General features: G+C 41.7%; 52 protein-coding genes and 1 tRNA gene (1 of these 53 running past the window's edge). 39 read left to right on the forward strand and 14 right to left on the reverse strand.

Going from position 1 to position 57,671, the window contains the following annotated elements:
* Window positions 1–16: 16 nt before the first annotated feature.
* Together JWG41_RS00360 and JWG41_RS00365 are read right to left on the reverse strand one after the other, a co-directional pair.
* Window positions 17–103 (reverse strand) — tRNA-Leu (locus JWG41_RS00360).
* A gap of 5 nt (window positions 104–108) precedes the next feature.
* Entirely contained in the window at window positions 109–513 is a 405-nt protein-coding gene (locus JWG41_RS00365) for a PaaI family thioesterase (protein ID WP_002973585.1), read from the reverse strand.
* A gap of 162 nt (window positions 514–675) precedes the next feature.
* Here JWG41_RS00365 and JWG41_RS00370 point away from each other — a divergent pair, with 162 nt between their 5' ends.
* The 4 genes from JWG41_RS00370 (at window position 676) to sufB (ending at window position 6,967) form a co-directional block, all read left to right on the forward strand.
* Window positions 676–3,222 (forward strand): hypothetical protein, encoded by a 2,547-nt coding sequence (locus tag JWG41_RS00370; RefSeq protein WP_205267990.1) that lies wholly within the window; start codon window positions 676–678, stop codon window positions 3,220–3,222.
* Window positions 3,223–3,402: 180 nt separating this feature from the next.
* Window positions 3,403–4,911: an ATP-binding cassette domain-containing protein gene (locus tag JWG41_RS00375; protein WP_205267991.1), complete on the forward strand. Its 1,509-nt coding sequence runs from the start codon at window positions 3,403–3,405 to the stop codon at window positions 4,909–4,911.
* 35 nt (window positions 4,912–4,946) lie between these two features.
* Window positions 4,947–5,540, forward strand: coding sequence for a peroxiredoxin (locus tag JWG41_RS00380; protein WP_100742580.1), 594 nt, complete (start codon window positions 4,947–4,949; stop codon window positions 5,538–5,540).
* A 32-nt stretch (window positions 5,541–5,572) separates the two neighbouring features.
* Window positions 5,573–6,967, forward strand: a complete 1,395-nt coding sequence (gene sufB, locus JWG41_RS00385; protein WP_205267992.1) for a Fe-S cluster assembly protein SufB — start codon at window positions 5,573–5,575, stop codon at window positions 6,965–6,967.
* A gap of 84 nt (window positions 6,968–7,051) precedes the next feature.
* Here sufB and JWG41_RS00390 read toward each other — a convergent pair whose 3' ends face one another.
* Window positions 7,052–7,354, reverse strand: coding sequence for a transmembrane 220 family protein (locus JWG41_RS00390; protein WP_205267993.1), 303 nt, complete (start codon window positions 7,352–7,354; stop codon window positions 7,052–7,054).
* A 70-nt stretch (window positions 7,355–7,424) separates the two neighbouring features.
* Between JWG41_RS00390 and JWG41_RS00395 the strand changes: the two genes are divergently transcribed.
* Both JWG41_RS00395 and JWG41_RS00400 read left to right on the forward strand, forming a co-directional pair.
* Window positions 7,425–8,660, forward strand: coding sequence for a PQQ-dependent sugar dehydrogenase (locus tag JWG41_RS00395; protein ID WP_205267994.1), 1,236 nt, complete (start codon window positions 7,425–7,427; stop codon window positions 8,658–8,660).
* Window positions 8,661–8,715: 55 nt separating this feature from the next.
* A complete protein-coding gene (locus JWG41_RS00400; RefSeq protein WP_205267995.1) occupies window positions 8,716–10,710 on the forward strand; it encodes an LTA synthase family protein in 1,995 nt (664 codons plus the stop codon).
* On the opposite strand, the gene JWG41_RS00405 is transcribed toward JWG41_RS00400, so the two are convergent.
* Window positions 10,694–12,118, reverse strand: coding sequence for a sterol desaturase family protein (locus JWG41_RS00405; RefSeq protein ID WP_232373591.1), 1,425 nt, complete (start codon window positions 12,116–12,118; stop codon window positions 10,694–10,696). The genes JWG41_RS00400 and JWG41_RS00405 overlap by 17 nt on opposite strands.
* A gap of 111 nt (window positions 12,119–12,229) precedes the next feature.
* Between JWG41_RS00405 and rlmN the strand changes: the two genes are divergently transcribed.
* The 14 genes from rlmN (at window position 12,230) to JWG41_RS00475 (ending at window position 27,812) form a co-directional block, all read left to right on the forward strand.
* Window positions 12,230–13,288, forward strand: coding sequence for a 23S rRNA (adenine(2503)-C(2))-methyltransferase RlmN (gene rlmN, locus JWG41_RS00410; RefSeq protein ID WP_205268074.1), 1,059 nt, complete (start codon window positions 12,230–12,232; stop codon window positions 13,286–13,288).
* On the forward strand, window positions 13,275–13,559 hold the full coding sequence (locus JWG41_RS00415) for a Cys-rich protein (RefSeq protein ID WP_205267996.1): 285 nt from the start codon (window positions 13,275–13,277) through the stop codon (window positions 13,557–13,559). Before rlmN ends, JWG41_RS00415 begins: the two co-directional genes overlap by 14 nt.
* Complete coding sequence (locus JWG41_RS00420) at window positions 13,556–15,262, forward strand: ArnT family glycosyltransferase (RefSeq protein WP_205267997.1); 1,707 nt, start codon at window positions 13,556–13,558, stop codon at window positions 15,260–15,262. Before JWG41_RS00415 ends, JWG41_RS00420 begins: the two co-directional genes overlap by 4 nt.
* A gap of 245 nt (window positions 15,263–15,507) precedes the next feature.
* Complete coding sequence (locus JWG41_RS00425) at window positions 15,508–17,508, forward strand: methyl-accepting chemotaxis protein (protein ID WP_205267998.1); 2,001 nt, start codon at window positions 15,508–15,510, stop codon at window positions 17,506–17,508.
* 273 nt (window positions 17,509–17,781) lie between these two features.
* Entirely contained in the window at window positions 17,782–18,294 is a 513-nt protein-coding gene (locus JWG41_RS00430) for a cytochrome c3 family protein (protein WP_100726560.1), read from the forward strand.
* Between the two features lie 24 nt (window positions 18,295–18,318).
* Window positions 18,319–21,447 (forward strand): TAT-variant-translocated molybdopterin oxidoreductase, encoded by a 3,129-nt coding sequence (locus JWG41_RS00435; RefSeq protein ID WP_205268075.1) that lies wholly within the window; start codon window positions 18,319–18,321, stop codon window positions 21,445–21,447.
* 19 nt (window positions 21,448–21,466) lie between these two features.
* The gene (nrfD, locus tag JWG41_RS00440; protein WP_002981581.1) at window positions 21,467–22,840 is read left to right on the forward strand and encodes an NrfD/PsrC family molybdoenzyme membrane anchor subunit; all 1,374 of its coding nucleotides are present in this window, start codon (window positions 21,467–21,469) and stop codon (window positions 22,838–22,840) included.
* 1 nt (window position 22,841) lies between these two features.
* Window positions 22,842–23,408 carry a DUF3341 domain-containing protein gene (locus tag JWG41_RS00445; RefSeq protein WP_205267999.1) on the forward strand — a complete coding sequence of 189 codons (567 nt, stop codon included), beginning with the start codon at window positions 22,842–22,844 and terminating at the stop codon, window positions 23,406–23,408.
* A complete protein-coding gene (locus JWG41_RS00450; RefSeq protein ID WP_205268000.1) occupies window positions 23,405–23,992 on the forward strand; it encodes a c-type cytochrome in 588 nt (195 codons plus the stop codon). The genes JWG41_RS00445 and JWG41_RS00450 overlap by 4 nt, the downstream gene beginning before the upstream one ends.
* 8 nt (window positions 23,993–24,000) lie before the next feature.
* Window positions 24,001–25,251, forward strand: a complete 1,251-nt coding sequence (locus JWG41_RS00455; protein WP_205268001.1) for a hypothetical protein — start codon at window positions 24,001–24,003, stop codon at window positions 25,249–25,251.
* Window positions 25,252–25,261: 10 nt separating this feature from the next.
* Entirely contained in the window at window positions 25,262–25,777 is a 516-nt protein-coding gene (locus JWG41_RS00460) for an Lsa16 family lipoprotein adhesin (RefSeq protein ID WP_205268076.1), read from the forward strand.
* 153 nt (window positions 25,778–25,930) lie between these two features.
* Entirely contained in the window at window positions 25,931–26,467 is a 537-nt protein-coding gene (locus JWG41_RS00465) for a DUF4352 domain-containing protein (protein ID WP_205268002.1), read from the forward strand.
* Window positions 26,468–26,790: 323 nt separating this feature from the next.
* Entirely contained in the window at window positions 26,791–27,246 is a 456-nt protein-coding gene (locus JWG41_RS00470; RefSeq protein WP_232373593.1) for a MarR family winged helix-turn-helix transcriptional regulator, read from the forward strand.
* Window positions 27,243–27,812 (forward strand): hypothetical protein, encoded by a 570-nt coding sequence (locus tag JWG41_RS00475; RefSeq protein ID WP_205268003.1) that lies wholly within the window; start codon window positions 27,243–27,245, stop codon window positions 27,810–27,812. The genes JWG41_RS00470 and JWG41_RS00475 overlap by 4 nt, the downstream gene beginning before the upstream one ends.
* 152 nt (window positions 27,813–27,964) lie before the next feature.
* On the opposite strand, the gene JWG41_RS00480 is transcribed toward JWG41_RS00475, so the two are convergent.
* A complete protein-coding gene (locus tag JWG41_RS00480; RefSeq protein ID WP_205268004.1) occupies window positions 27,965–28,369 on the reverse strand; it encodes a DoxX family protein in 405 nt (134 codons plus the stop codon).
* A 189-nt stretch (window positions 28,370–28,558) separates the two neighbouring features.
* Between JWG41_RS00480 and JWG41_RS00485 the strand changes: the two genes are divergently transcribed.
* Entirely contained in the window at window positions 28,559–29,212 is a 654-nt protein-coding gene (locus tag JWG41_RS00485; protein WP_205268005.1) for an adenylate/guanylate cyclase domain-containing protein, read from the forward strand.
* Window positions 29,213–29,301: 89 nt separating this feature from the next.
* Here JWG41_RS00485 and JWG41_RS00490 read toward each other — a convergent pair whose 3' ends face one another.
* Entirely contained in the window at window positions 29,302–31,128 is a 1,827-nt protein-coding gene (locus tag JWG41_RS00490; protein ID WP_205268006.1) for an AAA domain-containing protein, read from the reverse strand.
* Window positions 31,113–31,964 carry a tetratricopeptide repeat protein gene (locus tag JWG41_RS00495; protein WP_205268007.1) on the reverse strand — a complete coding sequence of 284 codons (852 nt, stop codon included), beginning with the start codon at window positions 31,962–31,964 and terminating at the stop codon, window positions 31,113–31,115. Before JWG41_RS00495 ends, JWG41_RS00490 begins: the two co-directional genes overlap by 16 nt.
* Window positions 31,965–32,044: 80 nt before the next feature.
* On the opposite strand from JWG41_RS00495, the gene JWG41_RS00500 reads away from it, so the two are divergent.
* Window positions 32,045–32,200: a hypothetical protein gene (locus tag JWG41_RS00500; protein WP_205268008.1), complete on the forward strand. Its 156-nt coding sequence runs from the start codon at window positions 32,045–32,047 to the stop codon at window positions 32,198–32,200.
* On the opposite strand, the gene JWG41_RS00505 is transcribed toward JWG41_RS00500, so the two are convergent.
* The 5 genes from JWG41_RS00505 to JWG41_RS00525 all read right to left on the reverse strand — a co-directional run bounded on the left by JWG41_RS00505 (window position 32,197) and on the right by JWG41_RS00525 (window position 36,744).
* Window positions 32,197–33,030: a crotonase/enoyl-CoA hydratase family protein gene (locus JWG41_RS00505; protein ID WP_205268009.1), complete on the reverse strand. Its 834-nt coding sequence runs from the start codon at window positions 33,028–33,030 to the stop codon at window positions 32,197–32,199. The two genes, JWG41_RS00500 and JWG41_RS00505, sit on opposite strands and share 4 nt — an antisense overlap.
* Window positions 33,027–33,953: a prolipoprotein diacylglyceryl transferase gene (locus JWG41_RS00510; protein ID WP_205268010.1), complete on the reverse strand. Its 927-nt coding sequence runs from the start codon at window positions 33,951–33,953 to the stop codon at window positions 33,027–33,029. Before JWG41_RS00510 ends, JWG41_RS00505 begins: the two co-directional genes overlap by 4 nt.
* Window positions 33,954–34,039: 86 nt before the next feature.
* Window positions 34,040–34,846, reverse strand: a complete 807-nt coding sequence (locus tag JWG41_RS00515; protein WP_205268011.1) for a mycofactocin-coupled SDR family oxidoreductase — start codon at window positions 34,844–34,846, stop codon at window positions 34,040–34,042.
* Window positions 34,839–35,381, reverse strand: coding sequence for a carboxymuconolactone decarboxylase family protein (locus tag JWG41_RS00520; RefSeq protein WP_205268012.1), 543 nt, complete (start codon window positions 35,379–35,381; stop codon window positions 34,839–34,841). Before JWG41_RS00520 ends, JWG41_RS00515 begins: the two co-directional genes overlap by 8 nt.
* Window positions 35,374–36,744, reverse strand: a complete 1,371-nt coding sequence (locus tag JWG41_RS00525) for an APC family permease (RefSeq protein ID WP_205268013.1) — start codon at window positions 36,742–36,744, stop codon at window positions 35,374–35,376. Before JWG41_RS00525 ends, JWG41_RS00520 begins: the two co-directional genes overlap by 8 nt.
* A gap of 182 nt (window positions 36,745–36,926) precedes the next feature.
* Between JWG41_RS00525 and JWG41_RS00530 the strand changes: the two genes are divergently transcribed.
* Window positions 36,927–37,373, forward strand: coding sequence for a DoxX family protein (locus JWG41_RS00530; RefSeq protein WP_205268014.1), 447 nt, complete (start codon window positions 36,927–36,929; stop codon window positions 37,371–37,373).
* Between the two features lie 74 nt (window positions 37,374–37,447).
* Here JWG41_RS00530 and JWG41_RS00535 read toward each other — a convergent pair whose 3' ends face one another.
* Window positions 37,448–38,449: a M23 family metallopeptidase gene (locus JWG41_RS00535; protein ID WP_205268015.1), complete on the reverse strand. Its 1,002-nt coding sequence runs from the start codon at window positions 38,447–38,449 to the stop codon at window positions 37,448–37,450.
* A 67-nt stretch (window positions 38,450–38,516) separates the two neighbouring features.
* On the opposite strand from JWG41_RS00535, the gene pcnB reads away from it, so the two are divergent.
* Window positions 38,517–40,004, forward strand: a complete 1,488-nt coding sequence (gene pcnB / locus JWG41_RS00540) for a polynucleotide adenylyltransferase PcnB (RefSeq protein WP_205268016.1) — start codon at window positions 38,517–38,519, stop codon at window positions 40,002–40,004.
* A 76-nt stretch (window positions 40,005–40,080) separates the two neighbouring features.
* On the opposite strand, the gene thiL is transcribed toward pcnB, so the two are convergent.
* Window positions 40,081–40,989 carry a thiamine-phosphate kinase gene (gene thiL / locus JWG41_RS00545; RefSeq protein ID WP_205268017.1) on the reverse strand — a complete coding sequence of 303 codons (909 nt, stop codon included), beginning with the start codon at window positions 40,987–40,989 and terminating at the stop codon, window positions 40,081–40,083.
* A 77-nt stretch (window positions 40,990–41,066) separates the two neighbouring features.
* Between thiL and rplM the strand changes: the two genes are divergently transcribed.
* The 15 genes from rplM to secF form a co-directional block, all read left to right on the forward strand.
* Window positions 41,067–41,519 (forward strand): 50S ribosomal protein L13, encoded by a 453-nt coding sequence (gene rplM / locus JWG41_RS00550; RefSeq protein ID WP_002973943.1) that lies wholly within the window; start codon window positions 41,067–41,069, stop codon window positions 41,517–41,519.
* A 1-nt stretch (window position 41,520) separates the two neighbouring features.
* Window positions 41,521–41,916, forward strand: coding sequence for a 30S ribosomal protein S9 (gene rpsI / locus JWG41_RS00555; RefSeq protein ID WP_205268018.1), 396 nt, complete (start codon window positions 41,521–41,523; stop codon window positions 41,914–41,916).
* A gap of 68 nt (window positions 41,917–41,984) precedes the next feature.
* Entirely contained in the window at window positions 41,985–43,172 is a 1,188-nt protein-coding gene (locus JWG41_RS00560; RefSeq protein WP_205268019.1) for an MFS transporter, read from the forward strand.
* Window positions 43,173–43,221: 49 nt separating this feature from the next.
* Window positions 43,222–45,981 carry an alanine--tRNA ligase gene (gene alaS / locus JWG41_RS00565; RefSeq protein ID WP_205268020.1) on the forward strand — a complete coding sequence of 920 codons (2,760 nt, stop codon included), beginning with the start codon at window positions 43,222–43,224 and terminating at the stop codon, window positions 45,979–45,981.
* Window positions 45,982–46,004: 23 nt separating this feature from the next.
* Entirely contained in the window at window positions 46,005–46,502 is a 498-nt protein-coding gene (locus tag JWG41_RS00570; RefSeq protein WP_205268021.1) for a YajQ family cyclic di-GMP-binding protein, read from the forward strand.
* A gap of 77 nt (window positions 46,503–46,579) precedes the next feature.
* Entirely contained in the window at window positions 46,580–49,591 is a 3,012-nt protein-coding gene (locus JWG41_RS00575; RefSeq protein ID WP_205268022.1) for a DNA translocase FtsK, read from the forward strand.
* 40 nt (window positions 49,592–49,631) lie between these two features.
* On the forward strand, window positions 49,632–50,333 hold the full coding sequence (locus tag JWG41_RS00580; RefSeq protein WP_205268023.1) for a LolA family protein: 702 nt from the start codon (window positions 49,632–49,634) through the stop codon (window positions 50,331–50,333).
* A 17-nt stretch (window positions 50,334–50,350) separates the two neighbouring features.
* Window positions 50,351–51,451 carry a helix-turn-helix domain-containing protein gene (locus tag JWG41_RS00585; protein ID WP_205268024.1) on the forward strand — a complete coding sequence of 367 codons (1,101 nt, stop codon included), beginning with the start codon at window positions 50,351–50,353 and terminating at the stop codon, window positions 51,449–51,451.
* On the forward strand, window positions 51,451–52,797 hold the full coding sequence (locus tag JWG41_RS00590) for a MiaB/RimO family radical SAM methylthiotransferase (protein ID WP_205268025.1): 1,347 nt from the start codon (window positions 51,451–51,453) through the stop codon (window positions 52,795–52,797). Before JWG41_RS00585 ends, JWG41_RS00590 begins: the two co-directional genes overlap by 1 nt.
* Window positions 52,797–53,543 carry a CDP-diacylglycerol--glycerol-3-phosphate 3-phosphatidyltransferase gene (pgsA, locus tag JWG41_RS00595; protein WP_205268026.1) on the forward strand — a complete coding sequence of 249 codons (747 nt, stop codon included), beginning with the start codon at window positions 52,797–52,799 and terminating at the stop codon, window positions 53,541–53,543. The genes JWG41_RS00590 and pgsA overlap by 1 nt, the downstream gene beginning before the upstream one ends.
* Window positions 53,524–54,552, forward strand: coding sequence for an anthranilate phosphoribosyltransferase (gene trpD / locus JWG41_RS00600; RefSeq protein ID WP_232373595.1), 1,029 nt, complete (start codon window positions 53,524–53,526; stop codon window positions 54,550–54,552). The genes pgsA and trpD overlap by 20 nt, the downstream gene beginning before the upstream one ends.
* Window positions 54,553–54,578: 26 nt before the next feature.
* Complete coding sequence (yajC, locus tag JWG41_RS00605) at window positions 54,579–54,902, forward strand: preprotein translocase subunit YajC (protein ID WP_002973971.1); 324 nt, start codon at window positions 54,579–54,581, stop codon at window positions 54,900–54,902.
* Between the two features lies 1 nt (window position 54,903).
* The gene (locus JWG41_RS00610) at window positions 54,904–55,533 is read left to right on the forward strand and encodes an SRP-less Sec system protein (RefSeq protein WP_205268027.1); all 630 of its coding nucleotides are present in this window, start codon (window positions 54,904–54,906) and stop codon (window positions 55,531–55,533) included.
* A 21-nt stretch (window positions 55,534–55,554) separates the two neighbouring features.
* The gene (gene secD / locus JWG41_RS00615) at window positions 55,555–57,489 is read left to right on the forward strand and encodes a protein translocase subunit SecD (protein WP_205268028.1); all 1,935 of its coding nucleotides are present in this window, start codon (window positions 55,555–55,557) and stop codon (window positions 57,487–57,489) included.
* Window positions 57,482–57,671, forward strand: partial view of a protein translocase subunit SecF gene (gene secF, locus JWG41_RS00620; protein ID WP_205268029.1) — the 5' end (the start) only. It continues 749 nt past the right edge of the window; the window shows 190 of its 939 coding nt (coding positions 1–190); its start codon is at window positions 57,482–57,484; its stop codon lies beyond the right edge, outside the window. Before secD ends, secF begins: the two co-directional genes overlap by 8 nt.

The raw sequence follows: 57,671 nt of genomic DNA on the forward strand, positions 1-57,671 counted from the left end.
CGAACTAAATTACTGTTGGTACCGATGGCCGGAATCGAACCGGCATGATGTTACCATCGGTGGATTTTGAATCCACTGCGTCTACCAATTCCACCACACCGGCATAAATCAGTCTTCAGCTTCGATATATTTACCTTTTCCGCGGGCCACTATTTTGCCGATCTCATTTTCTATTTCAGCACGGTTTTCGATAATTTTTTTGTTCTTTTTCACAAACCATCCGCGTAAGTGTAATGGTTCATTCACTTTCGCAGGCTGTAAGAAACGAATGGTTAATTCACCTGTAGTGGTTTCAAAATTCATCGCTTCATTGATCTTGACCATGATTTCATCTAGGATGGTGGAGATAATTCCTGGGTGGATTTGATCCGGTAAACCCTGGTATTTTTCGGGGCAGGTGTAATCACCAAAGGCAGTTTTCGTGTCTTCGTCGAATGTGATTTTTAACTGCAACCCGTCTGCATTGTCCGGTGAGGAGGCAAAGCTGAGATTTTTTTTCGCAACGGATTTCATGCCACCATGGAACGCAAGAATTTCTCTTGTGTCAAGCAGAAAAAGAACTTGCGGTCATTTTGGCTCAAAAACCCCCGTAAAATGCTAGGAAATCGAATATTCTTTGATTATGCCTTAAGTTACTGGTGATGAAACCTCGAAAATAAAGAGTAGAACCCTTTTATGATAACCACCCTCATGATGTTACTCGGTCTTTCAGGCACAGGTGCCGACCTCAATGATATCGCTCGTAGCGAGGGGGGAGGAAGACCTAGTGAAGACCTAAGTCCACGTCAAAAACGGAGACAAAAACAAAGAGAGTCCACGCAAATCGAGGAGCCTCGGTCCCCATCATCATCATCCAAACAAGAAAGACCAGCGCGTGGTGGGCGTGGGCAGGAATTGAATTTCCAAACAGATCCCAAGGAACCAAAATCCAAACCAAAACCTCTCTCGGAAAGATTGTCTGATTTGGATTTGGACGGAGATGATCCCGACGAACCAGGAGTTGGTGGTGGTAAGGAACCGAAGTCAGGACGAAAGTCGCGTAACAACCAGAAATCACCCAAAAGTCTCAGCGATCTTCCGTTAGGTGATTTTGGAGAAGCAGGACCGGATGCACCTTCGTCTGGGGACCGGCCGAGGCGTGAATCTCCGGACATTAGTTTTTCCGCAGATGATATCATCTCCAAGAACTCGAAGTATTCCTTTCATAGAAGGCCCCTCCTCAACGCTGAGGCCCTTGTCGAAGCCGAACAAGTAGAAGAAGCCATTGAGATCTTTGAGAGGACAGGACATCGAATTCCTGATCCAGAAATCAAAGAAAAGATAAAGAAGAACATTCAGGATCTAGAAGAGTATTTAGTAGACAATCCTCCTGCTCCGAAAGAAGGGGAAGGTGGGAAAGAAGACAAATCCAAATCGGATCCATTAGCCAAAGAGAAACCTAAGAAAAAAGATCCGAAACCGGGAGTGGGCCCGAAACCTGACAAAGACTTAAGTGATCTGGTTGGTGCCTTAAAAGAAGTATCCGAACTATTTGCAGAGTCGATTGCTCGTGCCATCCAATTTGCGCAGAGTAATCCTCCACCTAATTTCCCGCAAGGACCCCCACCACAATTCCCAGAGCAGCAAGGACAATTGCCACCGCCACCCCTTCCTCCGAGTTCTTTGGAGAAACCAGGGGAAAAACAAATTCCGCAGGCACCACTTTCTAGTCCGCAGGTCAACCAAACTGTGGCCGGGGGAAATCAGTTGGTGCATCCGATTGTGTATCAGTTTTTACAATCTTCTCCACAATCCCCTGGATTTGATCCTAAGGCCGTCCAAAACCAAGATCAGCTCTTACAATCGTTAAACCAAGGTTTGACGACGGGTGGGCTTGCTGGTGGAATGCCTGGGGCTCCTATGGCTCCTCCGGGATCCGGGATCGTTGGTCCCTTCTATGTTCCTCCCGAAATGCCTGGTGTTGCAAGTAGTCCGGGATCTCCGAAACAACCTCTCGACTTACAGACGCTTGCTGACCAAATTTCTAAAAAGGATGTATCCGAGCTTGACCTTCCTGACGATACATTTTTCTCCAATGATTGGAAACAGTTCAAAGACCTTCCTCTAGTAGACAGACGGAGTGGAGACGAACGGAGAAAAAATACCGACAGACGAACGAACCTAGCTGGAAGAAAAGATAGGCGTTCGGGTGAGGACAGAAGAAAGAAAGATCGTTTTCAGGAACGGGAAGATTTCTTAAAAAACCAAGCTCTCAAAAAAATAGAAAAGAAAGCAAAGGAACTAGAAGCTAAGGGAGAAGAAGCTTCTCTCAATGATTTACTAAAACCGTATTTCCCTGACCAACCTGGATTGAAACTCCCTGAGGCTTGGGACTTAGAACCCATTGGTTTGCCGGATGCGGATGACATACGAAGGGATAATAAAGATCCTCTTCTCCATCCTTCTGAAAAACCATCCAAGGAAGAACCCGATTGGCTAGAGACAACCTCGGATGCCCTTCGTAATGAATTAGAGCTCCCTGATCCGATTGATCCGCAGACGGAGAAATTGATCTCTCCTAAGACGGATCTCCCAGAAGCTCAGGATCCAAACAAACAAAAATCAGAGACCATCATTGAAACGGATTTGCCGATCCAAGTAGAGCTCACCAATCGGCCGTTAACTAGTGAAGACTTAAAGATCGGACTTCCTGATGCGGACGAAGTTTTCCGGGAAAGAAAACTGAGAGAAGATGCTGGTTTACCAGGAGAGGTACCGGGGCAAGGACCCGCTCTCGAAGATGCAGAAGCACCAGAGATTGAAATTGTAGATGGAAATTTAGGAGAGATTGCTGATGAAGAATCTCCCATTCCTCTGGATGAGATGGCTGAGAAAGCCACAGAAGATGAACCAGAAAAAATCATCCACGGGGTTTTGGAACTCAAACCCCCCGAAGCAGACGACGCTCCCTTTTTAACACTCACGTATGACTTTGGAAAGATTCCGCATGCGTTCCGTTTGTCGAAGAACTATTCGATTATGGAATATTCGTATTATAAATACAAACCAATGCTTATGAAGGCTCAAGAGTTTGCTCGTCGTAAGATGTTAAAAAATGCTTTGAACTATTACCGAGTGATCAAATCGCAAAATATCCCTCCGGAACTTCGTAAGATGATCAACCGAAACATTCGGGACATCACCGAGTTTATGGAAAAATTCCTTATGGCCAAAGGAAACTAAATCTTGACAACTTTTCCCATTTTTACAGTCTAACATTCATAAGAGAGGTGTAATCCGATGAGATTGCGAACTAAAAAATAGGTAAGCAAAAACAAAAATACTAAATCCATTCTTCTCCTAATCCTTTAGGACAAGACTTGCTTACTTATTTCCCATTTGGAAACAACAGGAGCTTGTCGCATGTCCCAACATATCACCATTCATAACTTAAACTTTCTTTACGAATCCCAATCCGAGTTTTTATTCCAAGACTTAAACCTTCATTTTGGCCCCGGTTGGACAGGAATTGTAGGCAAAAACGGAAGTGGAAAATCTACTTTGGCAAAACTCATTGCCGGGGAACTGCAAGCCCATAGTGGAAACATCCAAGGAAATGGATCTGTCAGATATGTTTCCCAAGATACATTCGTCACTAGGGAAAGTTTGGAAGATTTTATTTACGATGATTCGAAAGAGTCAGGCCGTTATAAGAGTTTTTTTAAAATCCAAATCGAAACGCCCGAAGATTATGATTATTTAAGTTTTGGAGAGAAACGAAGGATCCTTCTTGCTATGGCACTTTCCAAACGACCAGAAGTTTTGATTTTGGATGAACCCACAAACCATTTGGATTTGGAAAGTATCCAGATCATTGCCACAACTCTTTCCCATTACCAAGGGATTGGAGTTTTGATTAGCCACGATAGGTCTTTGTTAGATGATCTAACCACCCATTGCGTATTTTTGGAAAAAAACTTTTGTACAGAACGGTCTGGAAATTATTCCGAAGGCAAAAGGGAAATGGAAAGAGAAGCAGAGGAGAGGATCCGCAATTGGGATGTAGCACGCCAAGAGAGAAAAAAACTAGAAGCAGAACTAAGCCGTAGAAGAGAAGAGGCGAGTTTATCTCACAAACACAGATCCAAAAAAGGTTTGGATCTCCATGATCATGATGGTCGTCAGAAAAAGAACTTAGCCAGGGTGACGGGAAAAGATGGGCAAGCGGGTCGGCTCAAACAACAGTTAGATAAAAGATTCGAACATTCGGAAAGAAAGGAAAAGGAAATCTTTCTTGGACTTCCTGAAAAAGAAAATTTAGGAATTGTTTGGAAAACGCAAAACTCCAAAAGAAAACATTTGTTTTTGTGGGAGGAGGAGAGTTTGGATTTTGGTTTTATGAAATTGCAATTGGATGTCCATTTGCAAATCAAACCTGAGTCGAAAATCTCGATCACAGGAAGGAACGGTGCCGGTAAGTCCACACTCCTTAAGTTTTTGACAAACCAATTCGAAGAAAAACAAATTCCTTATCTGTATTTGCCCCAAGAGTTTTCCTATGATGAGATCCAAAATTTACAATGGGAATTTCAAAACCTATCGGCAGATGCGAAGGCGAAAGTTCTATCAGGAGTGCATAGGCTTGGGAGTGATCCAAAACGTGTTTTCGAATCAGAACGGTTTAGTCCGGGAGAAATCAAAAAAATATTTTTATCTCTCCATCTAGAAACTAATCCAGAAGTCCTTCTCTTAGACGAACCTACCAACCATTTGGATATAAAATCTTTGGAAGCACTGGAAAGCTCTCTCAGGTCGCTTAGCACAGCCTTAGTGGTGGTGAGTCATGATAGACGTTTTGTCGAATCCATAACAAAGGAAGAATGGTCTTTGGAAAACCTGTCGCTGGCCCAAAAACATCTAGACAGAATCTAAGGTTTGTACTTAGAATAATTCTAAGGAGTGACTCTATGCCACAAGTGACATCACATGCCCCTGATTTTAAAGCAACCGCTGTGATCGGGGACAGTTTCAAAGAAATCAAATTGTCCGATTACAAAGGAAAATGGGTGGTTCTGTTTTTCTATCCGCTCGATTTTACATTTGTTTGTCCGACAGAAATTATTGAATACGATGCGAAACTCGAAGATTTTAAAAAGATCGGAGCCGAGGTTTTGGGTGTTTCCGTTGATAGCGAATTTTCGCACTTAGCTTGGAAAAAAACAGCCAGAAAAGAAGGTGGTATTGGAGAGATCAAATACCCACTCATCGCTGACAAAACAAAAGAGATCGCAAAAGCTTTTGGAGTTTTGATTGAGTCTGGTCCTGATGCTGGAGTTGCACTACGTGGAACTTTCATCATTGATCCTGCTGGTATCATTCGCCAAGCAACTGTTAACGACCTTCCAGTAGGACGTAACATTGAAGAAGCAGTTCGCCTCATCAAAGCTTTCCAATTTGTGGAAAAACACGGTGAAGTATGTCCTGCGAATTGGGACGAAGGGAAGAAAACAATGAAAGCAGATCCTACTGGATCCAAAGCTTACTTCGCTTCTGTCAATTAATTAGATTCTCTAAGATAGAGAAGGGAGATAATATGGAATCTACAGCCGGTTTAGACAAGGTTTCTTTAGAATTTTACAAACCTGATAATTTTCCGAAGGGACTCACTCGTAAAGTTGTAGAATCCATCTCTCATATCAAAAACGAACCAAGTTGGCTTGCGGAATTTCGTTTGAAGGCCTTTGAGGTCTATGAACAAAAACCGATGCCTACTTGGGGGTTCATTCCGCAATTTCATATCAATATCGATGACTATGTACATTACGTAGGTTCCAACCAAAAGAAGAAAAAATCTTGGGACGAAGTGGATCCAGAAATCCTACGTAGTTTTGAAAAATTAGGAATTCCTGAACACGAAAGGAAATACCTAGCAGGAATCGAAACCATGAACGATTCCGAAACCATTTACGCCAATGTGAAAAAAGAACTCACTGACCTTGGAATTATTTTCTGCGACATTGATACTGCGATCAAAGAGTATCCGGAACTTGTTCGGGAGTATTTGGGAACTGTCATTACCATTGGAGATAATAAATTCTCCGCACTCAACTCCGCTGTATTTAGCGGGGGGTCTTTTGCTTATATTCCTAAGGGAGTCAAAACTCCTATGCCACTTCAGGCATATTTTAAAGTGACTGCGGCCAGTTCCGGACAATATGAACGCACACTCCTCATTGCAGACGAGGGTGCACATTTAGAATACAGTGAAGGTTGTACTTCTGTTCAGGATAAGGGTACGAATTTCCACACAGCGGTTGTCGAACTTGTTGCCAAAAAGAATTCTAAGATCTTTTATACGACCATCCAAAATTGGAAAAAGAATATGTATAATTGGACCGTGAAACGGGGGATATGCGAAGAAGCCGCTCATATCACTTGGACCGATTGTAATATTGGTGCTAATACCATCAAATACCCAGGGATCATCTTAAAAGGAGATCATTCGACTGGGGATGTACTTTCCTTAGCTTTTGCCGGCAGTGGGCAAGTGCAGGATACGGGGGCTCGGATCATCCATGTCGGAAAAAATACAAGATCCAATATCCTTGCCAAAGGGGTGGCCCTTGACGGAGGAATTAATTCCTATCGTGGGCTTGTAAAATTTGATCCTTCGAGTAAAGGTTCTTACAGTCATATCAAATGTGATGGACTGATGATGGACAACCGTTCTCAGTCTCATGCCTATCCTTATAACGATGTATCGGGGGAAGAGGGAACTCTAAACTACGAAGCCACAGTTTCTAAAATTGATGATGACCAGTTGTTTTATCTCCAATCCCGCGGGATGTCGGAAGACGATGCGAAGTTACTCATCATCAATGGATTTTGTGAAGGTGTGACCAAACATTTGGATGTGGAATACTCTGTAGAGATGACAAAACTCATCAAAATGATTTTGGAAGATGGGAAGGTGATTGCCGAAACATAAACTTCGGCAAATTCATTCTCTCGGCATTTCATTGTTTTCTCCGAATCACTTGAATCGGAGAAAATTCTCTACCTACGGAAGTTTTTACTTTTTAAAGATTAGAACTCCGAGAGCCGCACTGGCAATCACTAACCCCAAATATTCTCGCACTTCTTCCACTTCCATCCCGAAGTATGGGGCTTGGGTGAAATAATACACTGCTAAAACCAAATAAATAGGAATGAGAATCCATCCGACAAACCGGGGAACTTTGCGAAACAAACTGGCCAAGGCAATGGCTGCCACAACCGCATAAATCGGGAACCAAAGGTAGGGGTCTGGGTCATTCAACTGCAAATAAGCAAAGTAAAGAAAGGTCGGGATACAGAGAATTCGAAAGAGTTTCATAGATGTCGTCAAAGTTTTTTGATTGCGGAGACAAATCCAAGCCAATTATCTTATGTGGGGAACCAAGTTTATGAAAATCCAAATCTTTGTCTTATTTTCCTTTCTTTCGATGACACTTTCTTGTGATGATTTGATCCGCAGTGTTATGAAGAATTACAATAAAAAGTATGAAACCGATGGCCAAGTCCTGGGTTCTAAACCTCTTTTTATGGGAGCCGATTCTAGCCGCAAACAGGTAGCCATCTCTTTACAAGAAGTGGTGAAGGTTAAAGAGCCAACGGACATCCAGTTTCCTCCTGGAGACAGTCCCTTTTTATTTGCACTTGAGAAATCAGGGAATATGATTCTTTTCCATCGAGAAAAAAAGACAAGTCGTGTTCTTGCTACGTTCACAGTTCTCACCGATAGTGAAGAAGGGCTTCTCGGTCTTGCTTTCCATCCGCAATTTCCCAAACAGCCAAAACTATATACAAATTATGTAAAAGCGATAAACAACAAAGATGTGACCATTGTTTCTGAATGGGTTGTAGAAAATCCTACAAACTATGAGGAAATGAAGCTAACAAACGAACGAGTGTTATTGCAAGTAGAACAACCTTATCCCAACCACAATGGGGGACAGATTGCTTTTGGTCTGGATGGACATTTATACATTGGACTTGGGGACGGTGGTTGGAGAGCTGATCCGAAAAACAACGGCCAAAATCCAAACACCTTACTTGGATCCATTTTAAGAATCAGTGTGAGTCCAGACACCAAATCTAAAAAACCATATTCCATACCAACAGACAATCCCTTTGTTGGAAAAGCGGGTTATGCACCAGAAACTTTTGCTTATGGGATTCGTAACCCTTGGCGGATGAGTTTTTCACCTGACGGACGTTTGCTTGTTGCAGATGTGGGCCAAGATGCCTACGAAGAAGTGGATATCATCCTTTCTGGAAAAAACTATGGATGGAACCAAGTAGAAGGATTTCATTGTTTTACTGACGGTTGTAATACGGCGCTCTTCGAACCACCTTTTTATGAATATGGTAGAGAGGAAGGGCAATCCATCACTGGTGGTTATGTATATACAGGTTCAGCCATTCCTGATTTGAAAGGATTGTATGTGTTTGGAGATTTTATCCAAGGAAAAATTTGGGCGATCCCTGTTCCCAAACCTGGGGACAACACAAAGGTTACAGAAACCGTTGCACTTGGAAAATGGAACTTACTCATTCCCACATTTGGACGGGACAATGATGGGGAAATCTTTGTGGCTGACTACCAAACGGGAACCATTTACAAAATGGTAAAACCATAACCTTAGTAGAAATCTAAAATATAAATATCCTATGGACGCACTTTAATCCCTATCTATGAAAAAACTATTTTCGCATTTGCCGTTTTACATTCGGTTTCACTTACTTCTTGCAGGACTTGGAATTGTATTTCTAACCATCTACCGCGTTGCTTTTTTTGCCATGTATTCCTACCGGATGAATGACAAATCAATTTGGATCATCCTGAAGGCTTTTATCAAAGGTGCTAGGTTTGATGTATCCGTGTTATGTGTGTTACTTGGTGTTAGTTTGGTTTATTCCAGTTTGCACTTTCTCAACCGAAATCGTATTTATAGAGCGGTGTGGCGAACTTTGCCTGTGGTATTTATCATTTTGTTGTTATTCCTTCTCATCGCCGATTTAATTTATTATGAGAATGGAAACAAACATTTAGGGTATGAGGCTTTTGCTTACCTGGGTTTTGAGATGTTGCCCCTTGTGGGATCTGCTTTTTCCCAAAATCCATTTTTGTTTTTACTAGGGTTAGTTGTGATTTTGGGAATTTGTTTTGGAATTTATAAAATCCAATCTAAGTTCCCTTACACACATATCCATTTGCATTACAAATGGGTCATCTTACAATTTCTTGTGGTTCTCGCTCTCCTTGTCCTTGGAATCCGTGGAGGAATCCAAACAAGTCCCCTAAGGACCAGTGATGCCATCATCACCAAAGAAACCATTACCAATGATTTGGTTTTAAATCCAGGTTTTACCGTGATCACCGACTTAAAGATGACGAAAGTGGATGACCGCCACTACATGAAACTTGCAGATGCCAGTGCCATTGTCCAAAAGGAAGTGGCCTATCCAGGTACGAGCTTTGTGAGTGAGGAATACCCATTACTCCGTAAAACCACTCTGAATACAAACAAACCTCTACCTCATATCGTAGTCATTGTTTTGGAAGGTTGGACTGGGAAGTTCATTGATATCATTGGAACGGGAAAAGTCGAAGGAAAGGTAGTCACTCCATACTTCAACCAACTCATAAGACAAGGGATGTTCTTTAAGAATTTTTTTGCGAGTGGGGGACGAACCACGAATGGCCTAATGGCCCTTATGGGTGGAATTCCGGATAGACCTGGACTAACGGCTGTTCGCACACCACAAATTCTCAATCGTTTTTCAGGACTGGGAAATATCGCAAAAACCATTGGGTATGAAACTCTTTTTGTCACAGGAACGGATCTCAGTTTTAATAATAAAGGAAGTATCATGTACCACTGGGGATTTGATACCCTAGTCGGTAAAAATGAGTTAGAAAAAGTTCCTGAATACAAAACGGGTCCTTGGAGTTATTTGGATGAAGCCTCACTCGATGAGATGCATAGGAAACTCCTTCTCGTGAAACCAGAAAAACCTGTCGTTTCCGTCATTCATACGGGCACCACACACTATCCGTATAAAGTCCCCGATGAAAAGTATCGTTTGTTTGGAAAAGACACCCAAGACAGCGAATACCTCAACGTTCTTCATTACGCGGACTTTGCTCTGAACGAATATATGGAAAAAGCAAAAAAAGCTCCTTACTTTAAGGATACCATATTCTTTTTTGTCTCTGACCATAGCCACCACCGCTTTTTGAATTATTATGAAGATCGGAATGTTCCTCTTCTGATCTATGCACCAGGAAAAATCAAAGCGGAACTACGGGAAGATTTTACCTCTCAATTGGATTTAATCCCAACCATTCTCGGATTTATGGAAAGGGAAGTTTACTTTAGTGTTATGGGTCGGGACTTAAGGAAAATAAAAGGTCAATCGGCTTATTTTGCTTATGGGAATATATTTGGATGGATTGAGGATGATTTTTTGTATTATCAATCGGTATCTGGAGGACAAGGGGAAACCAAAACTATCAAACCACCGTTTGTTGATATTGGACTCTGTTATCAGGATATCAATTTATGTAAAAAACATGGGGATAAAACAAAGGCATTTTTAAATTTGGGAGACGAACTCCTGAAGTCGAACCATTTGTTCCCTTCGGAGTCCGTTCTAAAAGAGATTAAATCTAATACCAAGTATTAGAAATATTACTTAAATCAAAGAAGGTCTTTCGTTTGAGGATGATCCAAACTAAGGATACAAACGAGAGGCCAATGAGTGGGATGGCAAAGATTTCAATATTGGGAATATTGGAATAAACTAATGCCGATACGAATGCCACTATAAAGAGAACGTTTCGTACCACTTCAGTTCTTCTCGACCATCGTTTCATCTCCATAGTTCGATCAATGGAGAACAAACTAAAGACAATCACAATCGATAAAATTCCAAGGGTCGTCATATCTTGTTCTAGGTTGATTTTAGCTACTTTCCAAATCACAAGACCCACTCCCATAAGAACCGCTGCTTGTAGTGCCACGTAAATCATCACACCGATGGGAGGTTTGGGATCATACCGAACCACTTTGTCTGGGTCGGGAGTGGCATCAGCACTTGTGATGAGATACGTTGGTTTCCAACCTGGTGGTCCAAAGATGGTTTTAAAAACATCGCCAAACGACTTACAGTTTAGTATTTGTAAGAACATATCTTTGAAGACATGAAGGTTCACAGTGATGGGATTGAAGGAGTTGACCGGTTTTGTTAAACCGTAGATCGGTTCTTCTGCTTCCCATTCAAAGGATCCAAACATACGATCCCAAATGATAAAGATCCCTCCATGGTTACGGTCAATGTACTTGGGTTGGATTCCATGATGGACTCTGTGGTTGGAGGGAGTCACCATAAACTCTTCTAAAAATCCTAACTTCCCGATGAAACGAGTGTGGACCACGAATTGGTATACTTTCAGAATTCGGTGGCTTAGTAAAAACATTGCCCCTGGAATCCCAAGGAGTGCCATCGATAGAAAATAAATATATTCGAATATTCTTTGTAATCCATTTCCACGAAAGGCAACAGACAAATTCATTTCTTGTGTGGAGTGGTGGGTGACATGAGTGGCCCAAAACAAATTGATTTCATGACAATGTCTATGAAACCAGTAATAGATAAAATCAGCTAATACAATAGAAAAAGTCCAAGCACCCAGTGCCTGCCAGTTCACAGAAAAACTCGGTGAAAAACGGAAGGGACTTTCCAAGGGAAAGAAATTGTATCCAAGAGCAGAAAGTGAAAAGTTCTTTTCGATTTGGTCATAGACATACAAAGCCCCGAGTAAGATCACCACTCCAATCAATGCAAAAATGACACCCGTACTCACATCAGCGATGAGAACGTTCAATCTGTAGTATTGTTTTCCCTTGATGTAGGATACAAAGATTTCGATACCTATCAGTGCGACCATGACGATAAAGGCATATTCCATAAAGGCGTCGCTATTCATGCGTAAATTTTCCTCACTAGATACTAGGCTTTTGAATCGTTGGATGTAAGTCAATGTCCATTTGGAAACACTAATTTCACCAAAAAGATCCTCCCGGATCTCCATTTTAGACTTGTTCCGTTGAAGATTCTAGGGTATGAATGAATGAATCGCCGGAAATCCTTGTCCCGGGAAGGGGCACCGAAAAGATTGGCTAAAGGTGGATCGTCCAAACAAATGAAAGAGGAAATACCGGTTCTCAAAGGGAAAACCAAAAAAGAACTAGAAGAGTTATGTGTTTCCTTAGGTCTGGAAAAATACCGAGCGGCGCAAATTTATACAGGGATCTATAAGAGTCGTTATACGAACTTAGACCAGTTCACGACCCTTTCCAAAGAAGCTCGCGAAAAACTAAAACAACATACTTCCTTTCCCGAAATCGAGCTAGGACGGGATTTAGCGTCCAAAGAAGACGGAACGCGGAAATTCACTTTTTATGTAGGCGAAAACAAAGAGATCGAAGCCGTCTGGATTCCTTCGGGAGATGGTGGGCGAAAAACCATTTGCATCTCTTCCCAAATTGGATGTACTCTCAATTGTAAATTCTGTGCCACTGGACTTTTGGAATATAAGGGAAATCTCCATACTTGGCAAATCCTCGACCAAATTTTACAAGTGGAACGCCTTGTGGGAGACCGTGCCACCAATATCGTTTTTATGGGAATGGGCGAACCCATGCACAATTATTTTTCCGTGATGAAGGCAGCTCATATCCTTCGTGACCAAGAAGGTTTCGGACTTGGGGCACTTCGGATCACCATCTCCACTGCTGGTGTCACTACGGGAATCAATCGTTTTATCGAAAACAAAGAACCATTCAATTTTGCGATATCACTCAACCATCCCAATCCCAATTCACGTTCCTCGATTATGGATGTAAACGACAAACATCCGTTAGATAAACTGGTGGAATCTGCTAAAAGATTCACAAAGGAACTAGACCGGGCCATTACTTTCGAATATGTAATGATTCCCGATGTGAATATGGGTCGCGATAATGCCGAACGACTCGCAAAAATTTCGCGTTCTGTAAACAAATGCAAAATCAATGTGATCCCACTCAATACAGATTTTACCGGATGGCGTAGACCGACAGACGATGAAGTGAAAGATTTTGTGATGCATCTCAAAGCAAAAACTACAGCTCCCATTCTCAACCGTAGAAGTCCTGGTCGGGACATCAATGGTGCTTGTGGAATGTTAGCACTCAAAGGAATTCGAAGTGAAACACGGTAAATGGATCTTAACTCTTGCGTTAGCTCTCTTTTTTTTGAACTGCCAAGATATAGTGGAAAAAAAATGCCAAGCGGCTTGCGAAGTATTTGTCACCTGCACTGAGGAAGAATTAAAACTCACTTTGGCACCTGATGTCAAACGTACGGGCCGGATCCAATGTATGGATGGATGTACCACTCACAATAGTGATATCCTCCAATGTTATGACCAAGAACCCAATTCCTGCAAAGGATTTGGACAATGCCTCATCCAAATTGGTACTTTAGAATGAAAGAAACACTGAATCCTTCCGAAAGAATTTTTTATCGAATTCTATTACTTCTCGCATCACTTCCTATTTTATTCACTCTTCCTTTGGATGTGATTGATATTGATAGTGCACAATATGCCGGTATTGGTCGTGAATTAGCATTATCGAATGATTTTTTTACACTGATTGATAATGGAAGACGTTACTTAGACAAACCCATCCTAACTTTTTGGACGGTTGCTACTTCTTTTACCTTATTTGGAATCAGTAATATTGCTTTTCGAATTCCGGCGATTCTTGTTACCTTACTTTCTGTTTTTTCTATATACCGAATCACCATCTTAACTGGCGGAAAAGAAAGACAAGGATACCTTGCTTCCTTCGCCTATCTTCTGGCCCCAGGGTTCTATGCGATGGTAGTCGATCCTAAAATCGATGTGTATCTAACCGCATATTTAGTTTTTACTTATCATTTTTATTATTTGGGAAGAAAGAAAAGTCCAAACTACTTCTACTTAATGTATCTTATGATGTCCATGGGTTTTATTACCAAAGGACCAATTTCTGTTTTCATTCCAGCAATATCGATTGGTGGAGATATTTTATTTCGTAGAGATTGGAAGTTACTTTTGTCGATGCGAATTCCCACAGGAATTTTCGTACTCGCCTCCCTTCCTGCCTTTTGGTGTTATTTTCTATACCAAAACTTTAATTCGTATGGCCCCGTTTTCTTTTTGTGGATCCAATCCTTTGGTCGTTTTTACAAAGAGATGTATGATATAAAGTTTGATCCATTCTACTTTTATAAATCCTTTTCATGGGCTTTCTTTAGTGGAGTGGTGCCGATGGTCATCTACATCGCCTTCCGCACTTACAACTATATCAAGTCATTAGGTTGGAAAGAAATCCTTCGTAAAATTCGAGCGAATGAATACAAAGAAATCGACTTTGTGATTCCGTTTTGGGTATTTCTCTTTTTATTTTTAATCTCTTTCTCTCGTTATCCGCTCCCTCAGTATACTTATTGGATCTTACCTGCGGCTGCCTTGTATTTTGGAAAAATTGCGGAAGAGAGTTTGTTTCGTTCGAGTGTAGAACGCCTTCGCCCCTCTTTTCTCATCGCAGGACTTGTGTATCTGGTCGGATACTTTCTCATCCCTAGTTTTGTGGCTGATGTAGGAATTCTTTATTATGTATTTGGTGTGATTGGAATTCTATTTATCATGTTATCGGCCCAGATCATTCCCCTCGAAGTGCTTGTCACTCTTGTGGGAGCCACTTTGTTTTTTAGTGCGATCAGTTTAGAATTCTATCCTTTACTCACAAGTTACCAACCATCCAAAGAATTTGGTGCAAAAATCAAAGAACTCGAACCAAACGAACCGGTAGTGTATACTTTTTGGTTGTCCAATTCCAAACGTTCCTACGGTTTCTACGCAGAACGAAATTTCCGAAATGTGTATGATAAGGAAAAATTAGACAGACTTTGGTCAGAAAAACCGGAAAGGCTTCTCATCCTGCCTTCCGAAAAACTAACCCAATTGCAAGAGCTTGTAGGGCCTGGATACAGCATAGAACCCGTTCTCGAGCGGGAATCCTTTAAAGTGGCCACTCCCACCGTTGGTTTTTTGAAAAAAGAGACAAGAAACCTCGTCACAAAGAAAATTTCTTTGATTTGGCTAAAAAAAATTCAGGGGAAATCTTCTAAAAATTCGAAAGTATAACTAGGCTAAATTGTGTAAGTCTGGTTTTTAGGGCCCTTCGATGTCAGAATCAGGGCCTTTTTTTTTGCCCTCGGGCAAAGAAAGGAACCGAGTCGGTCACTCCGATTTTGCCCTTTATCGCACTAGACCAACCTGAGAAACCAGACCAGCATTTCTCTTTCCCGCCCATTTTCGGAAATATTTTTCTAAGAAATCCTTTTCAATTTCTAAAATTACTATTTAATACCCGTCACATACGGTGGGCTATGAAAAGTTTAAAATACATCCTCGGTCTCTATACCTTCGTCTCCATTTTTGTTTTATCTGTAGTTGTATCTGCTCTGATTTTATATCTAAATTGGGGCCTTCTTTTCAAAGTCTACCGAGGGGAAATGGAGAACGCTGGCAAAAGCGCCACGGCCGAACTTTCCAATTACTATAAATCGCAACTAAGGATCGCAAGTCTTCTTTCCAAACAAAGAGAGATTGTCGAGTCCTTCCAATCGGGGAAATCCGAATTCGCAACGAACCTTCTTGTTGGGATCATGCATGATGCGAATGGAGAATACGAAAATATATTTTTATCAGAACCGATCAAAAATGCCAAGATCTTTGCTGCAGGAATCCCTCGTTCTATCGGTTACCAATTGGAAGAAGACAAAACCGGTGATCATGTGGTTGTCGCACTTCAAAAAAAGTTTTTAATTGGATCTGTCCAAGAATCACCTATCACTGGTTTGCCGGTGAGTTTGGTTTCTTTTCCGATAGAAGAGAAAGGGCGCCTTGTGGGAATTTTATGGATTGCTTTGAACCTAGAACAAGTTTCCAAACGAATGGGAGAGGGAATTCACGTGGGTGCTAACGGTTATGTAACCGCCATCACTACGAAAGGAGTTGTCTTCGCCGGTCCCGACAAATCAAAAATTCTGAAAGTGGATTTAAGTAAAATTCCAGAAGGGCGGCCTATCCTCGAAGCCAAAGATGGGGCTTACTTCGAATATACAGAAAATGGCCAGGAGAATGCGCTTCTCATCAAACGATTAGAAGAATGGAATACCATCATTGGAGTTGTACTTCCTAAATCGGATATGACTTCAGGATTCATTCAAGTGGCAATTACGGCTCTTATCGTTGTGTTTATCATCACAGCCCTTGTGGTTTGGGGGATCTTCCGATTTCTAAAAAAACGACTCTTACCTTTGGAAACATCTGTATTGGTTTTAGATAAGATGGCTGCGGGAGATTTAACCGAATCATTAACTCTGACAAACAATGATGAAATTGGAAGGATGAATTTGGCCCTGAATGGTTTTATCACTAGCATTCGCAGTTCTCTTGGTGAAATCCAAAAGGTAGCAGAGGAGATCGCTTCTTCTTCCGAAGGCCTACGTGAGTCTTCGGCTAGTTTTTCTGATATGGCGCAAGGTACAGCTGCATCGGCAGAAGAGATCTCAGCCACTACAGAAGAGGTGGTGGCCAGTATGGAAACCACAGCCGTGTCCACAGCCAAACAACATGATAATATCCTCGCGTTTAACCAAAAGATTATGGAACTTTCAAAAGGTGCGATCCAAATCGAAAAGGATACAAAGGCAGCCCTTGCCAATACAGAAAACATTACCAAACAAGCCAAACTTGGTGGTGAATCCTTAAACCAAATGAAAGAAGTCATCAATGTGATTTTAGAATCTTCTTCTGAAATGAAAGAAGTGATTGGGATCATTGATGAAATCTCCGACCAAACTAGTTTACTTGCACTCAACGCCGCCATTGAAGCGGCACGGGCAGGCGAGGCAGGACGCGGGTTTGCCATCGTTGCCGAAGAGATATCCAAACTCTCTGACAAAACCGCTCATTCCATCCAAGCCATTGAGGATATGATTGGTAAGAACAGTAAGGAATTGGAGGAGGGAGCCAAAGGAATTCGTTCTTCCGTAGAACTCCTCAATCTCATCATCCGAGACATTGCCGAAGTAGAAAGTGTAATGAAACGTTTGTCGGAAGCTACGAAGTCTCAATTGAGTTACAATCAGGAAGTAGATGAGCGTTCCACTGAGGTAGGGCGTGAATCGGAATCCATCCGTGGGGCCATTGAGGAGCAGAAAAGGGCCATCCAACAGATCTCTGAATCGGTACTCGGAATCAATAATGAAACCATGCACATCGCTTCTGGTTCGGATCTTGTGGCATCTTCTTCCAAAAATCTATCTCATGCGGCCGATACTTTGCGTTCGATCACCAAACGATTTCGTATTTCACAAAGTTAATCCAGAAGGGGATGCGGGTCGCACAAGTATGGCCTATGCAAATCTTAGGCCTATGCGAACTTATTTTAATATTTTAGAATAAAAATAACAATTGTTTGGTGGTGATATCGCAAGTTATTGAGACTCGGTTTCAATAAGGAAAGTTCATTAAAAATTTTGAATTATGTCTCTTTTCATGTTTTTTCGCAACCAAAACCCTTACATACTTGCTTTTTTTCTGATTTTACCTTTCCTTGTCAGAAGACAGTGTAAACGGATTCAGGAAATCTGCGAATGAATATAAAAATACTCAAGATCTCTGTGCCTATCGTTGCAATCGCAGCGCTTGCATATTTGATTTTTTCACCTAGCCGTTATGTGGGCTATTCACCCGACCAGCCCATCCCCTTCAACCACAAGATACATGCCGGCGACAACAAAATCGACTGTAAGTATTGCCATACTGGAGTTGAAAATTCGGCCCATGCCACAGTTCCCCCAAGTTCCACTTGTATGAACTGCCATGGAGCAGGTAACGTAGCGGGAAACCAAGAACATGTTAAGTGGCTTAAAGCACAATACGATAGCAACACTCCAGTATCCTGGGTGAAGGTCCATGACCAACCAGACTTCGTATACTTCAACCATTCAAGACACGTACAACGCGGTGTCGATTGTTCCACATGCCACGGTAACATGGCAGAGATGGTAAAGGTTAGACAGTCCAAGTCCCTCAATATGGGATTTTGTGTCGATTGCCATAGAGAGAACAATGCTCCTAACGATTGTTCTACGTGCCACAGATAATCGGGAGACAAGTAATAATTTATGATGAAAGACGATAGTTTCCAAAAAGAAAAAAAATCGCTTTGGCAGTCTTACGAACTTCGCGGAACTTCTCGCGAACGTGAATTGCAAAAGCAAGAATTCTATAAATCTCCGGATCCCCTGATTGCAAAAATCAAAAAGGGTGATTTCGATCGCAAAACTTTCCTTAAGTTTATGGGCGCCTCGGTTGTTATGACAACTGTTGGTTGTATCCAAAAACCTGCGGAAAAAATTGTTCCTTATGTGAACCTCACCATTAAGAACCCAGACAACAACGAAGTAGAACAGTATGACTTCGTAAAACATGGACACTCTTACCACTATGCATCAGTATGCGGTGGATGTTCTGTTGGTTGCGGTGTTCTCGTAAAAGCAAAAGACGGACGACCTTTGAAACTCGAAGGAAATCCAAACCATCCAATTTCGGAAGGTGCTCTTTGTGCTTCTGGCCAAGCTTCTATTTTTGATCTATATGATGCAGACCGTGCGAAAGAACCACAACAAGTTGTAAACGGTGCAGCAAAATCTAGCGACTGGTTCGTTTTAGATAAAGATGTAAAAGAGAAACTAAACGCCAACAAAGGAAAAACCATTGTTGTCACAAAACCTCTTACATCTCCTGCAACGGCAGAATTCATTTCTGAGTTCTTACGTTCTGTAGGTGGTGGAAAACATATCGAAGTGGCTTTTGCTTCTTCTGATGATGCGATCACAATTGCTCAAGAGAAATCTTACGGAAAGGCAGTACTTCCTAACTACCATTTCGACAAAGCAAAAGTCATCCTTTCCATCGACAGTGACTTTTTAAATCACACAAACTACCACAATGATTTCTCTAAAAGAAGGGACTTGACTGATAAGAATGTAAAATCCTTCAACGCTTTCATTGCGGCAGAAACTCATCCGTCAATGACGGGTTCCAACGCTGACCAAAGAGTGCCACTAAAACCAGGTGACCAAAGAAAGTTTGCCCTTGTGATTGCAAAGGCTCTTTCTGATTTGGGAGTGAGTGGAGCGACTGGTGTTTCCGGAATCAATGTAGAAACCGCAGCATCTGAGCTTGGAATTTCTAAAGAAGTAGTTTTACGCACTGCCAAAGCCCTTGCTTCTGCAAAAGGTGAATCCCTTGTAGTGGCTGGTGGATCGAATGCTCTGACAGCAGACGCAGTCGACCTTCAAATCGCAGTCAATATGCTTAACAGCATACTTGGTAACGATGGAAAAACGGTCGACGCAGGAAATCCTTTGAAAGAAGGACTTTCTAACTACGCTGCTAATTTAAAATCTCTAGCAAAAGACCTTAAAGAAAGAAAGGCCGGTGTGGTCATTCTTTTTGGTGTGAACCCTGTCTACCAAGCGCCAAACGGAGATGAGTGGAAAAAACTCCTTCATGAAGCAGCTCAAGTAGTACAAGTGTCAGACCGAGTGGATGAAACAGCGCTTGCTTCCAATTGGCTTGCTCCAGTGTCTCACTTCCTTGAGTCTTGGGGAGATAACGAATCGGTAGCAGGAATTGTTTCCGTACAACAACCAACCATCCGACCGATCTTCCAATCGAAAGCTTTCGAAGATATGCTCATCACTTGGGCTGGTGGATCTCTCCTTGGTGCGAGTTCGTTATACGATTACCTCAAAACAAAATACTCGAAAAAAACAAACTGGGAAGACCTACTTAGAAAAGGTGTGTTAGTTTCTGGAAATCCAAAAGCTGACAAAGGTGGACGTTCCTTCCGTGGAACCATCGCTCCTCTTTCTCCTTCTAAATCAGGTTTAACTGTTTCGCTTTACGAAAGCACCGCTATCGGTTCTGGCGAAAGAGCCAACAATTCCCAACTCCAAGAACTTCCAGATCCAGTATCAAAAGTAACTTGGGACAATTATGTTGCGATTAGCCCGCAATACTCTCGTTCGTCGGGAATTAAACTCAATGATGTCGTCACAGTCACTGTGGGTGGAAAATCATTTGAACTTCCGGCACTCGTCCAACCAGGTCTCCATCCAGAAGCAGTGGGAATTGCTCTTGGTTACGGAAGAACGAACGTGGGTGAGATTGGAAACGGAGTGGGTAAAAATGCATCCATTTTTGCAACCGAAGTAAACGGATCTACAGTATACTCTGGACTTTCGATCACTCTCTCTCCTACAGGAAAGAAATACAAACTCGCTACCACACAAGATCATCATATGATGAGCCCGGGTGTGATGATGGGTGTAGAGTGGAAAGAAAGACCTCTTATCATTTCCGCAAAACTCCAAGATTATGCTAAGAATCCAAGTGCAGGAATTCCTGAACCTGAGATTCCAAAAATCTTAATCGATGGAAAACTACAAAGAGCGCAAGGAGCAAATGCTCCGTCCGACCAACCAGGAAGCCAATTCGCCTACCCAGGATACAAATGGGGAATGGCAGTGGATCTTACTTCTTGTTCTGGTTGTGGTGCTTGTGTCGTTGCATGTAATATTGAAAACAACGTGCCGATGGTAGGGCGTGACGAAGTAAGAATGGGTCGTGAGATGCATTGGCTTCGTATCGACCGTTACTATATCGGTGATCCTGAAAAACCAGAATCACTCGAAATCGCACACCAACCACTCATGTGCCAACATTGCGACAATGCTCCTTGTGAGACAGTTTGTCCAGTAGCTGCGACTGTTCACAGTTCGGAAGGAACCAACGATATGGTTTACAACCGTTGTGTAGGAACTCGTTACTGCTCAAACAACTGCCCTTACAAAGTGCGTCGTTTTAACTGGTTAGAACATTGGAATGAACACAACTTACTCGGAGAGGCAACACCTACATTTAAGGCACGCCCTCCAAGAAACCTTGGTCTGAATCCCGATGTAACCGTTCGTTCTCGTGGGGTTATGGAAAAATGTAACTTCTGTGCTTCTCGCGTTGCTGAGAAAAAAATCGCAGCGAAAAACGAGGGAAGAACTCTTCGAGATGGAGAAGTGAAGGCTGCATGTGAACAAACATGTTCTTCTAATTCCATTGTGTTCGGTAACGTAAACGATCCTGAATCTAAAGTAGCGAAGCTCTTGAAAGACCCTAGGTCTTACAAACTTCTGGAATACCTAAACATCGGACCTGCTGTCAACTATCTGACTCGCGTTCGAAACGAAGTTTAACAGGGAGAACACAAAGGGAATGTCATTAGCACAAGCAGTTCGAGATAAATTAGACATCCCCGACCTGGTAACAGGCGGGAAGTCGCTTAAAGATGTAACCGTTGATATCGCAAAACCAAACGAAGATTTTCCTACCAAACTTTGGTGGAATACTTTTCTTTTGGTTCTTACGATCACCCTGATCGACGTAGCCATCATTGGTTATTTGTTTTATGAAGGTCTTTACTTACTCGGGATCAATAACCCGGTAGGTTGGGGATTTTTCGTTGTTAACTTCGTATTCTGGATTGGTATCGGTCACGCAGGAACTTTGATTTCTGCGGTTCTATTCCTTTTCCGTCAAGGTTGGAGAACAGGGATTAACCGTGCCGCGGAAGCGATGACAATCTTTGCCGTACTTGTTGCTGCATCGAACCTCATCCTTCACGTAGGTCGTCCTTGGCTCGGATTCTGGTTGTTTCCTTATCCAAACGAAAGAGGTCCACTTTGGGTGAACTTCCGTTCCCCACTGATTTGGGATACGTTTGCGGTATCAACTTACCTTTCCATCTCTATGGTGTTCTGGTATTTAGGACTCATTCCTGACCTTGCAACACTTCGTGACCGTGCCACAGAAACTTGGAGAAAGAACTTATATAACGTTCTTGCTTTTGGTTGGGTGGGATCGGCAAGATCTTGGTCTCATTTAGAAATCGTTTCCATGATCCTTGCGGCTCTTTCTACACCGCTCGTTCTTTCGGTTCACACCATTGTATCCTTCGACTTCGCGGTTTCCATCCTTCCTGGTTGGCACACGACTATTTTCCCTCCATACTTTGTTGCCGGTGCGATTTTCTCCGGATTTGCAATGGTGGTAACGCTTATGGTCATTGCTCGTGAAGTGTTCAATCTTAAGAACTACATCACCATGAAACACTTGGACAACATGAACAAGATTATGATGGTAACTGGTCTTATCGTAGGTCTTGCTTACGGAACAGAATTCTTTATCGCTTGGTATTCAGGAAACGAATACGAAGTGTTTGCGTTCTGGAACAGAGCTTTTGGTCCTTACGGTTGGGCTTACTTTATCATGATTTCTTGTAACGTATTGTCTCCACAAGTGTTCTGGTTCCGCAAACTTCGTTACAATATCCCAGTGATGTTTATTGCATCTCTTGTGGTTAACGTAGGTATGTGGTTCGAACGATTTGTGATCATGATGACTCTAAACAGAGACTTCTTACCGTCCAGTTGGGCGATGTATACGCCGACACTTTTCGACTACGCGATGTTAATCGGAACTTTCGGTATCTTCTTTACTCTCTTCCTTCTCTGGTGCCGAATTATGCCAGTGATTGCGATTGCAGAAGTAAAAACAGTGATGCCACAGAAAGAAGGAGCACACCACTAGTATGTATCTTCCAAAATTAGAACAGTTTCACAAATATAAAGAAATGAATGAAGGAGTTCTCGGAATTTTCGAGACTCCCGAAGCAATCATACATGCGGCTGAAAAAACCAAAGAAAAGGATTACAGTGGATTTGATTGTATCCTTCCTTATCCTGTTCACGGGATTGATGAAGCGATGGGAACTCCAAGATCTGGACTTCCTTGGATCACTTTCGTTGCCGGAATCTTTGGATGCACGATCGGGATTCTGTTTCAGTATCTCACTCATGCCCATGACTGGCCTCTCAATATCTCTGGAAAATCTCTCAATGCATGGTTTGCCTATGTGCCAATCATCTTTGAATTAACAGTATTTTCTGCAGGGATTTACACTGTAGCTGCACTATGTTTCTTAAGCGGCATTCCCAAAGCAACCCGTCGTATCCTTCACCCGGATTTGACATCTCACAGGTTTGGTCTTTGGATTCCTAAATCTGCAAAAGGTTATAACGAATCAGAAGTTCTTTCTTTCGTAAAAGGCCTTGGTGGATCAGAAGTAACCGTGGTGAAACCGGAGAACCAAAAATGAAACAAAACATCTTTAGAGTTTTAGCACTTGCGGGACTTCTTGTTCTCGTGAATTGCGATTACAAAACTCCCGTTTATGAATACTTTCCTAGTATGTATGATTCTCCTGCACGTGAGTCGCAAGAAGATGATTCTTTTGCAACAAACGGTTCTGCGTCTCGTATTCCTCCCAAAGGTGCGATTCCAGTAGGATACTTTCCATATCCTTATGCAACAGAAGCAACTCCTGATACACTTCCCGGAGCTGACAAAGGACTTAAAAATCCTATCGCCAAAGCAAACTTAGGTGATTTGATGATTGGTGAAAAACGTTACCAAACATATTGCACTCCATGTCATGGAGTTCAAGGACTTGGAAACGGAACTGTTGTAGGTCCTGCACCTAAGTTCCAACAATCTCCACCTTCTGTAGTTTCTGATAAAATCAGAGGTTGGTCAGACGGACAAGTTTATCATATCATCACTATGGGTCGCGGTCTTATGGGAAGTTATGCTTACCAAATCGAACCAGAAGACAGATGGAAGCTCATTGCTTACATAAGAAAACTTCAAGAACATGAAGTTCAAAATAAAAAGGCGAACTAGGGGAAACTATGAGCGCGACAAAAGCAGCTAAACTAGACGAAAAATTACTGCAGTTCAAACTGCCGGCAACCCTTCGTAATGCCCTCATTGCCATGATCGGAGTGGGAGTGGTGAGTTTTCTCATCGCTTTCCTTGGTTTCGGTCATGAAACATCTCGTCATATGGACGAAGCAGGTCATTTCCACCACACAAACTTAGGTTACCATGTTTTACTCATTGGAACTTACTTTGTGATTGGTCTTGCCATCACAGGAATTTTCTTTACCGCAATCCAACACTTAACTGGATCTCATTGGTCTGTCACTGTTAGACGACTTTTTGAAACCTATGGACTTTTCACCCCTATCGCAGGACTTCTGCTAGTGGGTGTGGTTTTTGGTATGCATGACCTTTATGAATGGGCTGATGCTAGCGTTCGTGAAAACGATCACCTCATCCACCACAAGTCGGGTTACTTAAACCCAACTGCATTCATCATTCGTTGTGTAGCCTTCATTGGTGTTTGGACTATCTTCGCTTATATCTTTCATGGAAAGTCTGTAGGCCAAGACAAAGACAAAGTTGTGGATACAACTAAAACTTTGGCGAAAATCTCCGGTGGATTCATCCTTTTCTTTGCACTTTCTTGGTGTTTCATGTCGTTTGACCTTCTCATGTCGCTTTCCCCACACTGGTTTTCTACTATGTTTGGTGTGTATGCGTTTGCAGGTGCTTTCCAAACTTCGCTTGCTTCTTACTTAATTGTGATCGCAATTTTAAAGAAAAACGGATACCTCGGCGAAGCAGTCAACGAAAACCATTACCATGACATTGCAAAATTTCTTTTGGGTATGACTACTTTCTGGGCTTATGTGGGTTTCTCACAATTCATGCTCATTTGGTATGCAAACATCCCGGAAGAAACTTTTTTCTATGAAATGCGTATGACTGGCGGATGGGGTTACACAACTCTTGCACTTCCTTTTGTGAAGTTTGTGATTCCTTTCCTTCTCCTACTCAATCGTCCGAACAAAAGAAACATTGATTTCCTTTGGAAGTTGTCTGTATGGATTCTTTCAGTTCAGTTCTTTGAACTTTTCTGGTTGGTATTCCCTGCAAACTTTGAAAAATTTTCCATCCTTCACTTCGTTCTCGCTTTTGGCGGAACAGTAGGTGTGGTTGGGATTTTTGGTTTCTTCATCTTCAAAAAGCTGGAAAAACACAGCTTAGTTCCGGTAGGGGATCCTCGTTTAGATGAGTGCCTCCACCACCACCAATAGGAGAATGGAATTGAAAAACAAAATTGTATTACTTATGATTGTTGGAGCAAGTTTCACAGCTTGTTCCAAAAACGCAGAAGTGGTTTGGCATAAAAATTGTGATGCCAAAACCAACAAAGCAAGTTTGGATTTTACTGTTCCTTTGTATTCTGAAGCAGATTCTAACTCTAAAGTGGTGGAATTTGTTCCGGCAGGAACCGTAGTGAAAGTATTCGAATCTCGTAACCACAACGTATGGGCACCAAAATACTTCATTAAAGTGCAAACGGCAAAAAACGAAGGTTATATGAGCCCACGTTGTTTTGTTGTGAACCAAGACCCAGAGAAAAGTGTTTGGAGATACTCTAAAGGACTCGTGAAGGATTCTAAACCTTTTTACGATCCAGCGGACAAAGAACACTATCCTAGGGGAACTGAATATGGTAGCTTAAAAGATCTTCCAAAAGAGAAGATCCCACTTTCTGACCTAACAAAAGGTTTGGAAGAAGTTCCTTACACAAACAAAAACATCTTAAAACAAAACTAAGATTTTTGCTAAGATATGTTTGGCGGGAGATGATTTCGTCAAACTTCTTTCGAAGAAAGACCCAAGGGAAACCAAGGGTCTTTTTTTTGCTTTAACTCACTTGACAAAAGTTATATGGAAGGTTATTGATTGGTCTTCCTGAGAGAAGAAAAAATGAAATATTTACATAAGAAGTTTTTTGTAGGGGTATTTGTCCTCCTGTTGTTCCCATATTGCAAAACTATACCAAGCCGAGACGCCAAACCAGATGTCATCGGACCCAAGTTGCATATTTATTTATTGGAAACTGGCACTAGTGAATTTTCTGATAGAAAGGTAATACAGGATAAACGATACGAGTTTGCAGAAATTTCATTGGCGTTTCAAAATGTATCTAATGAAGACTATGTTGTAGACTTACGTTTGATCTTTGATGATTCAAAAAGTGAATCTGAATATTCGACTTCGATCGATAGCAAACAATGTTGTAATATTTTCGAAGAAATGCCTAAACTTTTTGATACTGCAACAATTCTCGCAGATCCTTTTCTGTTAAATTTGCACCCAGGGGAAATGGAAAAACGAAGACTTTATTATTTGGTTAAAAAAGGAGATTATCCTCAGGAACTTACACTTTATCATTCCTTAAATAATGGAAAAAGTGGAAAGGATGGTTTAGAAAAAATTGCAGTGATTCCAATTAAAAAGTAATCATTAGGATTCGATAAGACCCAAGGGGAACCAAGGGGAACCAAGGGGAACCAAGGGGAACCAAGGGTCTTTCTTTGATTTAAAGAGATCTATTCTTTATTCAGCACTGTGTATTAATTCTTTTTCCAAGTGGCCCATTGAACACGAGCGCCAAGGGCAAATGGATCAATATCCTTCGTCAAATAATATCAAACAGTAGCGAACTTATATTCCCATCTCAACTCCAATTTAAAACAAAATGAATAATTGTGAAATTTTTGTTTGATCTGTATATAATATCTTAGTTACTAAGATATATTGCTACTAAGGGATAATTTGATTTAATGGAAATTGACCATTTCAAAAAAAACACACGTAAATACTTCGAAACGGCGCTAAATATGCACGAGGCGATTGCAAAAAGAGCAGGTCTTACGGGAACCGATCACAAGTATTTAGGATACCTAATTGAAAATGGGGAAATGACGGCTGGAGAATTGGCTAAGATCTCAGGTCTCACGACGGGAGCAATTACGGGTGTCATTGATCGGTTGGAGAAAAACAAATTAGTGAAACGAAAGTTTTTACCTACGGATCGGCGGAAGGTGATGATTGTTCCCAATCTAGAAAAAGCAAATGTAATCTTTGCACCTATTTTTAAAAAATTACAAAAAGATACCAATCTTTTGATTTCTAGTTTTTCGAATCAGGAATTGGAAGTGGTCCATCGCTATTTTGAATCTGCTATTGGTATTATGGAAAGAATGTCGGAACATCTAGAAGGAAAAACCAAAAAATGAATCTATTAACAACAACGTCTCCAATCCTCGCTTGCATCATTGGTATTCAGGAAATAGTTTCTTTGGTTTCCCAATATTCCTTATCGATCGCCACATATTCTTTACTTTTCAACTTGCTGATTTATTTTTTAATGAATGGGGCTCAAATTTTCGAAACCCTTGTTTTTGTTCCGCGCTGGGCCAATGGGAATTTACAAAATCTTCAGATACTAAATACAGAAATTAAGTCTGCCAATCTAAAATACTTTTGGATTTTGTTTCATTCCATCCATGAAGTGATTTTTTTAATTTCCGTTCTGTTTTGTTATCACATTGATGGGATTGGTCAATTTTTACTCATCTTATTTTTGATACATTTTGTTGTGAGAGTATGGACGGTAGTGTATTTTGCGCAAAAAATCATTCGCTTCCAATCTTTAGCAAATATAGTGGATTCTCATTCCATTGAAACGATCAGGGATATTAGGAAGTGGGTTTTATTAAATTATTTTCGCGTTTCCATTTATATTGGGATTTCTATATTTATGATACCTCTGGTCATTCAAATCTTGAAGGTGAATGGATAGAACATTCACCTTTGTATATGATTTAGTTTTGTATTTTTAAACATTTGCCAAGTAAATTGGAAATGCAGGGATAGGGGATTATCGGACACATAAACCTCTTTCTATGATCAAAGGATCATTTGGAGAAGAGGTTTATGTGTTTGTGGATAAAACTATTTGTTTGTTTTAAAAGCCCAGAAGAGATCTTTTACTTTTGAGTTTCGTAGTGCAAGTCCAGTCCAAAGTAAAAGGCCTATGTAAACAGGAAATAGTGTATGGCTCCAAAGCGGATTTCCGACACGAACATGAATGGCAACAGCCCCACCTAAATATCCAGTGAGGAGAAGGGCACCCAAAGCTGAAGTTTGTGGGATCGCATATAAAATGGTAATCACAAGAAGGATGGTTCCAATCGTTACTGATAGAGATCCTGGTATACCTAACTCATCCATACTTTTTAATACAATTTCGAGTTCGGAAAGTTTTCCCCAAGCATCAAAGAGCAAAAAAGCAATCACTAGGCCACTTAGGACCCGTCCCACCCAAAGCGATGTTCGTGAACTTTTAATAGCGTTCATACAATCTCCTATTTTCTATTCATTGGTCTAACCAGATAAACATAGGGAATGGTATCTGATCAATAGAAATTTGATAGAAAAATCTTCTCCAATCGCTAGGTTCATGAATCGCAAACCAGTTTGTGAGTTTTTCAGTATCATTTATTCGCATCCCTTGACTTTCTTTTCTTTGTCGTTATACTCACAAGAATGGGACAAAAACGAGCCATTGCTACCTCCGCCTCCGAAGAACGATTGGAAAAACTTTTAGAAGAAAGACTCCTTCCTGGATCCAACCAAGAATTTATCGACAAACGAATTTGGGATCTTTTTGGAGAAACATGGTGTGTGATGTTTACAGATCTCTCTGGATTTTCTCGCGGTGTCGCTAAATTTGGAATCATTCATTTTTTACAAACCATCTATGAATCCCAAAGAATTCTCATTCCGGTAGTGGATGAGTTTGATGGAATTCTTATGAAAGATGAAGGTGATAGTTTTATGGTTCTCTTTCGAAATACCAACAAAGCCATTCAATGTGCCATCCATATGCAAAAAGCTTGTAAACGTTATAATGAAGGACGAGCTGCAGAAGAACAAATTTTACTCTGTGTGGGCCTTGGGTATGGGAAAATTTTAAAGATTGGAGACACCGATGTATTCGGGTCAGAGGTAAACGCTGCATCCAAGTTAGGTGAAGATACTGCCAAAGCTTGGGAAATTTTAGTCACCAGTGCCGTGAAAGAAAATGCCGACGAAACCACGGATTTTGATTTTGAAGGAATCTCCGAGATCCCACCGGGTTCGGATGGCGCTTACCGTTTGGTTTATACATTAGAAGAACCCAAGTGGGTTGTTTTATAAGCGTTTGAGTCGGTGTAATGAATGATCAGTCTAAATTTTGATCTAGGGAGACATGATCTTCCGATTGTGTTTGGGATTTTTGTATATGATCATTCCATAAATTCATAAATCGAACGGATTTCCCCGTTTGATTCTATGTAAGAATAGAGATCCTGGAACTCTTTATTTTGGCAAAGGGTTCCTGAATCTCCGATTAGGATTAAATGGGACTTGGCCCGCGTGAGAGCCACATTCAAACGTTTCGGATTCAGTAAAAATCCAATTTCCCCGTCTAGGTTTGAACGAACTAGACTTAAGATGACAATTTCCGATTCTCTTCCTTGGAAGGAATCAATGGTTTGGGTAAACCAACGTCCCCTAGAGGCCAATCCTAATTTTTCCACCTGGCCTCGGTAAGGCGAGATGACGGTTGTTAAATCACTTGGAATTCCCAATCGAAACAATCTTTCGATCAATTGAATTTCTGTGTGATTGAAAAAACTCGGCTCTTCTCCTTCTGTTTCTTCTTCCGAGTCACTGCCGGCGGTATCAATCCAAAGGATGGGTGGACTCGAACCTAAAACGGGGGAGATGTCCAGTGAACTGTTCCATTTGGCATCGGGATGGGTGAGGATTTTACTTTCGTAGTAAGTTTGGTTGGGAAATCCAAGGATCTCTGCTTTCATTCGGAATTGTTTTTCTAAAAAAAGAATTCGTTCTCCTGAATCAAAATCCACGGCCTTTTCTAAAAAGCTATGGATGATTTGGTGGTCGGGGTGAGAGTAACTGGCACCGAGTTGTTTGGGATCCCCGAAAAAGAAAGTTTTCTTTCCTGCATAGAGAGCCATATAACATCCCGGATCCAAACTTTGAGTGGCTTCGTCGACAAATACAAAATCAAAGATCCTACCTTTTTTGAATTCATTTCCAAATCCTGAAAAGGTGGATACAATGAGTTCTGCATCGTCTAGTAATTTGGTGCGAATGTTTGATTCTGCTTCTCTGATTGTGGAGAGTAAAAACTTAGCTTCTTTTCGGATGGCCTTTCTTTCTTCCCTTTCTTCTTTTCCAAAATTACGTTTCCAAGAGTTGGCTTTTTTCTGAAGCGCTTTGAGTTCGGTCTGCCAGTTATGAATTTGTTTTTGGTCGGGATGAGTTTGGATGAGATGATCGATATGGTAGGGTAAAACTTCTTCTTTGATTTTTGTGGAGTTTCCTAATCGAATCACACGGATTCCTTTTTTTAAGGCAAGCTCCACAATATAATCGCAGGCAAAGTTTGTCGGACAGAGTGTTAATACCGATTCCTTTCTATCTTTAATTTCATGCACAGCTTGTATGAGTAAGGTGGTTTTTCCCGTTCCTGGTGGGCCAAAGATCACTCCGTAATCATTGATTAAAAAGATTCGTTCCAATGGCGATTTGTTTACGATAGTTTTGGGAGGTGTTGGCTTTTCTCCGAGTCCAAATCCCAAAATCCAATTTAGTTTTTTATGGGATTCACTACTTGTGTCTGCTAATACGTTTGTGATGATATCGATATATAAATCATAAGTAGATTCTTGGAACCATTTGGAGATTTGAAATTCTTGGTCTTCCCATTCGTAATCCCCTCGGACTTGGATGGTGAGTTTGGAGTCAGATGTTTTATAAATATTTCCAAATATGGATTCGGTTTCGCCCTTAAGAAGGACGGGGATTCCCGGCTTTAACCATTCTTTTGCTTTGTTGGAAGGAGAGATGTTGAATTCCGCTCTCCATGTATTGCCTACAACAAACCGTAGGTCTTCTAACTCTGCATTTTTAATCGCTTTGGCGTCTTGTCCCTTTTCTAAAAATAAGGAACGTTCATATTCGCGTTCCTTGGATAGAATTGTTTTTACATTTAGAATTTCTTCTTTTAATGAACCAAACTCTTGTTTTATGGTTCTTCCCATTCAATGTTCTCCAAGGTTGTAAAAAAACCATTTCTGAGTAGTGGTGCAAAGTCAATAAAATCGGCAGCTTTTAAAAATAAGGAATCCTCAATCGAGTAAGCTTGGATTAAGTTGTTGGCTGCCTCATCCAATTTTCCCAACCGACAATGGGCACGTGCCAAAATGATAAGTGTTTCTGGATCAATTTCTTTGCAGAATTCGATATGTGTTTTAATGGAGAGAAGGCCATTCTCTGGATCTTCTGCTTCCAAATAACAAAGGGCCAGTAGATCATAATAAAGAAACTCTTCTGGTTCCACCATTTTGAGAGACATTTTTAAGGAAGCAAGTGCTGAGTTAAAATCTCCGCGAGAAAAATACAAATATCCCAGTTCCGCCCAAATGTCTTTTCTGTCAATGCCCCGGCCATTACTTAAGTGTTCTTGCGAAAGTGCTTTTTTTAAAACCTTAATCGCTTCTTCCGAACGTTCCATATCTTTTAGGAGAGAGGCAAGGAGTAGGTAGTTCTCTAAATACGAAGGAAAATAGGTAATACTTTTTTGGAGTAATACTTTTGCTGATTTAAATTTCTTTAATTTGATCAGATAACGCGAGTATACGGTGATACTGAGTGGATGGGATGGATAATTTTTGATGATGTCTTGAAATAGGGATTCCGTTTCCTTGGGGTTCCCTACAGCATACAAACACCAGGCTTTTTTCGCTTTGATTTTGATTAGAGAGGATTCGTCCGTTGTATGCGACTCACTTTCGGCATAAACGTTAAAGGCCCGTGTGAATTCCTTTTCCTCTTCCAGGAGTTTGGCTTCGCGGATTAGGGAAAAAAAAGGATTCATTTGGCGTTTTTTACTTCAGGAAATAAGGGATTCGCCGATGGGTAGAATAGGGAGTAAAGATTGTAAAAGGAGGTCCTATCATGGTTCCATCTACACCTATTAACTCAGTCGTCAATTTGCCGAAGGAAATTTTCCAGGCCCAAAACCAACTCTCAGAGAAACTCATGAAGTTGGCTGTGGAAGAAAAAGTAGGTCCAGCGGCAAAAAGCGAACGGTTACTCGACATTTACTGTTAGTTGTCTACCCGGGTTTCTGGATTGAAGACAGGTCGTTTTCGTTCCATAAACCCACCAATGGCCGAACGGAAATCTTTCGAATCGAGCATACTCGCATTCCATACGGCAACATAGTCTAATCCTTCTTCGATGGTCTTTCCAATTCCATGGTTTAGAACTTGTTTGACCCCGCGAATCACGATGGTTGGGTTTTCTGCAATTTCTTCTGCGGTCCTAAGTCCCGCTTGGAGTAGAGAATCAAAGTCTTCCGTGACCTTTGTCACAAGACCCATCTCTAGCGCTTCTTCGGCACTGATGTCTTTTCCTGTTAAAGCCAATTCTCTTGTATGAGCATTCCCAATGAGATGGGGGAGTCTTTGTAAAGAACCCATGTCAGCAACAATGGCTACTTTGGATTCTCTAAGAGAAAAACTGGCATCTTTTGACGCATAACGAATGTCACATGCGGAAACCAAATCCAGTCCACCACCAATACAATGTTTTTGCACTAAGGCAATGGATGGTTTTTTGGAATTGTAGATGGCATTGATTCCTTTTTGCATAGTGAGGATGAGTTGGTAGAGTTTTTCTCTACCATCCGCAAATTCCCCTTGGAAGACTGGTTTGAATTCTTGAAAGAACTCTTCTAAATCAAGTCCTGTAGAGAAAGATTTCCCCTTCGCTGCGACCACAAAACAATGAATTTGCGGATCGGCATTGATCTCTTCTATCATAGCGGGTAGGTCACGCCAAAAGGGCCAATTCATGGCATTACGTTTTTCGGGACGGTTTAACCAAAGGATGGCTACGTTTTTTCTCTTTTCGATTTCGAAAAATGGAGAAGTGGTCATACGTTTGTTTCTTCCTTTAACCAAAGTTTTTTGGAAATCACTAAATAGATACCAAAGAGGATGAGTGCAATGGATATATACTGAGACTGAGAAAATCCATGCCAGTAGTAACCTGTGAGGAAGGTTGGGTTTCCGTTGGCATCAGGAATGTTCACAAGATTGGGTGGGTCGATAAAAGGGATCACCGCTTTGTTCACACGTAGGAACTCGATGATGAGTCTTGCAAATCCATGGAGGATGAGAAACTGTGCCCCAATACTCCATTTGCGGAAGTTTTGGTATCTGGCCCAGAATTGAAAGTAAGCAAAATATCCAAATGCCATAATGGATTCCATGACGGGTGTATTCCATACTGGAACACCAGAAGGGTGGGCACCATGGAAATCAAATACGAAAAAAGGGATTCTCGCATCAGTGGCAAAACCGTAACAACCATCCCCACTCACAAAACATCCGAGTCTTCCTATCGCATAACCCATGCTAATAGCAGGAATGACTGCATCGTAATAGGAACCGATATCTAATTTGTGATGTCGGAAGTAGAGAGTAATGAAAAGCCATCCAAAGAGAAGGCCACCAAAGAAAACAAGCCCACCACCACTAAATAACGAAGACCAAAGTCCGGGGTGTCCAGGGAAACCATTCCAATGGGTCAGAGGGTAAGTATACTTCCCGTCGTATCCAGGAACATCGATAAAGACTTGGTCCCAAATTTCAAAGATAAAGAAAATTTTGGCGCCGACTAAAGTACCTAAAATCCCAAGAAAAATCAACCAATCGGAATGGCTCTGATCCAACTTCCTTCTCTCCAACTCTTTGGGAAGGAGGTAGGAACCAACAAGAAAGGCTAACATCATAAGAAGGCTGAAAGTGGACAAACCCTCCCAGCCAAAGGGATTCGGAATCGGAATTCGATCTAACATAGGGGAAAGGGTAAAATTTCACGCCCTATGGGAAAAGGAGAATTTCTTTGTGAAATGCCCCTAAATCCCTTTCGTCAGAGTGAAAATTACCGGGTCAGTAACCCCGCATCGAGTACAAATTCGGAACCTGTGACGTAGCGGCTTTTAGAGGAAGAGAGGAAAAGGACAGCGTTTGCCACATCCTCTGTTTCGACCCAAGGAACAGGAAGGAGGTTTCCCGCTGATCTTTCTGCAATTTCGATTGGTGTTGCTCCTTCCATGGCCGCCAAACCATCGTTCATGGGAGTGTTGACTCCTGTGGGGTGAAGGGAATTGACTCGGATCCCGTGAGGGGCAAGTTCGATGGCCCAGGACTTGGAGAGACCGGTAAGCCCCCATTTGGAAGCTGCATAATGGGAAAGACGGTTCATTCCTCGTAAGCCGGCAATGGAGGAATTGTTGATGATGACACCTGATTTTTGTTTGATCATTTGGGGGATCACATACCGACCCACCACCCAAGCTCCTTTTAAATTGATATCAATCATACTGTCCCAGGCTTCTTCTGTGAGTTCGTGGGAATAACCATAGGCACAAATCCCTGCGTTATTAAACAATACATCGATCTGTCCAAATTTGGAAATGGTTTCTGTAACGGCGGCTTCTACTTCTTTTGAGTTTCGCACATCGGCTGTTAGGAGGATGGCCTCTGATCCTAAAGCTTCAATTTCTTTTTTTAAAGATACCAGTTCCTCGTTTGTTCCAAAGGCATAAGAAGGATAACTTAAAGCTCTCGCAACATCTAAGGCTGCAACCTTGGCTCCTTCTCGGGCAAAGGCAAGAGCGGTCTCTCTTCCTTGTCCGTGGGCAGCTCCTGTAATGAAGACAACTTGGTTTGTGAATTCTTTAGTCATGATGGTGGTTTCCTTTTTTTGTGAATGGTTTTAAAACTTCGTCGAGTGGGATTTTTAATACATTATTGAAGATATTAGTCGCGATCATAATCCCTGCAAAAGCCGTGAGAAGAACGATTTGTTTTTCATCGAACTTGGATTCTAATCTTTGGAAAACGGAATCGGAAACTGCATTGGAGTTTTTTACAATTTCCCGGGCAAATTCCACGAGTAGATCTTCTGTTTCATTGAACTCTAGGGTCTCGGGATTTTCTCCCCAATCAAAGATGATGTTTCGAAAGAAAGTAGAACAAATCAAACAATCTGTTTCTGCTGATAGAGCATGGGAAAAAATAGTGAAAGGTCTTTCGCCGAGGAAAGGAACGATTTCGTCCTTTAAAACATACCATTCCATATAAGATTTGTAAGACGGTAGGGAATGCAGAAGGGTTCTTTTCATATTGGTAATCCTTCCATTCTTCTGGATTTGGTAGTCGTATTCTTTCCTTACTTCCGCATCTGATGTATCGTATTGGGTAAGTGAGATCCTAGTCATTGATGTCCTCCGATTCTAAATAAAGTTTGAGTATTTCCTGTTTTCTTTCTGATTTTTCTTCGGGATGTCTTTTTCCTAATTTGGAAATGAGATAACCATACAAAATCCCGAATCCGCTCACGTAAGTAAGCCCGAGTAACTTTCCCTCTTCGTTCAATCGATACAAAAGGATTCCTGTTAAAAGGAAGGCAAATCCAAACCCAAGAATGGTCACGAGTGTGATTGATTTTTTGAAAAATAACTTTGGGAAATATCCATTTTCTTTTAGGATTTGTTTTGCTGGGAAAAGAGAAAACAATTGGGCAAGGATGACAAAGAACCAACCAACCGTGGAATAGGTTGCTAAGGTTTCCAAATTCCACTGCAAGTATAAACCTAAAGCAGAGAGAATGTAGATGATGGTAAAAATTTTGGGATAAGAAGGGGGCTTATTTCCTTTTCTGAGATAGGGAAACCAACCACCTTCGATCAAACCGACAAACGATTTGGTTTGGATGAGAAAAATTCCGTTTAACGAAGTCACTACGGCAAGGAGAGGTCCCCCCAAAAGAAAGAGTTTGTATTCAGTCGGTGTTAAACGATTCCGAATCAAATGAAATAAGTATTCCGAAGGGCTTAGACTGGAATCACCAGAGCCCAGAGTGGACACCGCCAAACTAAAACTAAAGTAAAGAAACACAACAATGGGGAATGCCCATAAAAAAGCTTTGAGTAGGTGTTTGGGTTTTCCCGTTTCTTTTCCAAGTTCGATGATGGCATTGGATCCAAAATAAGTAAAACAAAGAAGGGAGATGGTTTCGAGTCCGGCTCCCAGATTTGGAAAGGAATCTACTGCTATGGAAGGGATGGCTTTCGGATCAATAAACCGAAAGATGGAATACCCGAGTAGAAAAACCAAAACAGAGACAAGGAGATTCTGTACAAAAAGTACGGGTTTGAGTCCCGATACATTTAAGAGAAAAAAGATAGTTAGAATGGAAAAGGCCCAAACTTCTTTGGAACCACTCGGAAAAATTTGGAATAAGATATCCGCACAAGCCAGGGTGAATAGGGGAACTTGTCCGAAGCTCGCCGTGGTGAGAAAGATCCAAGTGACAAGAAAGGCAAACTTCGGGGAGATGAGCCGACTCGGATAAAAATAAATTCCTCCGTTCGTTGGGAAGTACCTTCCGAGAACCGCCACAGGAAAGATGATAAAGAACATGGGGACTGATGCCAAAAGATAGAAATAAGGCAAAGAGGCGCCGAGGCCTTTTGTGAGAACACTCGTAAGGATGAAAATTCCCCCTCCGATGGTGAGACCAATGGCCATACAAACCAGCGAGAATAGGGAAGGGGTCGTTTTTTCTGAAGTTTGGCCCATCTCTTCCTTCAATAAAGACTAGATTTTCAGGGATTTCAAGGAAAATATCTGCTATAACAGATAATGTTCTTGTTATTTTGAATGCAATGGGTTAGTATTTTCCTGGAATCAATTTAAGGAAAATAGTTTGACTTAATATAGTTTAATATCAAACTATCAAATATTGACTTAAGGAGAACCAAATGTTCGATACCCTATTTTCTACTTCAGGGGATATAATCCCACTCATCTTACGCATCACAGCTTTTGTTGTGATCTTCCCACACGGTGCCCAAAAACTACTCGGTTGGTTTGGTGGATACGGATTCAAAGGAACTTACGGGTTTTTTACAGGACAACTGAAGTTCCCAGGATTCCTTGCGGTTCTTATCATTCTTGGGGAATTCTTTGGACCGGTATTACTGCTTGTTGGGTTCTTAACTAAATTTGCTGCGATCTCAATTGCCATCATCCTAACTGGTGCGGCAGTGATTGCTCATAGACAAAATGGATTTTTTATCAATTGGAATGGAAACCAAAAAGGGGAAGGATATGAGTTTCATGTTCTTGCTGTTGGCCTTCTCATCGCCCTAGTGGTGGGTGGAGCTGGTGTGTATTCCGTTGATTTTAACTTAATCGGAAAATTCTAACCCTCTATTTCGAACTGGTTCGACCTTTGTCCCTGTTGTTGATCGGCAAACAAGGGTTCGAACCAATCCCACCTCTAATCTAAGTTAATGTATTCTTCTGGATCGAGGGGAGCATCGAGACCAATCCGCACTTCATAGTGGATATGCGCTCCTGTTGCTTTTCCTGTTTGTCCCACAAGGGCAATTTTATCTCCCCGTTTGACTCGGTCTCCCGGATTTACTAAAATCAAAGAGCAGTGGCCATAGAGAGTAAAAAACCCATTTTCATGGTTGATTCGAACCGATTTTCCAAGTCCCCCGACAGCAGAATCGACAGCAATGATTCCGGGGCCTGTGGCATAGATGGGAGTTCCTTCTCCAGCCGCAAAGTCAATCCCTGAGTGATACTCACCCACAGGTAAAATTCCAAAAGGATCACTCCTATAACCAAAAGTTGAAGTCACAACCCCTACACCCGGTTTTAGAGGACGACCCCTAGGCATGGAATAAAATATGCTTTCTCGCATGGAAAGATAATCAATGGCATTTTGAAAATTAGGAACCAGGTTTCCAAGCCTTACACCAAACTGAGTGTAGGTGGTAACAACCTGTTGGAATAACAAAAGATTGGAATCGAGTTCACTGGCATCCTTTCTGAACTCTTCTTTTAACAAATAATCTTGTGTGATCATTTCCTTTTCTGGAATTTCTTCCCAAGCAAGGAGGTTTAGGGATTCGGCTGTGGACTCGAGTTCCTCTACAGAGTCTCTTAAATCCTGTGATAACAGGTCATAGAACAAAAAGGAGACCAGTTGGGTTTCTGTTTTTTTCTCAAGCGAAAGATTGCGATCAAAGAAGAAGGAAAAGTAAAGGAGGAGGCCAAAGGATAGTAGAACCAGAGAGAGAGAAAGCCCGAATAAAAACCCAAGCATCCCAATGGAGATCTCAATTTGGGCAAAGGGTTTTTCATCATTGGGGATGAGGACAAAGCTCACTTTCTCCCGACTGCGGGAAATCCACTTCTGGGCGCGCTTTCGCCAACGTAAGTGTGCAATTTGGAGCCTTTCGTAGGCGGTTGTGACGTAAGTTTCTGCCAATGTTCGTTATTCCGCCAATTTTTTCCTTGCCCATGCCATTTTTCAAGGGAAAGTGGATGAATCCAATATGTTTAAATTTCTCACTTCTCTTTTCAGAAAGAAAGCCGACTCTGTCGATTCCTTTTTGATGTACCCCGAGGGAAAGAGATACTATCGAGAATCCCATTCTATCCGCAGGGCCAATATCGATGAAGATGCCATCAAAATCATCAATCGATTGAACAAGTTTCGTTACAAGGCCTATTTAGTCGGTGGAGGGGTCCGAGATCTGCTTATGGGCAAACGCCCAAAAGACTTTGATATAGTCACAAGTGCGACTCCAAACCAAATCAAAAGGATCTTCAATAACTGCCGAATCATCGGTAAACGATTTAAAATTGTACATATCATTTTTAAAGGTAAAATTATTGAAGTCTCTACGTTCCGATCACTACCGGAACATCGTTTGGAAAAACACAAAGCAGATAACGATTATCTCATCAAACGGGACAATTCCTTCGGTACAGCAAAGGAAGACGCGGCAAGACGCGACTTTACCATTAACTCCTTGTTTTACGATCCTAAAAACGATTCCATTTTGGATTACGTTGGTGGGTTCGAAGACATTCAAAAGAAAATCGTTCGGGTCATCGGTGATCCAGATATTTCCTTCAAAGAAGATCCTGTTCGTATGTTACGAGCGGTTAAGTTTTCTGTTTTACTCGGACTCGACATCGAGAAAAAAACCAAACTGGCAATCAAAAAGAACCGTTTGGAACTCGAAAAATCGTCCACTGCAAGACTATTAGAAGAATACAACAAAATGTTTAGAACTTGGAAGACTTCGATTATATTCGAAGGTCTGGCTGAGAATCATTTGCTCGATGTACTTTTCAAAGAACCTGCAGATAAATTAAAGAAAACAGATCCAGAGTGGCGTGAACATTTTATGGAAACACCACTTGGGAAAAGACTGGCAGTCACTGACAAACTCCTCTCTGCAAGAGAAGAGATGACACCTGCTATCTTTTATTCGTTAATTTTCTATGATATCGTAAAAGATCTGTATGAAAATGATCGCGGCCACTTAGCGCATAACATTAAAGAAAGTCTCCAACCTGTTTTTGAACGTATGGGAATTCCTAAACGTGAACAAGACAATTTGGTAAAAATCTTTATCAGCCAACCTAGGTTCCAAGTCACTGACGATGAAAAAGAAAGACAAAATTCCTTTTTCAAAAAGAAGGATTACTTCTACGATGCGTTTATGGTCTATAAGATCGTTGCGATTTCGGAAGGAAACGACTTGGCAGTACAAACCGCTTTCTTTTGGGAAATTTCTTTACGACAAAGACCGAAACCTGATAGCCATCAGTTCGGACAACAGAATCGTAAAAAAGAACCGAGCAAAAAACGCCCTCCGAGAAAGAAACATCGGGACAGAAGGGGTGGTGGTTCCCAAAATCAGAACCAAAACCAATCCGAGTCTCAGCAGTCCAATGCTTCCGAACCCAAAGAACAAGAATCTCGACAAAGACGAGAGTCTAGTTCAGAAGTAGAAGAAACCGAAGACTAAAAACGGTCTCTTCTCGTATTTCCTTCCGCTGCACTCATCATTAAGACGGGTGCGGTGGACCGGAAAAAAACTCCCATCATTCCTCTTCCGAAAAATGAAGAAACCCTCGGGTTTTTGGGGAATAAGCTTTTCCGACCTTCCAAAATACCACTCCTGGTTTTCCTTTTTCCAATCTCCCTACCATGGTCACGGGGATTCCTGTAAGCTCTGTGGGTAGGATCTCTGGGGAAAGAAAGAGAAGTTCTAATTCTTCCCCGGAACCCAAACAAAGATCTAGACCCAGCTCCGTGAAAGTGAGAGGATCCAAAGGGATTGATTCGATTTGGATTTTTAATTTGCCTCTTGAAGCAATGGCTAACCTTTCTGCATCTTGGATGAGGCCATCGGTGATATCCATACAAGCATGGATCTGGAATTTTTTGAGGGCGGTTAGGATCGCATAACGAGATTTAGGGGATAGATGGTGGGCAATGGCATTTAGATACCTTTTATCTTCAGACTTTTTTTGCAATGCTTGGAACCCCAGTTGGCTTTTGCCGAGGGAGCCTGTGATATAGAGATAGTCTCCCGTTTTCCCCCCAGAACGAAGCCAAGGCCGCTCCACTGTGCCAACAACCGTCAGTGCTAGTTGGGTTTTAGAGGCGGAAAAGGTGTCGCCCCCGGCTAGTTTCATTCCATATTGGTCTAAAGATTTACGTAGTTCTTTGGAAAAGGCCCGAATCCATTCTTTTTTACGAGAGAGGGGAGAAAGTCCCAGATTTAAGAAACATTCCTTGGGCCTTCCCCCGGAAGCGGTGATGTCTGACACGTTGACTTCCACGAGTTTTCTCGCGAGAACCTGGGGAGAAGACCATTCGTGAAGGAAATGAGTGCCTTCCGATAGGGAATCCGTTGTCACCAGTCGGTTTGGGGCCAAAAAGTAACAATCGTCCTCAGGCGGAGGGGTCGTTCCAAACAAAGTTCGTATAATTTCGGATTCTTTCAAAGTTAGATTCCAATAAATTTGTTTGACCCGGTGTGAAAACCGAAAATCCTGACATAAAAGAGGAAAATCTCGTACTTATGGAACTATTGTCTAAAGCCCACAAGACCCCTTCTATCGCAAAAGAAGCCGTACAAAAACAGTGGTTTGTTGTGGACGCAACTGATAAGACTCTCGGAAGATTGGCAAGTCAAGTAGCTTCCCGACTTCGCGGAAAACACAAATCTACCTTCACTCCTAACCAGGATTGTGGGGATAATATCATTATCGTCAATGCATCTAAGGTGGCAGTCACTGGCCGCAAAAGAGAACAAAAAATTTACTATCATCACTCACGTTACCCAGGTGGTATGACTGCAATTGCTTTTCATAAACTCATTCAAGAGAATCCTGAAAGAGTAATCATGGAAGCGGTGAAAGGAATGTTACCTAAATCTAAGTTAGGTGATCAAATGTTGAGAAATTGCCGCGTGTTCGCTGGTAATGACCACAACCTAGGAGCTCAAAAGCCCCTAAAACTGGAGTTGAAATAATATGGCGCAAAAAGCAATTTGGGCAGTAGGCCGACGTAAAACATCTGTTGCACGAGCAAGAATCGCATCTGGAACTGGAAAAATCACAGTAAACCACAAAGATGTAAATGTTTACATTAAAAACGGAGAACACTTAGTTCGCCGCGCTCTTGAGCCTTTATTTTTATTAGATGCTCGGGACAAGTATGACATTGCACTTAACGTAAGTGGCGGTGGAGTGGTTGGCCAAGTTGGTGCGATTCGACATGCGGTGGCGCGTGCTCTAGTTGCTTTCAACGAGGCTTTGAAACCTGCTTTGAAAAAAGAAGGTTTCCTCACTCGAGATAGCCGTATGGTGGAACGTAAAAAATACGGTCTACGCAAAGCACGTCGAGGAACTCAGTTCTCAAAACGTTAATCGGAATTCCTCTTTTTTTCCGATACGAAGCCTCCTACGGGAGGCTTTTTTTTTAGGTAGGCACCCACTTGAACCAACTTGTATTCTATTTTGCCTTTGCGATGGGCACCTTCGCCAGTAGCTGTTTTTTATACTCCATCGTAATTTTTTGCCAAACCTTAGATGCAATGAAAGGGTTCTCTGGGATCGTATTCTTCTTTTTGTTTTTACCCTTTCCCATTTTTTTCTTATACACTGGTTACTTACTCGATCACTATTCCAAAAAGTGGGTGGTGGTTTCGTTCCAATTTTTTCTCTTTATCTCCAGTTTCCTTTTAGGAATGGGAACCGATCTATTCCAATCCTATCCTTTGCTTTTACTCCCACTTGCGTTTGTGAATGGAATTGGAATGACAACGGTGCTTCCTGGACGAATGGCCATTTTACGAGAAGTGATGGAGTCGAATAGGCTTGTCTTTCATACCATTGCGGGAAATTTACTTCTCATTTTTGCTTTTGGAATGAGCCCGCTTGCTGTGGGTTGGTTTCGAGAAGGAAATGATTATTCGAGTTTGTTTTTGGTTCTTTCGGCTTTTCATTTATTTTCCATGATCGCCTTCACCTTGTTAAAGATTGAAAAAAGTGATTCCAAACTAATTAAAGAAGAGGGGATTCCTTCCCTTACCAAAAACTTACGTAAGATTTTGGAATTTTTGAAAGAAGACAAGGTTTCCAGGCAAGTGATGTATATGACCATTCTCAGTATGCTGGCTCTTGGGCCCATCCAAGTCATCTTACCCAAATATGTTCGCACGGAACTTGGGTTAGGGGAGCTTGCCCGGGGAACGGTTCTTGTATTTTTAGGACCTGGACTTTTTTTGGGCGGGATTTTAACCATCCTCTTCCATCATGTGGAACGAAAAGGTTTGATTTTACTCATTGTTTTTTCCTTATCCTCTCTATTCTTTTTGGGATTTGTTCCTTTTGGTAAAGCGTTTGCGACATCTTTGTTTTTGTTTTGTTTTGGAGTCTCGGGGGGAGTGCTTTCCAGTCTCCTTCCTGCTATCTTACAGAAACGCACGGAAGATGGAATCCGGGGGCGAGTCCTTTCCCTCTATACGGTTTGTTTCCAGTTCACACCAGCCGTATCGGGATTTTTTGCGGCTCTCCTTGCCGACAACATCGGCTCTCAGTTGACCTTCGGAATTTTGGGTGGGGTATTTCTCTGTTTTGCCTTATTTTCCTTTCTCCAATACAAAGAATTACGGCAGAGTTAACTTCTAATTTCCTTGCCCTAGGAGGCAAACCCGATTTCGCTGTAAGTGTATGATGTCGAAAACAGTCCGCGAAATTGCTGAGTTGTATACCAATTACTTTAAAGGAAAAGGCCATACCATTGTGCCTTCTTCTAGCCTCATCCCCAAGGGGGATCCCACTCTTTTATTTACAACCGCCGGAATGGTTCAGTTCAAACCTTTGTTTACGGGAGCGGTAGAGTTACCATACACCCGCGCGGCCTCTGTCCAAAAATGTGTTCGTACCACAGATTTGGAAGTTGTGGGCAAAACCGAAAGGCATTGTACTTTTTTTGAAATGCTTGGTAACTTCTCCTTTGGAGATTATTTCAAAAAAGAAGCCATTGAATATGCATTAGATTTTTCACTGAACCATCTCCATATTCCCAAAGAGAAAATTTGGGTCACGATATACTTAGATGATGATGAAGCCAAACAGATTTGGATGGACCAAGGTGTTCCTGAAGAACGAATTGTACGGCTCGGAAAAAAAGATAATTTCTGGGGACCTGCGGGAGATAGTGGGGCTTGTGGCCCTTGTTCGGAATTGTATTTGGATCGTGGCCCTGAAAAAGGTGGCCCGAATTGTGGAAACAATCCAGACTGTAAACCAGGTTGTGACTGTGATCGTTATTTAGAATATTGGAATTTAGTATTCAACCAATTCAATCAAACTGTTTCTGGTGAGCTCCTTCCTTTAAAACAAACCGGAATTGATACAGGGTCTGGGCTCGAACGAGTGGCCATGCTTTTGCAAGAAGTGGACTCTGTATATGACACCGATGAACTCAAATCCATCATTCGTAAAATTGAAGAACTCTCGGGCAAAACTTACGACGAATCCACGAAACAATCGTTTCGAGTGATTACCGACCATTCTCGTTCCGTATTCTTTTCGTTAGGGGATGGAATTTATCCGGACCGCACAGGACGTGGGTATGTGATTCGTAGGCTGATCCGCCGAGCCTCCTTATTTGCGAGAAAACTAGGTATCCACGAACCATTCTTATACAAATTGATTGCGACACTTCGGGATTTATATTCGGTTCGTTACCCGGAACTAAAAGACAAAGCAAAAGACATTGAATCTATTTTAAAAAAAGAAGAAGAACTCTTTCTCCATACTTTGGAAGTGGGACTCGAAGAATTAGAATCCCTTCTGGATCATCTAAAGTCAAACAACCAAACTGTTGTTACCGGAAAAGAGGGGTTTCGGCTTTATTCCACATACGGATTTCCTCGGGAAATGACAAAGGAACTCGTGGAAGATCGCGGGTTTGGGTTTGACGATAAAGGATTCGAAGAGGAACTCGAAAAAGATCGTGATCTTTCTCGTGCGAGTTGGAAGGGAAAAAAAGCCCAATACCTTACAGGTCTTACGGCATCACCAGAACTCAAAACTGAATTTTTAGGATATACTGAGGCAAAAGCTCCCGCCAAAGTTTTATATCTTTTTGTGGATGGTAAGTCTGTGACTTCTGCCAAACAAGGAGAGGAAGCGGTCATTGTCCTCGATAAAACTCCCTTTTATGCAGAGGGTGGTGGTCAGGTGGGCGACTGGGGTTATCTCAAAAAAGAAGGATTTCAGTTCCAAGTCCAAGATACACAAAAAGAAAACGAAACTTTCTTACATCTCGGAATCCTTTTAAAAGGAAAAATCTCTGTCGGCGAAACCATCGAAGCAGAGATTGATACAGAAAGGCGACAAAATCTCGCAAACCATCACTCCGGTACGCACTTGTTAAACGGAGCGCTTCGTCGGATTCTCGGAAACCATGTGGCACAGAAAGGTTCCATTGTTTCTTCCGATTATTTGCGATTTGATTTTTCTCATCCCAAAGCACTTTCTCCAGAAGAAATTGTATCCATCGAAAAAGATGTGAATGAGGCAGTGAATGCCAAAATTACTGTGAATACCGAAGTATTAGACATTAATGCTGCAAAACAATCAGGCGCCTTGTCAATGTTTGATGAGAAGTATGGAAATTTGGTTCGTGTGATTTCTATGGGGGATAAGTCCAAAGAATTCTGTGGGGGAACTCATGTATCAAACACAAAAGAAATTGGATACTTTGCCATCATCAAGGAAGGAAGTCCGGGTGCTGGTAACCGAAGGGTCGAAGCCATTTGTGGAGACTCCGTTGTGGAATACTTTTTGTCTCAGTTCCAAACACTCGCAGCAAAAGTAGAAACTCATAATTTAAATGCCAAAGAAACATTTGGGGATCTAAAAGAATTTGGAATCACAACTGTGGTTCCTGCTCCCGAAGACTTACAAAGTTTATTTGCCAAAGAAGGGAATGCGGCCGTGGAACGTTTGCGAAAACTTCGCGAAAGCCTAGAGACCGAATTGGAAGAAAAGGCGAGTGCTCTTTTCAAAGCCAAAAAGAAAAAAGAACAACTCAGTTTCCAAATGAATCCAGAGCTTGTAGATGGACTTTTGAAAAAGGCAGTTTCGTTACCCAAAGGAAAGGTAGTGACAGAAGTGTTTCCATCTGTGGATGCCAAATCACTCAAGGATTTAGCCGATAGCCTCAAAGCCAAAGAACCAGAAATTCTCTGTCTTTTTGGATCCAGTGATGGGGAAGTCAGCACCCTTGTTTTTATGTGTAATAAGGTTTTGAATGAAAGAGGAATCCACTGTGGAGATCTTCTAAAAGAAACCTTGGTGATGTTAGATGGAAAAGGTGGGGGAAGACCTGATATGGCACAAGGTGGTGGTAAAAAACCGGAAAGCCTACCTACTGCTTTGGAATTTGCCCTCGGACTTTCCAAAAAAAGTTTAGGATAATAGGAATCAGTTAGGAGTAAACTATGGCACAAGATCCATCATTTGACATTGTATCAAAAATCGAAAGACCTGAATTACAAAACGCAGTGGCCCAAGCCATGACGGAAATCCAAACTCGGTTTGATTTTAAAGGTTCCAATTCGGAAATCAAACTCACGGAAGATACGCTTGTTTTGACCTCGGAAAACGAAATCAAACTGAAACAAGTCATCGATGTCCTCACAACCAAAATGGCAAAACGGGGAATTAGCCTGAAAGCTTTTGATTTTGAGTCCAAAATTGAGTCGGCGACAGGCCAAACTGTGCGCCAAAAGGTGAAAATTCAGAATGGTTTGGACAAAGACCAAACGAGACAAATCACTACCCTAATCAAAGACCAAAAATTGAAAGTCCAGGCTACCATCCAGGGCGAATCGGTCCGGGTTGTGGGCAAAAAAAAGGACGATTTGCAAGAGGTGATGGCGGCCATCCGCAATGCCAATTTCAATTTTGACGCCAATTTTACGAACTTTAAGGGTTAGAATTTTGCCCTAAATCAGGATCTCAAGGCTTCCTTTTTTTTTCTGGCTATGTCTCAAAACCTTCCGATATTTCCCGTATGGACCCTAAAAAATCCGTATGGGGATGGACTTTGCCTCGCAAAGACTTCCTTCCGTATCTATTAGTATTTTCCGGTGTGTTTTTACTCCTTTCTCTTTTTTCCTTTCAGGAAGGAGAGGATGGTTCGCTTTTCAATTGGTTTGGAAGGCTTGGGCATTATATCGCCTTTACACTGTTTTATGTTTTAGGAAAGTCCTCCTTTTTGTTTGCGGGTTTCGTTTTGATGTTAGGTGTTCTTTCTCTGCGAAATCCCGACTTCGATAGACTCGGCAAAGCACTCTTCTTCCCACTTTTCCTTGTGGCAACCACAGTGAGTTTGAATCTACTGGAAACTCCTCTCGGGCACGTGGGTGATAGCGGTGGAATTCTCGGTCAATTTTTCTCTTGGGTTTTTTCTTATCTCTTTGGAGAGACGGGTCGCATCCTTGTTGTTTTCTTTTTATACTTATACTTTGCCGTGATCTGGCTCGAAGACGGAGCTTGGTCTTTTACTTTTGATGCCTTAAGTCGTTATTCCAATGGAATTTATCGAATGATGGGTGGACAAAGGGATCTACCTCACCTGAGGCTTCCTGGTTTTTTGGAATCGGTGGTTTCCACACGCCGTGCTCCGCTTGAGGAAATTCGCAACAAACAATGGTTTGCTGTCCAAACGGAAGATGAAACCAAAGAAGAGATCGCACACCATTTTTGGAATGTGGTTGCTGATGAGAAGGGTGGGAATCGCCATTCTCGTTCGGAGAAAGTGGGTTCTTTTCCCGATTCTTATTTAAATGAAGAAAGTTCTCCAATGGGTAAGGTTGGTCGAGGGGATCGTCATTCCGGAATTCCAACTTCTAAAAAATCACCGGCCGTTCGTTATCGCAATGCGTCCTCCTTTGAAGGTTTTTTTGATGAGTCAGGTAAGGTATTTCGTTTTCAAAAACAAGAATCCAGTTTGGATTCTTTTGCGGAAGTGGAAAGAAATGAAATTTTGATTTCTCGTCTCAAACTAACGGATAATAGACGACTTCCCGAAGAGATGGAAGAAAAGGAAAGTCTCCGGGAATCTAAAATCCTTTTCCAATTTCCAGAAGCCAAATGGAAACCAAAAGCGGACGTAGTGGCCGACATAGACAATTTGGAGTTACCCAAATTAGATCCCATTCCATCTTCCTTTGCTGCAAGAAATTCTATTTCGGACAAGTCCCGTTTTTCTTCTCTCGATTCTGATTTCGCAGAGGAAGATGATGTTTATGATTCCGAAGGAGATCTGTCGGAAGAATCTTCTTCCCATTTCGCATCTAATTCGGATGAGGAAGAAACTCTCTCCGAGTCAGAGGCCATCCAAATTCCGGAATCCATTCGTTTGTCTTTGGTGGAAGAAACGGGTTGGGATGCGAGTGAAACCAGTGATCACGATGATTCCGAAGAAGCAGACTCTAGTGTGGAAGAATACGAAGAAGAAACTCTCGAAACTTTAGCGGTAGAAGAAAGTTCCCCTCTCGTTCGTTCCAACCTCAGTTCCGGAAATTTTGGAAAGAAAAAGCCGGAACCTAAAGAGTCGAAAGAACAACAAGAGCTGATGTTTGGTTCTATGGTTCCCAAACCAAAACTGAAAAAAGGAAAGTATTATATCTCTCCAAGGCTTCTTGTTTCTCACCAGGTTCCTGTAGCCAATATTTTGAAGAACGATTCGGAGCTAGATCTCATCTCTCGTAAAATCGAAGAGTCTACGGGACATTTTGGAATTGAATCCAAGGTGGTGACCAAAGAAAGAGGACCAATCATTACGCGTTATGAGATCACGATTCCGAATGGAATCAAACTAAACCGTATCGTTTCTCTTTCCGATGAAATTCGCGCTTACCTCGAAGTGAAGAACATTCGAATTGTGGCACCGATTCCTGGTAAGGCTTCCATCGGAATTGAGGTTCCGAACCGAATTCGGGAAGATGTATTCCTATCAGAAATTTTGAAAGATACCATCCTCCAACACAAAGCCAAAGACTTATCAATCTGTATTGGAAAAGATATCTCGGGGAAACTCGTGATGATTGATATCGCCAAACTTCCTCACTTACTCGTAGCGGGAACCACTGGTTCTGGTAAGTCGGTGAGTATCAATGCGATGATCACAAGTCTCATCTGCACTCGTTCTCCGGAAGAAGTGCGTTTCATCATGATCGACCCGAAGATGGTGGAGATGACTTTGTATGAAGGAATCCCACACCTTCTTATGCCTGTGATCACGGATCCAAAAAAAGCAACCAAGGCACTGTCTTGGGCCATCCAAGAAATGGAAAGTCGTTACCAAATGATCTCCCAATTGAAAAGTAGGGACTTCAAAAGTTTCAATGAGAAAGTCGATGAATATGCCCATGCCAAGGGATTCCAAAAACTTCCTTATATCGTGATCTTTATTGATGAGCTTGCAGACCTTATGATGGTTTCGGGAAAAGATCTCGAGGAACAAATCCAACGAATCTCCCAAAAAGCAAGAGCGGTCGGAATCCATTTGGTAATGGCAACCCAAAGGCCGTCTGTGGATGTGATCACCGGTGTCATCAAAGCGAACTGTCCGGCAAGGGTGGCCTTCCAAGTGGCACAAAAAACAGACTCGAGAACCATTCTGGATACAAGTGGGGCCGAAACCCTCCTTGGGAAAGGAGACTTTTTATACCGATCTCCGACTTCCAGTGATCTGATGCGAATCCAAGCTCCCTTTATCGAAGAGAAAGAAATTGAGTCCATCGTGGAAGAGGCCAAAAAACAAGGTGCTCCTGCCTATGTGGAAATGAATTGGGACGATGAAACCAGTGTGGAAATGGCCTCGGACGAAGATGAAGAACTTTTTGACGAGGCTTGGAATATCGTGGTCACCGAGAAAAAAGCCAGTGCCAGTTACCTCCAACGCCGGATGCGTATTGGTTACAACAAAGCGGCAAGGCTTATGGAACTTATGGAAATGCGAGGATATGTTTCTCCGCAAGTAGGGGCCAAACCCCGAGAAATCCTACGTTCAGCGTAAATCATCGACAAGAGAACTTTGTCTGAAAAATTGGGAAACTATGAAAGTATGGATCGGATCTTTTTTACTTGTATTTGGGGTGGCTCTCGGTGCCCAAACAAGTCCGGCTCACAATTGGCACTCCCCCTCGGAAGTGGTCAAAAAGATAAAGAAGAACTTTAGTGATATTAATTCCTATTCGGCTGATTTTCTCATCAAAACAGAAGACAACAAAAAGGAAAAGCAGATGCGCGGGAAATGTTTCTACAAACGTCCCGGAAAAATCAGATATAACTTTGCGGAACCGGAAGGGGACGAAATTGTATCGGATGGCAAAACTTTACATATCTTTATCAAGAGGTTAGGTGCTGTGGGAAAACAGGATTTAACTTTGGATCGAAAAAACACTTCCGGTCCTATCTTTACAACGAACAGTCCCGATGGTCTCAACCGTCTCTTTCGTAAATACCATTATAAATTTGATACCATCGAACAACCTCGTTCTATGGGTGATGTCACCAAATACTTTGTTTTGGATCTCGACCAAAGAGAAAAGATCGGTGGATTCGAAAAGATGAAACTTTTTGTGGATTCTGAATCTTATCTAATCAAAAAAGCAGTGGCTACTGATGGTCGCGGGAAAGTAACCACCATCTCATTTTCCAATATTAATTTTTCTGAAGAAATCCAAGATGGAGTTTTCAATTTTCATATGAGCGGGAACGCCAAAATTGTAAACAACCCACTTGTATCCGAGAACTAAGCTAAGAGGATATCATTTTGAACACAAAACGAGTCGGTCAAATACTAAGAGAAGCTAGGGAAGATAAAAAACTCTCCGTCAAAGATGTAGCCAAAGAAACAAACATCGCAGCCAAATACATCATTGCTTTAGAAACGGAAGACTATTCCCAATTTCCAGCAGAGACCTTTGCTCTCGGGTTTTTAAAAAACTACGCTAGTTATTTGAAATTAGATGCAGCCATGCTTCTCAATCTCTATCGTGGAGAACAAATTGAAGAATCACAAGCACCTCTCGAAGAGCTCACTCGTCCGACAACCACACCTTTAAACTTAGATCGAAATAAAATCATTAGCCTAGTTTCCATTTTTCTTTTTGTGATCTCGGCTTATATCATCTATATTAGTTTTGAAGAATCAGGATCTGGATCTATTGATGAGGAAACAACGGAAGTAGGTTCCTCAGTAGAAACTGTTGCTAGTTCCGATATCCCTTCAGGGATTAACTTTGTATCACAAAGTGTTCCGGAAAATGCCAGTGTTCCTTTTATTTTAACAGAAGACCGTGGTGTGAGTTTCAGTGTAAACAACCAACAGTGTAAAATGTTTATCAAAGGTGTTTCCAATGGAAAGGCAAATCTTGGATTCAATATTTTCCCTGAAAAAAATGTATATTTTTTCCAAACGGCAGAAGGGGAAGAAACCATTCTTTCTTACCGCATTGAAGAACTAACCTCTTTACGTCGGGACATCCGAGTGGTGACCCAAGCCGTGACTGAAAAATCTGCCAAAGTTCTTGTGACACTAAAAGAAGAAAGAGAAGGGGCTGCCGTAAAATCTCCAGTTGGGGATGTTCCGATTCAAGTGACTCTCTTTTTCTCTAAACCAAGTTACGTGGAATTTGTGTTAGATGGACAGATGGGAGAACGAGGTCTTGTTTCTGCAGGCGAAGTCAAACACTTAGAAGCTCGTGATCGACTCGAGATTAAAGTGGGTGATGGTGGGGCCGTAGAGATGGTTCAAAATGGAAAAGAACGATCTGTTCTTGGAAAACCAGGAAAACTTGTCAAAAAAATCTTCATCCGTAAACCAAATCCTTATGATTCCACTCAATCCATCATTGGAGAGTTAGGCGAATAATGCCAAAGGTTAAGGAAAAAACCGAAGAGACACCGAAGTCGTTTTTTATCACGACTCTCGGTTGTCCTAAAAATACCGTTGATTCCATGGCTATGCACCAGTCACTACTGAAAGAAGGTCTCCTTCCTGCGGCAGGACCCGAAGCCAGCGATTTTCACTTAGTCAATACTTGCACTTTTATCCAAGATGCGACCAAAGAAACCATCCAAACCATTTTGGATTCCATCGACATCAAAAAGAAAAGCAAACAAAAGTTAGTTGTTGTGGGTTGTTTCGCGGAACGTGCGGGAAAAGAAATCTCCGATGATCTTCCGGAAGTGGATCTCCATTTTGGAACTGGAAAGTATGACAAAGCAGGGGAGATTTTACGTAAAAACTTCCCACTTGAATTCCAAGACTTAACCGAATTCAATGCAGATCTTTTGGACAGGCTTATCACAAGTAAGGGAATTGAAAACTATTCCAAACCATATTCATATGTAAAAATTTCCGATGGATGCAACCGTGGTTGTCACTTCTGTATCATTCCTAATTTGCGAGGAAAGTATCGGGATACGGAAAGTGTGGATGTTTTAGAACAAACAAGACGTGCTGTAAAAGCTGGTTCCAAAGAGATTTGTCTTGTTTCTCAAGACACTGTATTTTATGGAAAAGACACGGACAAACTATTGGATTTGGTTCGTTCCGTTGCAGACGTAGATGGACTCGAACTCCTCCGACTTCTCTATCTTTACCCTGATAAAAAAACAGAAAAGTTACTCGATCTTTATAAAGAAATTCCTAAGATTGCCCCGTATTTGGAAAGCCCTTTACAACATGTTTCCAAGTCCGTTTTAAAATCGATGAACCGAACTGGCGAATACTCATACTTCAAATCCTTATTCCAAAAAGCAAGGGATCTCCGTCCTGAATTGGAGATCCGCACTTCGTTCATCCTTGGTTTCCCTGGAGAAACGATGGAGGATGTAGAAGAGATCATTCGATTTGTAGAAGATGTAAAACCAGAAAAGGTAAATCTTTTTCCTTATTCCCCACAAGAGGGAACCAAGGGTGCGACTATGGAAGGCCAAATCAAAGACAAAGAAATTGCTCGCCGTGTGAATTTGGTGCGTGAAGCCTATCTGGAAACTTTGAAAACCATCCACCAAAATCGAATTGGAAAACTCTATCCGGCCGTAGTGGATGAAGTTTTGGAAAAAGGAGCGATCGTTCGCCGTTTTCAAGATGCTCCTGAGATTGATGAAGTTGTCTATGTGGAAGAGGAAGGTCTAAAGGTTGGCCAGTTTGGTCAAGTGCGAGTGGATTCTTTCTATGAACTAGATATGGCAGGGACTTGGGTGGTTTAGTGGAAGATTGGAAAACCATAGCCAATATTCCGAACCTACTCACGGTTCTGCGAGTTCTAGCACTTCCTTTGTTTATCTTTGCTCTTTTTCAAAAAGAATGGGAATATCAAATCTTTGCTTTTGTACTTTTTGCCCTCGCGTCCCTCACTGATTTGGTGGATGGGTATTTGGCGCGTAAGTGGAACCAACAAACCGAGTTTGGAAAGTTTCTTGATCCTTTGGCTGATAAATTTTTAGTCATTGGATGTTTTGTAACCTTCTTATTCATTCATGAACCCATCGAAGTTTGGATGGTGGTTCTCATCATTGGGCGAGATATGCTCATCACTTTTTTACGTTATATCGCTGTTCGTTCTGGAAATAGCCTTCGTACAACCATGATGGGTAAGGTAAAAACGGCCTTCCAAATGGGAGCCATCCTTATCATCCTTGTGGTGTTTATGCTGATCTCCGGCAAAAGGCGAGCCATGATCAACGAGACCTATGCTATGGGGAAACTTGCTGGTTACTCTACCTTTGAAGTGGCATCCCAACATGCGATTGAGTTTTATACATTTGTTAAAACCACAGATAGTATCAGTTTCAAAGATTTTTTTGATTCGATTGCTTCTTTTGTGCCTTATTTTGGAATGTTATTCACAACATTCATCACAGTGATTTCTGGCCTTCGTTATATTGTGACCAATTATCAGTTGTTAACGTTTTCCAATTTAAAAAGGATTTTTTATGACCGTTCCAACAATTAAGGAAATCCTCGGACAAGTTGTCTCTGGACACCACCTTGTGGATGCCCACGCCGAACTTTTTTTAAGTGAAGTGATGGATGGTAATGTTTCGGAACCAGTCCTTGCCTCGTTTCTCACTGCCATGAAAATGAAAGGAGAAACAACGGATGAACTTTATGGTTTTGTTCGTGCTATGCGTAGCCATGCCGTAAAACCCACAAAGAAATTTGATTTTGATTTTTTAGACACTTGTGGGACCGGTGGGGATGGCAAAGGCACTCTCAATGTATCCACACTTTCGGCTCTCACTCTAGCAAGTCTTGGATTCAAGGTAGCCAAACATGGAAACCGCTCTGTTTCTTCCCTTTCGGGAAGTTCTGATATTTTGTCAGGACTCGGGTATAAATTAGATCAGTCCACTGCCGATTCAGAGTCCGAATTCCTTCGCACAGGATTTGTATTTTTGTTTGCTCCGGCTTGGCATCCAGCGATGAAATATGCGGGACCGGTTCGCGCTGCTCTAGGCTTTCGCACGTTTTTCAATTTGATTGGTCCTCTTTCCAATCCATTTTCCCCATCCCACCAAATGGTAGGGGTCTACGATAAGTCCCTCTGCCTGCCTATGGCGGAAATTTTGGGAAGGCTTGGTTCCAAACGGGCCATGGTCTGCCATTCGGCGGACGGATTGGATGAATTCTCCATCTTTGAAAGGACGGATTATGCCTATTTTGATGGGAAAGAGACCAAAGAATTGGCTTTCGACCCTAAGGAACTGGGCTTAAATGCTAAGGAATTGGACAGAAATACAGTGTTCTCCTCCTCGAAAGAGGGAGCGGAGTCTTTATTTCGAGCGGTTCTAGATCCAAAGGAATCGACGGGAGGCACGGCAATGGTGGCCCTCAATGCTGGAGTCGCAATGTTTTTACTCGGAGCCGTGAATGATATACGAACAGGGTACGAAACTGCGAAAGATGCTCTCCTCGAGAAAAAAGTTCTCCGATTCGTTCGTGAAACATTGAATTTAAGATAAGGCCTATAAACATTGGATAAATAGCTATGCTCAATTTTAATTTTTTAACACCAGATATCCTAATCCTTGCCCAAGAAGAGGGTGCAAAGTCGTCCTTACAGTCACTCATCATCATTCCGATCATGTTAGTTGCTATGTACTTTCTAGTCATCCTTCCGAACAAAAAAGAAGAGAAGAAACGTAAAGAGATGATCACCAATCTCCAAAAAGGGGACAACGTTGTGACAAACAGCGGACTCCACGGAAAGATTGTAGAGTTCAAAGATAATAACGAAACAGTTGTTTTGAGTGTTGCTGCCAACACAAACATTACCTTTGAAACTAGTGCTATTCTGAAGAAGAAAGCCTAAGATGAAACGACTCTTCTTCATTTCCCTAATATTCTGTTTTTCGGTTTCCCTCTTGGCCCAAGAGGGTTTGGATTTTTTGGATAAGGTAAACGATAAACCAAAATCGACTACCACCAAACCGAAAGAAGAAACAGTTACAACCACAACAAAAAAACAAACAACTGTTGTGACTCCCACTGCACAAGTTACGGGAAAAAAGAAGAGATCGAAAAGAAAATCCAAACAAAACCAACTTGCAACTACAGAAACACTTCCACAAAACACCAATTTGGCTGTGAATCCGAATACGAATGTTACGGAAAAGTCCCTTCCTAGTTTGGAAAAACAAACTCCGGTGATTGAGGAAGAGGAAGTGGTGAACAATGGTTTGTGGATGGATTCGAATGTTTCTGTGCAGCCATCAGGACTTCCTGGTTTTTCTGCCGATTTGAAAATTGGAAAAACAGAAAGTTCTAACACTGAATCGAATCTTTCTCCAAGTAAAGAAACCGGAAAATCCCTCTTTAATTTTTCTGATTTCTTTGCTAAATATAAAAAAGCAATGATGATCCTTGGGATTATCATACTCTTTGCTTTTTACAGACTTAGATCTGCTCGCCCGGGATCTAGCAGTCGTTCTTATAGAAGATAATAATTTTAGGAGCAAACTAACTTGCAATCGTATCGACTATTGATTCTTCCTTTTTTGATTCTGGCGGTTTCCTTTACAATTTTGTATCCGAACTTTGCCGATCGCACTTTAAAGATCGTTGTCAGAGAGGATGTGTATGCACTTCCAGTAGCCGATCAAAAAACATTAGTGAATGCACTTTTTGAACGTTGGGCGAAAGATTATGGCAAAGGTTCTGGTTGGACCATTGAACCACAAGGAACTCTTCCTCCGAAAGAAAATCCATTTTATACAGTTAAGGGAAGGTTTATCACTTCCGCAAAGATCAATCAAATCTCGCAAGAGAATCAATCTTTGTTAAGTGAGTCTAAAAACAAATTAGAACCCACTTGGATTGAAGAAACAATCCGCGGTGGTAAATCATTATCGATTAAGCTAGGTCTCGATTTACAAGGTGGTATGCGAGTGGTTCTCAAAGGAGACTTTGATGATTACACTTCTAAACTCAAAGACCTTTACGCAAAAGAACTTAACGAACTAAAGCTTACTTTAAATAACCCTGCAACAAAAGCAGAGGATAAAGAAAAAGCAAAGTCTAGACTTTCTGAAATTGAATCTAGTTTTGATCTTTCTCCCATGCGTAAAATTGTAGAGTTAGAAAAAGCAAAGATGATTATCGACAATCGTCTTACCACTCAAAACCTAACAGAACCACAAGTTCGTATCCAGAAAGAACAAGATGCGATTGAAGTATCGCTTCCTGGTGTTTCCAATTCAGCTGCTATTTTAGAAATTTTACAGAACACAGAAACTGTGGAATATCGTTTAGAAGAACCAACACCATTTGTTTTCAAAGGCCAAATTGCTGACAGCGAACGTCGTATGATGGACTTGGGTAAAAGAGAAAACACGGATATTTTTCTCTTCCAAGAGCTCGTAAAAAACAAAGCAGGGAAAAAAGCCCAAGATGAGTTTTTAGAAGGTTTGGAGAAAAAATACAATATCCCACCAGACTTTAAAATCTATGCGATGTGGGCTCGTGGAAATTCTGCGAAATCAAATTTACTCCCACGTAGTTTTGTGGTTTTGGAACGTAAAATTGCCCTTTCCGGGAATGATATGACCAATGCTCAACCATCCTATAATTCCAATTCTTATGGATGGATGGTAAGTTTTACACTCACTCCCAATGGTGCAGAGAAATTTTTTGATCTCACTTCTGAAAATCGTGGGCGTAACCTAGCCATTGTTTGGGGGGATAAAGTCATCTCCAATCCTGTCATCAATGATCCGATTGCTGGTGGTCGTGCTGAAATTTCTGGAAGTTTTTCAGAACAAGAAGCCATTCGCCTAGCGAACGTAATTTCCGAAGGAGCCCTTCCGATTCCTTTGTCGGTTTTAGAAATGCGATTCATTGGACCGACTCTTGGGATTGAATCGATTGAAGTGGGTGTAAAAGCGGTTGCGATTGGATTTTTTCTCGTCATGGCTTATATGATTTTCTATTACCGTTTGGGTGGGTTCATAGCTGACCTTTCTCTTCTTGTGAACATCATTATCTTGGCAGCACTTCTTACACTTATGGACTTCACTCTCACCTTACCGGGGATAGCGGGGATCATTTTGACTGCGGGTATGGCCGTGGACGCAAACGTAATTATCTATGAAAGGATTCGAGAAGAAATCGAAGAGGGTAGGGCACTTTCCATTGCCGTCACGCGTGGTTTTGAAAACGCGTTCTGGACGATTATGGATGCAAACGTCACCACACTCATTGCCGGAATTCTAATGATTCGTCTTGGAAATGGACCGATCAAAGGTTTTGCGATCACACTCTGTTGGGGTATCGTTACGACTCTTTTTACTTCCCTTTTCCTCTCTAGATTGTTTATGGAATTGGCAGTGAATCGAATGGGTATCCATCACTTGAATTTAAGACCTTTCTTCTTTGGGAAAAAGGAGACTACTCATGCATAATATCAATTTTACAAAGTATAAATACTTTACTCTTAGCTTTTCATTCCTTGCGATTGTTTTCGGATTCGTTGTCACCTTTGCTAAGTATGGTGGGTTTGCTCACTCATTAGATTTCAATGGCGGACTTCGAACGGTTGTAGAACTTCCTGCTGACAAATCCCGTAATGATTTAGATGGATACT

Source organism: Leptospira chreensis (assembly GCF_016919165.1).
Taxonomy (GTDB): domain Bacteria; phylum Spirochaetota; class Leptospiria; order Leptospirales; family Leptospiraceae; genus Leptospira_A; species Leptospira_A chreensis.

What these genes read in the sequence shown, in the direction of transcription:
- JWG41_RS00365 (WP_002973585.1), bottom strand. Translation starts at nt 513, where the DNA reads ATGAAATCCGTTGCGAAAAAAAATCTCAGCTTTGCCTCCTCACCGGAC.
- JWG41_RS00370 (WP_205267990.1), top strand. Translation starts at nt 676, where the DNA reads ATGATAACCACCCTCATGATGTTACTCGGTCTTTCAGGCACAGGTGCC.
- JWG41_RS00375 (WP_205267991.1), top strand. Translation starts at nt 3,403, where the DNA reads ATGTCCCAACATATCACCATTCATAACTTAAACTTTCTTTACGAATCC.
- JWG41_RS00380 (WP_100742580.1), top strand. Translation starts at nt 4,947, where the DNA reads ATGCCACAAGTGACATCACATGCCCCTGATTTTAAAGCAACCGCTGTG.
- sufB (WP_205267992.1), top strand. Translation starts at nt 5,573, where the DNA reads ATGGAATCTACAGCCGGTTTAGACAAGGTTTCTTTAGAATTTTACAAA.
- JWG41_RS00390 (WP_205267993.1), bottom strand. Translation starts at nt 7,354, where the DNA reads ATGAAACTCTTTCGAATTCTCTGTATCCCGACCTTTCTTTACTTTGCT.
- JWG41_RS00395 (WP_205267994.1), top strand. Translation starts at nt 7,425, where the DNA reads ATGAAAATCCAAATCTTTGTCTTATTTTCCTTTCTTTCGATGACACTT.
- JWG41_RS00400 (WP_205267995.1), top strand. Translation starts at nt 8,716, where the DNA reads ATGAAAAAACTATTTTCGCATTTGCCGTTTTACATTCGGTTTCACTTA.
- JWG41_RS00405 (WP_232373591.1), bottom strand. Translation starts at nt 12,118, where the DNA reads ATGGAGATCCGGGAGGATCTTTTTGGTGAAATTAGTGTTTCCAAATGG.
- rlmN (WP_205268074.1), top strand. Translation starts at nt 12,230, where the DNA reads ATGAAAGAGGAAATACCGGTTCTCAAAGGGAAAACCAAAAAAGAACTA.
- JWG41_RS00420 (WP_205267997.1), top strand. Translation starts at nt 13,556, where the DNA reads ATGAAAGAAACACTGAATCCTTCCGAAAGAATTTTTTATCGAATTCTA.
- JWG41_RS00425 (WP_205267998.1), top strand. Translation starts at nt 15,508, where the DNA reads ATGAAAAGTTTAAAATACATCCTCGGTCTCTATACCTTCGTCTCCATT.
- JWG41_RS00430 (WP_100726560.1), top strand. Translation starts at nt 17,782, where the DNA reads ATGAATATAAAAATACTCAAGATCTCTGTGCCTATCGTTGCAATCGCA.
- JWG41_RS00435 (WP_205268075.1), top strand. Translation starts at nt 18,319, where the DNA reads ATGAAAGACGATAGTTTCCAAAAAGAAAAAAAATCGCTTTGGCAGTCT.
- nrfD (WP_002981581.1), top strand. Translation starts at nt 21,467, where the DNA reads ATGTCATTAGCACAAGCAGTTCGAGATAAATTAGACATCCCCGACCTG.
- JWG41_RS00445 (WP_205267999.1), top strand. Translation starts at nt 22,842, where the DNA reads ATGTATCTTCCAAAATTAGAACAGTTTCACAAATATAAAGAAATGAAT.
- JWG41_RS00450 (WP_205268000.1), top strand. Translation starts at nt 23,405, where the DNA reads ATGAAACAAAACATCTTTAGAGTTTTAGCACTTGCGGGACTTCTTGTT.
- JWG41_RS00455 (WP_205268001.1), top strand. Translation starts at nt 24,001, where the DNA reads ATGAGCGCGACAAAAGCAGCTAAACTAGACGAAAAATTACTGCAGTTC.
- JWG41_RS00465 (WP_205268002.1), top strand. Translation starts at nt 25,931, where the DNA reads ATGAAATATTTACATAAGAAGTTTTTTGTAGGGGTATTTGTCCTCCTG.
- JWG41_RS00470 (WP_232373593.1), top strand. Translation starts at nt 26,791, where the DNA reads ATGGAAATTGACCATTTCAAAAAAAACACACGTAAATACTTCGAAACG.
- JWG41_RS00475 (WP_205268003.1), top strand. Translation starts at nt 27,243, where the DNA reads ATGAATCTATTAACAACAACGTCTCCAATCCTCGCTTGCATCATTGGT.
- JWG41_RS00480 (WP_205268004.1), bottom strand. Translation starts at nt 28,369, where the DNA reads ATGAACGCTATTAAAAGTTCACGAACATCGCTTTGGGTGGGACGGGTC.
- JWG41_RS00485 (WP_205268005.1), top strand. Translation starts at nt 28,559, where the DNA reads ATGGGACAAAAACGAGCCATTGCTACCTCCGCCTCCGAAGAACGATTG.
- JWG41_RS00490 (WP_205268006.1), bottom strand. Translation starts at nt 31,128, where the DNA reads ATGGGAAGAACCATAAAACAAGAGTTTGGTTCATTAAAAGAAGAAATT.
- JWG41_RS00495 (WP_205268007.1), bottom strand. Translation starts at nt 31,964, where the DNA reads ATGAATCCTTTTTTTTCCCTAATCCGCGAAGCCAAACTCCTGGAAGAG.
- JWG41_RS00500 (WP_205268008.1), top strand. Translation starts at nt 32,045, where the DNA reads ATGGTTCCATCTACACCTATTAACTCAGTCGTCAATTTGCCGAAGGAA.
- JWG41_RS00505 (WP_205268009.1), bottom strand. Translation starts at nt 33,030, where the DNA reads ATGACCACTTCTCCATTTTTCGAAATCGAAAAGAGAAAAAACGTAGCC.
- JWG41_RS00510 (WP_205268010.1), bottom strand. Translation starts at nt 33,953, where the DNA reads ATGTTAGATCGAATTCCGATTCCGAATCCCTTTGGCTGGGAGGGTTTG.
- JWG41_RS00515 (WP_205268011.1), bottom strand. Translation starts at nt 34,846, where the DNA reads ATGACTAAAGAATTCACAAACCAAGTTGTCTTCATTACAGGAGCTGCC.
- JWG41_RS00520 (WP_205268012.1), bottom strand. Translation starts at nt 35,381, where the DNA reads ATGACTAGGATCTCACTTACCCAATACGATACATCAGATGCGGAAGTA.
- JWG41_RS00525 (WP_205268013.1), bottom strand. Translation starts at nt 36,744, where the DNA reads ATGGGCCAAACTTCAGAAAAAACGACCCCTTCCCTATTCTCGCTGGTT.
- JWG41_RS00530 (WP_205268014.1), top strand. Translation starts at nt 36,927, where the DNA reads ATGTTCGATACCCTATTTTCTACTTCAGGGGATATAATCCCACTCATC.
- pcnB (WP_205268016.1), top strand. Translation starts at nt 38,517, where the DNA reads ATGTTTAAATTTCTCACTTCTCTTTTCAGAAAGAAAGCCGACTCTGTC.
- rplM (WP_002973943.1), top strand. Translation starts at nt 41,067, where the DNA reads ATGGAACTATTGTCTAAAGCCCACAAGACCCCTTCTATCGCAAAAGAA.
- rpsI (WP_205268018.1), top strand. Translation starts at nt 41,521, where the DNA reads ATGGCGCAAAAAGCAATTTGGGCAGTAGGCCGACGTAAAACATCTGTT.
- alaS (WP_205268020.1), top strand. Translation starts at nt 43,222, where the DNA reads ATGATGTCGAAAACAGTCCGCGAAATTGCTGAGTTGTATACCAATTAC.
- JWG41_RS00570 (WP_205268021.1), top strand. Translation starts at nt 46,005, where the DNA reads ATGGCACAAGATCCATCATTTGACATTGTATCAAAAATCGAAAGACCT.
- JWG41_RS00575 (WP_205268022.1), top strand. Translation starts at nt 46,580, where the DNA reads ATGGACCCTAAAAAATCCGTATGGGGATGGACTTTGCCTCGCAAAGAC.
- JWG41_RS00580 (WP_205268023.1), top strand. Translation starts at nt 49,632, where the DNA reads ATGAAAGTATGGATCGGATCTTTTTTACTTGTATTTGGGGTGGCTCTC.
- JWG41_RS00590 (WP_205268025.1), top strand. Translation starts at nt 51,451, where the DNA reads ATGCCAAAGGTTAAGGAAAAAACCGAAGAGACACCGAAGTCGTTTTTT.
- trpD (WP_232373595.1), top strand. Translation starts at nt 53,524, where the DNA reads ATGACCGTTCCAACAATTAAGGAAATCCTCGGACAAGTTGTCTCTGGA.
- yajC (WP_002973971.1), top strand. Translation starts at nt 54,579, where the DNA reads ATGCTCAATTTTAATTTTTTAACACCAGATATCCTAATCCTTGCCCAA.
- JWG41_RS00610 (WP_205268027.1), top strand. Translation starts at nt 54,904, where the DNA reads ATGAAACGACTCTTCTTCATTTCCCTAATATTCTGTTTTTCGGTTTCC.